This is a genomic window from Variovorax sp. KBW07 (assembly GCF_003852515.1).
In the GTDB taxonomy this organism is placed as follows: Bacteria; Pseudomonadota; Gammaproteobacteria; order Burkholderiales; family Burkholderiaceae_C; genus Variovorax.
Map to the genome: position 1 here is coordinate 1 of NZ_QAJK01000045.1, position 55276 is coordinate 55276.

Genomic DNA, 55276 nt, shown 5'->3' on the forward strand with positions numbered 1-55276 from the left:
CACGCGCCCTGAATGAACCCGTACCCGCTCCAAACAGCAGCACCAAGAACGCACCAAGAATCACTGAGACAGCTCAAGTACCGCCCTGTGCAGTTTTCACGCAGACTTCACACACAGCGCCATCGCTTCACAGACTGCCAGCAAACTGGCAAGCGCCTACAAAAACATCGGGGGAGCTTCCATGCTTCAAGTTGCCAATCGAAAACTCGCGTCCCTCAGCGACGTACTCTTCACCGGCCTGGGCCGCGTGCTCGGTTTTCTGCGTCCGGTAGCCCGCGGGCTCATCGGTTCCTGGCGTCCCCCGGGTTGGCTGCGCATCTTCGGCGCCTTTCTTCTTTTCGGCCTCCAATGGCTCCAGCAGCGCCTTGCATGGGTCGTGCTGCTCGCACTGCTCGTGCTGGCCGGCTGGTTCGTCAGCCCGCAGGTGCTCAAGTGGTGGCACGGCCTCACGCCCGACCGCGTCGAACCCATCGTTGCCACCGCGAAGCTCGAGCCGCCGCAACGCACGCAGATCGAGAACGACAAAGGCCCGAACCCCGTCGTCATCAACTTCTCGGCCTCCGTGGCGCCCATCGCGCGCATCGGCCAGGAAGCGACGGGCGTCAGCATCGAGCCTGCCATTGCCGGGCGCTGGTCGTGGAGCAGCCAGAAGAAGCTGGAGTTCCTGCCCGCGCAGGACTGGCCCGTGGGCCAGCCATACAAGGTGCAGCTCTCCAAGGACGCACTCGCGCCACACATCGAGATCGAGCAGCGCAAGTACGAATTCACCTCGCCCGAGTTCAGCGCGCGCATCGGTGGCGCCGAGTTCTATCAAGACCCCGTTCAGGCCAACGTGCGGCGAGCCCTCTTCCAGGTGCGCTTCTCGCACCCCGTGAACACCGCCGAGTTCGAAAAGCGCCTGGTGCTCACCTACGACCAGGCCTGCAGCACCTCGTTCTTCAGCGTGGGCAAGTGCGCCAGCGAGAAGTTCACGGTCAGCTACGACAAGCTGCGCCTTACCGCCACCGTGCAGTCGGAGCCGCTGCCCATTCCCGAGAAGACGCGCCCCGTGGTGCTCAGCCTCACGGCCGGCGCGGTCGCACAGAAGGGCGGCCCCGCGCAGCGCGGCGACGTGTCGCGTGCCGTCGATATTCCCGGCCTTTTCAGCCTCGACATCTCCAGCGTCGACCCGACCATCGTCACCGGCGAGAACGGTGAGCCCGAGCACGTGATGCACGTCACCGCCTCGATGCCGGTGCACGAGCGCGAAATGGCGCGCGTGGTGCAGGCCTGGCTGCTGCCGGTCACCGAAGACGCCAAGGGCGACCCCGAAGACAAGTTCGACTGGTCCAACGCGTCGTCGAAGATCACCGACGCCGTGCTGCGCCGCGCGAAAAAGATCAACCTGCAGCCCATCGCCAGCGAGCGCGAAGTGACCGAGATGGTGAGCTTCCGCATGCCCCAGGCCGAGGGCGGCCGCTACCTGCTGGTGCGCGTGGCCAAGGGCCTGAAGACACCGGGCGGCTACCAGCTCGGTGCCGCGCGGCAAGACGTGCTGCTGCTCAAGACCTTCGCGCCCGAACTCACCATCATGAGCCAGGGCTCGCTGCTCGCGCTGTCGGGCGAGCGCAAGCTGCCGATCCTGGTGCGCGACCTGCCGGGCATCCGCCTCGAAATCGGCCGCCTGCTGCCGCAGCAACTGCAGCACCTGGTCACGCAGAGCAACGGCGACTTCGCGCATCCGCAGTTCTTCGGCGGCCTGCAGTCGGACAACCTCGTCGACCGCTTCCAGAAAGACATTCCACTCAGCATTCCCGCCGGCAAGGCGCACTACGAAACCGTCGACTTCGCACAGTACCTGCGCAGCGACGTGGCCGACCGCCGCGGCGTGTTCCTGCTCAAGGTGCAGGGCTACGACCCCAAGGCCAAGAAGAAGCCCGAGGGCGATGGCACGCAGGGCCAGCCGGAGGACGAGCAGCAACAGGCAGAGTCGTCGTCAGGGGACGAAGAAGGCAACGCCGAAAGCGGCAACCCCGAAGACCAGCAAGACCAGCGCCTGGTGCTCGTCACCGACCTGGGCATCGTCGCCAAGAAGTCGCTCGACGGCACGCGCGACGTGTTCGTTCAGAGCATTGCCAACGGCCAGCCCGTGGGCGGTGCGCTGGTCGAGGTGTGGGGCCGCAACGGCATGATCATCGCGTCGCAATCCACCGACGCGACCGGTGCCGCCAAGCTGCCCAACCTTGCCGGCTACCAGCGCGAAAAGGCGCCGGTGGTGCTGGTGGTGCGCAAGGACGGCGACCTGAGCTTCCTGCCGTTCAACCGCAGCGACCGCACGCTCGACATTTCGCGCTTCGACGTCGGCGGCCTGCGCGCGGCCGGCGTGCCGAACCAGATGACGGCCTACCTGTTCAGCGACCGCGGCATCTACCGCCCCGGCGACACGATGCACATCGCGATGATGGTCAAGGCCGGCAACTGGGGCACGTCGCTGCGCGACCTGCCGCTCGAAGCCGAGATCATCGACGCGCGCGGCCTCAGCGTGCGCCGCGAGAAACTCAAGCTCGGCCCCGGCGGCGCGGCGGAAATTGCCCACGCCACGCAAGACACCTCGCCCACCGGCAACTACACCGTCAACCTCTACCTGCCGCGCGAATCGTCGCCTGGCACGCCGGAGGTGCAGGGCCTGCTCATCGGCAGCACGACAGTGAAGGTGCAGGAATTCCTGCCCGACCGCACCAAGGTCGTCGCCAAGCTCAGCAGCGAAGTGGCCGAAGGCTGGGTCAAGCCCAAGGACCTGAAGGCGCTGATCGATGTGCAGAACCTGTTCGGCACGCCCGCGCCCGATCGCAAGGTCGAAGGCACGCTCACGCTGAGCCCCGGCTTCCCGGTGTTCCGCGCCCTCACCGACTACGCCTTCTTCGATCCGCAGCGCGCCACCGAGAAACAGGTCGACGACCTGGGCAGCGTGCAGACCAGCGCCGACGGCAAGGCCGAGTTCGACCTGCGCCTGTCGCGCTTCGACGCCGCCACCTACCAGGTGCACGTGCTCGCCAAGGCCTTCGAGCCCGAGGGCGGACGCAGCGTGTCGGCCGAGGCGCAGACGCTGGTCAGCGACATGCCCTATCTCGTGGGCGTGAAGGTCGACGGCGACACCAGCTACGTGACCAAGGGCGCCGCGCGCAATGCCACCGTGATCGCGATCGACCCGCAGGCGAAGAAGGCGGCCGTGGCCGACCTGAAGATCGAGCGTGTGGAGCGCAAGGTGCTGTCGGTGCTCATCAAGCAGGACAGCGGCCTGTACCGCTACGAGTCGCGCAAGAAGGAAGTCGTGCTCGACGAAAAACCCTTCGCCATTGCCGCGGCCGGCAACACCGTGGCGCTGAACACCAGCGCGCCCGGCAACTTTGCGTACGTGGTGCGCAACGCCGCCGGGCTGGAGCTGAACCGCGTGGAGTACAGCGTGGCGGGCAATGCCAACGTGTCGCGCTCGCTCGACCGCAATGCCGAGCTGCAGCTCACGCTCGACCGCAAGGACTACGAGCCGGGGCAGGAGATCGAGGTGAGCATCCGTGCGCCGTATGTTGGCGCCGGCCTCATCACCATCGAGCGCGACAAGGTCTATGCCCACGCCTGGTTCAAGACCGACAAGACCGCCTCGGTGCAGAAGATCGTGCTGCCCAAGGACTTCGAGGGCACGGGCTACATCAACGTGCACTTCGTGCGCGACCCGGCCTCGGACGAGGTCTACATGAGCCCGCTGTCGTACGGCGTCATTCCCTTTGCCACCAGCCTGTCGAAGCGCACCGCCAACCTGCAACTGACCAGCAGCGATCTGGTGAAGCCCGGCCAGACCGTGAAGATGAAGCTCACCAGTGACAAGCCCACGCGTGCCGTGCTGTTCGCGGTGGACGAGGGCATTCTTCAGGTGGCGCGCTACAAGACGCCCGACCCGCTCAAGCACTTCTTCCAGAAGCGCGCGCTCGAAGTCGGCACCTTGCAGACGCTCGACCTGATCCTGCCCGAGTTCAAGAAACTCATGCAGGGCGCCGCGCCCGGCGGCGACGGCGAAGGCGAGCTCGGCAAGCACCTGAACCCGTTCAAGCGCAAGCGCGACAAGCCGGTGGCCTACTGGTCGGGCCTGGTCGACGTGAACGGCAGCCGCGAGTTCAGCTACACCGTGCCCGAAAGCTTCAACGGCAGCCTGCGCGTGATGGCCGTGGCCATCAACGACGAAACCACCGCCGCCAAGAGCACGCGCACCGTGGTGCGTGGCGACATGGTCATCTTGCCCAACGCACCGCTGGCCATGGCGCCCGGCGACACGGTCGAAGTGGGCGTGGGCCTGGCGAACAACATCGCGGGCTCGGGCAAGGAGGCTCCCATCGCGCTCACGCTCACCGCATCGGGCGGGCTCGAAGTGGTGGGCGACGCCACGCAGACGCTCAAGGTCAACGAGCGCGGCGAAGCCAGCACCAAGTTCAACGTGCGCGCCAAGCCGGGCGAGCAGGCGGTGCTGGGTTCTTCCGCGCTGGTGTTCACCTCGACGCACAAGACCTTCAGCGCGCGCCTGTCGACCGAAGTGAGCGTGCGGCCCGCATCGCCCTTCGTCACGCTGGTGCAGGCGGGCAGCTTCCAGCGTGCCGGCGAGCTGAGCAGCAAGGCCGACCTGTACCCGAACTTCCGCCAGAGCGACGTGGCCGTGTCGGCCGCGCCGTGGGCCTTCGCGACCGGCCTCATGCAGTACCTGGAGGCCTACCCGCACGGCTGTACCGAGCAGATCACCAGTCAGACCTTCCCGGCCGTGCTGCTGAGCAGCCGCCCCGAGCTGGTGAAGGAAATGGCGCGGGGCCGCACTGCCGAGCAGGGCCCGATGCCCGAGGCGCGCAAGACCTTCGAGCGCTACCTGGTGCAACTGCGCACGCGGCAGACGGCCGATGGCGGCTTCTCGCTGTGGCCCGGCGCCGGCGCCGATGCCTTCGCCACGCTGTATGCGGTGCACCTGCTGGTCGAGGCCAAGGACCACAAGCTGCCGGTGCCGCAAGACCTGCTGCAGAAGGCCAACACCTACCTGCAGGGCTGGCTCGGCAGCGGTGACACCACGCTCGACGGCTGGCGCCAGCGCACGCAGGCGGCCTACCTCTTGACGCGCCAGGGCATCATCGCGCCGGCCGCGCTGGCCAACCTGCGCGAAGCATGGCGAAACAAGCAGACCCAAGGCTGGAGCGACGACCTGGGCGCCGTGTACCTCGCCGCGAGCTACCAGCTCGTGAAGCAGGAGCAGGTGGCCGGCGAACTGCTCAACCCGGTGTGGTCCGACCTGCTCGCGCGCTCCGAGAAGAAGCAGCGCCGCAACGTGTGGGGCGCCTACTACGACCCGCTGGTGCACGACAGCATGACGCTGCACCTGGTGGGCCGCCACTTCCCGTCGCGCCTGAAGACGCTCAAGCCGGCGGTGTGGGAAGGCATGGGCGCGATGGTGCGCGACGGCTGGTACAACAGCCTGTCGTCGGCCTCGATGCTGCTGGCGGTCGATGCGTACTTCGAAGCGGTGGCGCAGAACGCCGATGGCAAGCTCACGGCGCAAACCGTCAACGCGCAAGGCCAGGCCGCCGCGTTGGCCCTGGGTGCGGTGAACCCGATCACGCGCGCGGCGGTGCCGATGGGCACCGCCAAGCTCAAGCTCTCGAACGACAGCGACTTCAACCTGTACTACAGCTGGGCCGAGCAGGGCTTCGAGCGCAACGTGCCTGCCACGCCGGTGAACCAGGGCCTGGAAATCTTCCATGAAGTGCTCGACGCCAAGGGCAACCCGGTCACCAAAGCAAAGCTTGGCGAAGAGGTCACGGTGCGGGTGCGCGTGCGCAGCCTGGAGCGCGCGCAGCTGAACGACGTGGCGCTGGTCGACGTGCTGCCCGGTGGCCTGGAGCCGGTGCTGCAGGCCGTGGGCGACGACGAAGAAGCCAACGCCGATGCGCCGATCTGGAAGAAGCGCCTGGGCGGCGGTGGTTCGTGGAAGGTGCAGTACGCCGACATCCGCGAAGACCGCGTGGTGTTCTACGGCAGCGTCAACAAGGACCTGCTCGAAGTGACCTACAAGGCGCGTGCCACCAACGTGGGCGACTACGTGGTGCCGGCCGCGTACGGCGAGGCGATGTACGACCGGCGCGTGTATTCGCGCTCGGCCGGTGCGCGCTTCCAGGTGGTGGCGAATTGATTGCGACGAGCCCCGTCTTGTCCCCTCTCCCGCTTGCGGGAGAGGGTTAGGGTGAGGGCTCGGCTTCACCATGACCACGCCGCTTGATTCATCGCCGCCGCCCTCACCCCAACCCTCTCCCGCTAGCGGGAGAGGGAGCAAGAAAGAGGGAGGGAGCAAGAGAAGCAGAGCGAAGAAGACGCTGGTCGCCTTCGCGCTCATCGCGCTGCTGCTCACGCTCCTGCGCTTCTGGCCCCACGCGCCCCTCAACGAAACCATCGGCAGTTCGCGCGCCGTCTACGCGCAGGGCGGCGAACTGCTGCGCCTTACGCTCGCGGGCGACGAGCAATACCGCCTGTGGGTGCCGCTCGATCGCATCTCGCCCACGCTGGTCGACGCGGTTCTGCTGTACGAAGACCGACGCTTCTACGCGCACCCCGGCGTCAACCCCGCCGCGCTGGTGCGCAGCGCGTGGCGCATTGCCAGCGGTGAACGCAGGCAGGGCGGCTCTACGCTCACCATGCAGCTCGCACGGCGCGTCTACGGCATCGACAGCCGCACGGCCATGGGCAAGATCGCGCAGATCGGCGCGGCCCTGTGGCTGGAGGCACGCTTCAGCAAGCGCGAAATTCTCGAGGCGTACCTCAACACCGCACCCTACGGCGGCAACATCGAAGGCGTGCAGGCCGCGAGCCTCATCTATTTCCGCAAGGACGCCGCCAAGCTCAGCCTGCCCGAAGCGCTGACGCTCGCGGTCATTCCGCAGAACCCCATCAAGCGCATTGCCGAGCGCGGCCGCAATGCCGAGCTGCAATCGGCGCGCGAACGCCTGTGGGCGCTGTGGGCCGAGCGCGACCCGACCGCGAAGCAGCACGCGCCCGATGCGCAGCTCGCGCTGTCGGCGCAGTCGCGCGGCAGCCTGCCGTTTCTTGCGCCGCACGCCACCGACATGCTGCTCGCGCAGGAGCGCGGCGTGCAAGAGATAAGAACCACGCTCGACCTGCGCATGCAGGCCACGCTCGAACGCGTCATGGGCCAGTACCTGCGCACGCATGCCGACGTGGGCATGACCAACGCGAGCGCGCTGTTGCTCGACGCCTCGACCATGCAGGTGCGCGCGATGATCGGTTCGGCCGACTGGCACAACGACGCCATCGCGGGCCAGGTCAACGGCACGCAGGCCAAGCGCTCGCCCGGCTCCACGCTCAAGCCCTTCATCTACGCGCTCGCGCTCGACCAGGGACTGCTGCACCCCAAGACCATGCTGAAGGACGCGCCGACTTCCTTCGGCCCCTACACGCCGGAGAATTTCGACCACCGCTTCGCGGGGCCGCTGCCCGCGCAGGAAGCGCTGATCCGCAGCCGCAACATTCCGGCCGTGGCCGTGGCGGCCAAGCTGTCGAAGCCCGGCCTCTACGACTTCATGCGGCTCGCGGGCGTGCAGAAGCTGCAGAGCGAATCGCACTACGGCCTGGCGCTGGTGCTGGGCGGCGGCGAGGTCACGCCCGAAGAACTCGCGGGCCTGTATGCCACGCTGGCCAACGGCGGCATTTCGCAGCCGTTGCGCTACACGCAGCCCGCGCCCGACGAGCGCCCCTCGCAGCCGCTGCGCCTGCTGAGCGAAGAGGCGTCGTTCATCACGCTCGACATGCTGCGCCACACACCGCGCCCCGACACCACCCTGCCCGCGCGCCCCGCCGTCGCATGGAAGACGGGCACCTCTTGGGGCTTTCGCGATGCATGGACGGCGGGCGTGTTCGGCCGCCACGTGCTGGTGGTGTGGGTCGGCAATTTCGATGGCACCAGCAACCCCGCGCTGGTGGGCGTCGACGCGGCCGCGCCGCTGTTCCTGCGCATGGTCGATGCGCTGCGCGCCGAGCGGCTCGACCCCGGCGAAGTCGCGACGCGGCAGCCGCCCGACCTGCGCCAGGTGGAGGTCTGCGCCGCCACCGGCGGCCTGCCCGATGCGCTGTGCCCGGTGCGCACCAGCACGTGGTTCATCGCCGGCAAGTCGCCGATCCAGGTCAGCAACCTGCACCGCGCCGTGTGGGTCGACGAGACCACCGGCAAGGTGGTCTGCGGCCCGCAGCTGAATGCACGCCAGCAGGTGGTCGAGCAGTGGGGCAGCGACATGCGCCGCCTGTTCCGCCAGGCCGGCCTGCCACGCGCGAGCGCGCCGGCCGATGGCTGCGAGAACGGCAATGCCACCGAGGGCGCGCCGCTCATCACTTCGCCGTTGCGCGGCGTGCGCCACACGCTGCGCGTGAAGAAACCCGAGCCGCTGGTGCTGCGCGCCGAAGCTGCGGCGGGCACGCAGACGGTCTACTGGTTCGCCGACGACGCGCTGATCGGCCGCGCCGCGCCCGGCGAAGGCATCACGTGGATGCCCGGCATGGCGGAGTCGGGCCGGCGCTACGTGCTGCGCGCGGTCGATGACCAGGGCCGCGCCGAGTCGCGCGAAGTGACCGTCGACATCGCACCATGACTTGAACGGATGTCACGGCGGCGTCACGCCCTCCGGGCATGGTCACGCGTTTTGTACTTGAAGACTTTCTCGCTCATGACGCGCCTCGCCTCCCTTTCTTTCATCGCCCTGGCCACCGCGCTCGCTTGCGGCAGCGTGGCGGCCCAGACCGCTTTTCCGTCCACGCTCGCCGGCCACGCCGTGCTGCCCGCGCAAAGCTTCGTGGCCGCGCCGAAGGACGCGCCGGCCGACCTGCAGGTCAGCGGCAAGTTCACCTCAGGCAAGCGCGTCGAGGCGCTGGGCACCGTCGAAGGCCTGTCGGCCGGCCGCGGCACGGGCGTGTCGGTGCCCTTCAAGGGCCAGCCGCTGCAGGGCCATTCGGGCATCAAGAAGATGGACGACGGCACGTTCTGGATCCTCACCGACAACGGTGCGGGCGCCAAGGCCAACTCGCCCGACTTCATGCTCTACCTGAATCACTACAAGGTGGACTTCAAGAGCGGCAAGTTCAATCGCCTGAACACCATCTTCCTGCACGACCCCGACAAGAAGGTGCCGTTTCGCATCGTTCACGAAGGCACCAAGCAGCGCTACCTGACGGGCTCCGACTTCGACCCCGAGAGCTTCCAGTTCGCCGGCGGCGCGCTGTGGATCGGCGAAGAGTTCGGCCCCTTCCTGATCAAGGCCGACCTCAAGGGCAAGGTGCTTGCCGTGTTCGACACGCTGGTCGACGGCAAGGCCGTGCGCTCGCCCGACCATCCGGCCGTGACCACGCCGGGCGCACCCGGCGGCGCGGTCGACTTCCAGATCAAGCGTTCGAAGGGCTTCGAAGGCATGGCCTCGTCGAAGGACGGCAGCAAGCTCTATGCCTTGCTCGAAGGCCCGGTGTGGAACGCCGAGGCGAAGGACTATGAAAAGGTCGAAGGCAAGGAAGCGCTGCGCGTCCTGGAATTCGACGTGGCCACCGAGAAGTGGACGGGCCGTCACTGGAAGTACTTGCTGGAAGCCAACGGCAACGCCATCGGCGACTTCAACATGATTGACGGCACCACCGGCCTGATCATCGAACGCGACAACGGTGAAGGCACGTCCGACAAGGCCTGCCCCGAAGGCCAGAAGCGCACGGACTGCTTCCACGACATCGCCAAGTTCAAGCGCGTCTACAAGGTCGAGCTGAACGATGCGAACGTGGGCGGTGCGGTGCGCAAGATCGGCTACATCGACCTGCTGAACATCGCCGATCCGAACAAGCTCGCGCGCAAGCCGCTGAACGACGGCGTGCTCAAGTTCCCGTTCTTCACGATCGAGAACGTCGACGTGGTCGATGCCACGCACATCGTGGTCGGCAACGACAACAACCTGCCTTTCTCGAGCAGCCGCGAGCCGAACAAGGCGGACGACAACGAACTGGTGCTGCTCGAAGCCGGCGCGCTGCTGCAGGCGAAGTAAGAGGCAAAGCGCTCAAGAAAGCCGGGCCCGCATGGGCCCGGTTTTTTTTTGCTCAGAACGCGACGTCCGCGACGATGCGCGCCACCTGCCGTTCGACCAGGTGGTGCTCCGCCGCCAGCGCGCGCACCGACTTGCCGCAGATCTGCTCGCCCTGCAGGTGCAGCGCCGGCACGCATCTGCGCACGCGGCGTTCCGGCACCGGCTCGGATCCTTCTTCATGCCAATCCCAACGTCGCCGGGGTGGTCGCCGAAAAAGATTGACTTCATCAAGATGAGTATCATTCTCATCTTCCCCGATCTTCTTCCCTTCCCATGAATTCCCGAACGACCCTGCGCCGTCCGGCGCGCGTCGTGAGCGCCGGCGTTCGCTACCGCCTTGGCGTCGCTTCCCGCGCAATAGCCGCCATCGCCGGCGGCTACGGCGTCGCGGCGCTGTCCGCCGCCGTGCTCGCGCTGTGCCTGCCCGCCGCCTTCGGCATGGCGCGCAGCGAAGCCGCGATGACCGGCACGCTGACCTCGTTCATCGTCTTCGCTCTCGCCGTGATGTGGGTGTTTGCCGCGCGCACCGCGCTGCGCGCCTGGTCGGGCCTCGTCGTCCTGGCGCTGCCGCTCGGCCTGCTGCTGTGGCTGCTGCTCACCCGAGCCAGCCAGGGAGGTGGCGCGTGAAGGAAGGTTTCCGCCAGTCGATGGCGTGGCTGCACACCTGGTCGGGCCTGCTGGTCGGCTGGGTGCTCTTCCTGGTGTTCGCGGCCGGCACGGCCTCGTACTTCAAGGACGAGATCACGTTCTGGATGAAGCCCGAGCTGCACGCAATCGCGCAGACGCAGACGCAGGCGCAGGCACCCCAGGCGAAGACGGCCGAAGGCGCGGTGGCGTTCCTGCAGCAGCGCGGCGCCGATGCCCCGCGCTGGTTCATCACGCTGCCGACGGAGCGCGAACCATCGACCAGCGTGTTGTGGCTCAAGCCGCCTCCGCCGCCGGGCTCCGCGCCGGTCGAGCGGCGCCGCCGCTTCGACCGCGCCATGCTCGACCCGGCCACGGGCCAGGCCATGAGCGCGGCGCGCGACACGCGCGGCGGCGAATTTTTCTACCGCCTGCATTTCGACCTGCACTACATGCCCGCGATCTGGGCGCGCTGGATCGTGGGCTTCTGCGCGATGTTCATGTTGGTGGCGATCTTCAGTGGCATCGTCACGCACAAGCGCATCTTCAAGGACTTCTTCACCTTTCGTCCGAAGAAGGGCCAGCGCTCGTGGCTTGACGCGCACAACGTCACCGCGGTGCTGGCGCTGCCCTATCACCTGATGATCACGTACACCGGCCTGGTCACGCTGATGTTCATGTACATGCCGTGGGGCCCGCAGGTGGCTTACAAGGACCGTGGCGGCGAGCAGGCGTTCTTCTCCGAAGCCTTCCCCGGCGGCGGGCGCGACCAGTTCAAGGCCTCGGGCAACAAGGTGCCACTCGCGCCCATCGCGCCGATGGTGGCGCAGGCCTCGGCGCACTGGGGCGGCGCGGCCGTCGGCCGCATTACCGTGCACCTGCCGAACGACGCCAATTCCGTGGTGTCGATCGCGCGCGCCGAAGGGCCGCAGCTGTCGCACGAGCAGCCGTCGATGCAGTTCAACGGCGCCACCGGCGCGCTGATCGGCGCGTTCGGCGAGGCGGCCAAGCCGGTCGCGGAAACGCGCGGCGTGCTCTACGGGCTGCACATCGGGCGCTTTGCCGATCCGCTGCTGCGCGCGCTGTTCTTCCTGTCGGGCATCGCGGGCTGCCTGATGGTGGCGACGGGGCTGCTGCTGTGGGCCGTGAAGGAGCGCCAGAAATTCGCCAAGGCACTCAAGCAGGGCGGCCGCATCGGCTTCGGGCTGCGGCTGGTCGACGGGCTGAACGTCGGCGCCGTGGCCGGCCTGCCGGTGGCGATGGCCGCATTCTTCTGGGCCAACCGCCTGCTGCCGCTCGACGTGGCCGAGCGCGGCGCGGCCGAGATCCGCTGGTTCTTCATCGTCTGGGGCGCGGCGGCGGTGCTGGGCCTGCTGCGGCCGACGCTGCGCATGTGGCAGGCGCAACTGGGGCTCGGTGCCTTGCTGTTCGTGCTGCTGCCGGTGCTCAATGCGTTCACCGGCCCCGCGCCGTTGACGGTGAGCCTGCGCTCGGGCCCGAGCGCGGTGGCGGGCTTCGACCTGGTGGTGATGGCGCTGGGGCTCGGACTGGCGGGCGCGGTCTGGCTGGTGGAACGCAAGCGCCGCAAGACGGCCGCCGCACAGGAGGCTGCGAAGAAGAAATTGCAACAGCCGCCGCCATCGGGCCTCGCTGCCTCGGGCCAGGGCTCGTGAGGTCGCGACGATGAGCTCGCTGCTTCTTGCACTGGTGTTCGCCGCGTCGTTCGCCGGCTTCTGCGCGCTGAGTCTTGCGATGGACCGTCACAGCGAAGACGTCTTCGGGCGCGGCAGCTCGCCGGGCGCATGGCGCCGCTGGCTGCAGCTGGGCGGCACCGCGCTGCTGTGCCTGTCGCTGGGCGCCAGCCTGCGGGCCACCGGCACGAGCATCGGCTGGGTGCTCTGGCTGGGCGCGCTCACGGCGGCGGCCGTGGCCACCGTCGGGCTGCTGAGCTATGCGCCGCGCCGCTTTCACTGGATCGGGTCCGCGGCGGCGGCCCTTGCGCTGTTCGGCTTCCTGCTCTACCTGTTGCTTGCCGCGCTGCATTGATCACGCGATGCGATGCATCACGTGACGGCAACGCGCAGCGCCTGCCCGTTCATCGCACCTTCCACTGCGGCCACATGGCGCCGCTTCCGCCGATCACCACGACCTTCAACCGCCTCATGCTGGCCGCCGTACCGTGCTGCCGCCCGACAGCACGCCCTGCGTCGTCGGCAGCGCCATGAAGTCGTGCGGAAAACCCAGCGCAATGGCACTGACCGCATCGAGGCGCCGCAGCGCGTCGCCGTCGAGCACCACGTCGAGTGCGCCCAGGTTGTCTTCGAACTGCGCGAAGGTGCGCGCGCCGATGATCGGCATCACCGTCGGCGCCGTGCGATGCAGCAGCCACGCCAGCGCGATCTGCGCGGGCGAACGGCCTTGCTCCCTGGCGATCTGCGCCACCACCTCCGCGATGTCGAGCGAGCGCGGCTGCAGCGCGCCATTGCCGGCCGCCACGTCCTTGCGCGTGCCCGTCACGCCCGCTTCGGTGCTCTGCGTATGGCCGAGGTCGGCGCGCGTGTACTTGCCCGTCAGCACGCCGCTGCCCAGCGGCGACCACGCCATCACGCCCAGCCCGAGCTCGTGCGCCATCGGCAGCAGCTCGCGCTCCACCGTGCGCTCGATCAGGCTGTGCTCGATCTGCAGCGCCACCAGCGGGGCCCACCCGCGCAGGTCGGCCAGCGTCTGCATGCGCGCCACCTGCCAGGCCGGCGTGTCGGAGATGCCCGCGTACAGCACCTTGCCCGAGCGCACGAGGTCGTCGAAGGCGCGCATCACTTCGTCGATGGGCGTCAGGTTGTCCCAGATGTGCAGGTACAGCAGGTCGATGTAGTCGGTGCCCAGGCGCTCCAGGCTGGCCTCGACCGAGCGGACCATGTTGCGGCGATGGTTGCCACCCGCGTTGGGGTTGCCCGGTTGCATGTTCAGCGAGTACTTGGTGGCCACGACGACCGACTCGCGCTTGCCGGCGATGAACTGGCCCAACAGCTTTTCGGAGCTGCCGTTGGTATAGAAATTGGCGGTGTCGATGAAGTTGCCGCCGCGGTCCAGGTACGCGTCGAACATGCGGCGCGATTCGCCGGCGTCGGCACCCCAGCCCCATTCGGTGCCGAAGGTCATGGTGCCGAGCGACATCGGGCTGACGCGCAGGCCCGAGCGGCCCAGGGTGAGATAGTTGTCGAGCTTCATGGGGAATGTCCTTTCGAGGTGTGAGCGGTGCGGCTGCATCGCCGAGGCCTTGAAGGTAGTTGCGACATTGCTTTGGAAAAAGCCCACCATGACGAATGCTTTATGAAGCCTGTCTTCATAATGAACGCCATGCCACCCGAACTGCTCCCCGCCATTGCCGCCTTTGCACGGGTGGCGCACCACGCCAGCTTCACGCGCGCCGCGCAAGAACTGGGCGTGTCGCCATCGGCCCTGTCGCAGACCGTGCGAGCGCTCGAACAGCGCCTTGGCGTGCGGCTGCTCGACCGCACCACGCGGCGCGTCGGCGTGACAGAGCTGGGGCAGCAGTTCCTCGATGGCGCGCGGCCGGGGCTTGCAGCGCTGGCACAGGCGGTCGAAGGCATCGACGAGGCGCGAGACAAGCCCGCCGGCCTGCTGCGCCTGAATGTCTCGCGGGTCGCGGCCGAGCTGCTGCTCTTTCCGCACATGGGCGATTTCGCCGACACCTACCCGGACATCACGCTCGAGCTGGTCTGCGACAACCGGCTGGTCGAACTGGTGGCGGGCGGCTTCGACGCCGGCATCCGCCTCGGCGAAAGTCTGGCGCAGGACGTGGTGGGTGTTCCGGTGGGCGGCCCGCTGCGCATGGTCACCTTTGCCTCGCCGCGTTATCTGAAGGGCCGCAAGGCACCGCGCACGCCGGAAGACCTGCGCGAGCACCGGTGCCTGAACTACCGCCTGAGCACGGGCGGCCTCTACCGCTGGGAATACGCGCAGGACGGGCGCGTGCTGGACATCGCGCTGTCGGGGCCGCTGATCAGCAACGACAGCGAGGTCTTGCTGGCGGCGGCCCGCGCGGGCGCCGGCATCACCTCGGCCTTCGAGGGCGCGGTGCGCGACGACTTCAAGAGCGGCCGCCTGGTGCCGCTGCTCGAGCCCTGGTGGCCGACCTTCCCGGGCTTCTACCTGTACCACCCGAGCCGTGCGCAGATGCCGCGCAAGCTGCGGGTGTTCATCGACTTCCTGCAGGCGCGGCATGCGCCGCCGCCGGTGTCGCAGCGGGCCGTCAGGCTCGCATCAGCGCCTCGATCTCGTCCGCCTTCACCGGCACGCCGCGTGAAAGCTGAGCAGTGAAGGTGTCTCCTGCTGCGGTGCCGATCCCGCTCAGGCCTGTCACTTGCCAGCAGGCTAAGACCCAGACTTCTTGCCTGTCTTTGTGAACAGTTCGTTCAACAGTTCGTCCGCCATCTCATCCGGAGACTTTCTCGCCATCGAAGTACGACGAACCTCCCCTACCGAGATGAGTTTTCCCGATTTGGCGTCGCGAGCCTTGATGGTGAGCTTGAGCAGATACGGGGTTATGTCCCAACTCCATTGGTCGTCGTAGGTCAGGATCACATCCATCGGTTCGCTTGGCTTGGCCGCAGCCCCCACCACGACGGTATATCCCCTCGACTTCAACTGATCCGCGATGATGCGATCCACGTTGTAGCCATCGCCCTCCACCGTCTGCACATAGATCCTGCGCATTTCCGGAGGGACTTTCTTGCTGGATGTCGTGAGATCCACGGCACACCCGGACAGCACGATCGACACGAGCGAAATCCATAGCCAGAACCAGCGCGACGTGATGCGTTGAAGGGGCGCCACTACTTGCCTCCCTCCAACTGAGCCTGGCATTCGTCGAGCATGTTCTTGCTTTGTGTAATGTGAAACGCAGATGCCACATACACGGTGACCAATGTTCCGTGCGTTGACTCTTCCAAATCAAAAACTCGCAGGGTGATCGCGCCAGACCGAAGGGTGACTGAATCTTCCCTCGTCGTCACCTCATAGGAGGTCTCTTTCAGTTTTCCAGCCAGGCAAGCGGCCACCTTGGATTTGCTGGCGTCGATTTCCTTGATCTCGCGGGCCGGCATCTTGCGAAGCGTCTCCGCGGAGATTGAACAACCAGCCAGCAGCACCAGCGCCGATATCGATGCAATCGCAGACTTTCCAAATACCCTCGTCACGTCTTCTCCTATTTTCTTGTTGTCGGTAGCGCCCAAAGCGGGCCGTCAGGCTCGCATCAGCGCCTCGATCTCGTCCGCCTTCACCGGCACGCCGCGTGAAATGAGCTCGCAGCCCGTGGCGGCGACGATCGCGTCGTCCTCGATGCGGATGCCGATGTTGTGGAACTGCTCGGGCACGCCGTCGGCGGGCCGCACGTAGATGCCGGGCTCCAGCGTGAGCACCATGCCCGGATGCAGGATGCGGCTCGGCCGGTTCTTGATGACTTCGTTCGACAGCGGATCCTTGCGCTCGCTCACCTCGCCGACCTGCGTGGGCTCGACGTAGCTGCCGCAGTCGTGCACGTCCATGCCCAGCCAGTGGCCAGTGCGGTGCATGTAGAACTGGAAGTAGGCGCGCGAGTCGATCACGTCCTGCACGCCGCCGACCTTGTTGGCGTCGAGCAGGCCGAAGTCGAGCATGCCCTGCGCCAGCACCTTCACGGCTGCATCGTGCGGATCGTTGAAACGGTTGCCGGCCTTGGTTGCGGCGGCTGCCGCGTCCTGGCTGGCCAGCACCAGGTCGTACAGCGCGCGCTGCGGGCCGGTGAACTTGCCATCGGCGGGGAAGGTGCGCGTGATGTCGCTGGCGTAGCCGTCGAGCTCGCAGCCCGCGTCGATCAGCACCAGCTCGCCCTTGCGCAGCGGCGCCGCGTCGGCGCGGTAGTGCAGCACGCAGGCGTTGGCGCCGGCCGCGACGATGGAGTAGTAGGCCGGGTACTGCGAACCGCCGAAACGGAACTCGTGCAGCAGCTCGGCGTCAAGGTGGTACTCGCGCACGTCCTTGCCCTCGCGCAGCATGCGGGCCGACAGCTGCATGGCGCGAACGTGGGCGCGGGCGCTGATCTGCGCGGCGCGCCGCATGATGTCCTGTTCGTGCGCGTCCTTGACGAGGCGCATTTCGTCGAGCGGGCCGCACAGGTCGCGCTGCTCCTCGGGGCACAGCGCGCCATAGCGCACGCGCGCGCGCACCGACTGCAGCCAGCCGTCGATGCGGGTCTCCAGGCCCTTGTGGATGGCGAACGGAAACCACACGGTCGAACGGTTTTCCAGCAGCTTGGGCAGCTTCGCGTCGAGGTCGCCGACCGAGAAGGCTTCGCCCACGCCGAGCGCCGCGGGCGCTGCCTCGGGGCCGAGGCGGTAGCCGTCCCAGATCTCGCGTTCCAGGTCTTTGGGCGCGCAGAACAGCGTGGCGCGGCCGTCGCCGGCCAGCACCAGCCAGGCGTTGGGCTCGGTGAAGCCGGTCAGGTAGTAGAAGTAGCTGTCGTGCCGGTACAGGAAATCGGTGTCGCGGTTGCGCGGGCGCTCGGGGGCCGTGGGGATGATGGCGATGCCGTCCTTGCCCAGTTGCGAGGCGAGGCGCGCGCGGCGCTCGGCGTAGATCGTGGTGGTGTCTGCTGAGGTCATCTTGGCGTGGTGTTCAGTTGGGCAAGCCGTTCGGGGGTTCCCACATCGGTCCAGGGGCCGGTGTAGAGCTCGGCGCTCACCATTTCATTGTCCATCGCGGCGCGCAGGATCGGGGCCAGCGGGGCTTTGATGCCGGCCGGGTTGCCGGGCGGAATGGCGCAGTACGGCGGCGCGAACAGTGCGGCGCGGTACAGGCCGATGGTCGAGAAGGTGAACTTCTCGGCGGCGCTGCCGTTGAGCGCAAGGCCCTCGGGCGACAGGCCGAAGTCGCCCTTCGTGTTGTGCGCCGGGTTCGGCACCAGCCACAGGTGCGCGAGCTTGCCGCCGGCGACAAAGCGGTCCACCGAGGCCTGCGTGAACGCGAAACCCGGCGCGAACACGTCGCCGGCCGCGACCCAGAACACATCGCCCAACAGCGGCAGTGCGCGCACGATGCCGCCCGCCGTTTCGAGCGCGCCACCGAAGTCGCCGCCTTCGTCGGAGTATGAAATTGATAGCGCCAGGCGACCGTCCAACAAGGGGCTCGGGCCGAAGCGGTGCGAAATCTGCGCGCCCAGCCAGTCCGTGTTGACCACCAGTTCGCTGAAGCCGCCGGCGGCCAGCGCCTCCATCGGCCATTGCATCAGGGGCTTGCCGCGCACTTCGAGCAGCGGCTTGGGCGTGGCGTCGGTCAGCGGGCGCATGCGCTCGCCGCGGCCCGCGGCCAGGATCATGGCCTTCACCGGATTCGCAACCTTCACGCCGTCACCCGGCCGCGCTGCAATTCGTTGCGTTCGCTGTGCCGGGGCTGGAACAGCGCGATCAGCCCGTCCATCAGCGCATGCGCCTTGGCCGAATGGTCGCCGCTGAAATTGCAGACGTACACGTCGAGCGTCACGCCGCGCTGCTCGGGCCAGGTGTGGATGCACAGGTGCGACTCGGCCAGCAGCAGCGTTGCCGTCACCCCGCCCGGCCCCTGCGGCGTGGCCGGAAATGCATGCACCAGCCGGCCCACGGCCTGCAGTCCGGCGGCCGACACGGCCTTGGTGCAGACAGCCCCCAGGGCCGCGCCGTCGGTGAGCCATTGAAGACCGCATTGGCAGTCGTGGAGGTCGGCGGTGAGGTGCAGCCCATGCATGGGTGGCAACTCTAGCAGTCCGGCTGCCGCACAAGAACATCAGCGGGGTGTTGGGCCTGTATCGGCGCCGGCATGGGCCGGCCCGGTAAAATCGCGGGTTCCCCCCTATCCCCTCCCACCCTTTTCCCCCGAAAGTCCCATGCCCATGGCAAACGAAGCCCTGATGGCCAACGCGATCCGCGCGCTGGCTATGGATGCCGTCCAACAAGCAAATTCCGGACATCCGGGTGCACCGATGGGCATGGCCGACATGGCCGTCGCACTCTGGGGCGACCACCTGCGCTACAACCCGGCCAACCCGCACTGGTTCGACCGCGACCGCTTCGTGCTCTCGAACGGCCATGCCTCGATGCTGCTGTACGCGGTGCTGCACCTCACGGGCTACGACCTCCCCATCGGCGAACTGAAGAACTTCCGCCAGCTGCACAGCAAGACTGCCGGCCACCCCGAGATCGACGTCACCCCCGGCGTTGAAACCACCACCGGCCCGCTGGGCCAGGGCATCACCAATGCCGTGGGCTTCGCGCTGGCCGAAAAGCTGCTGGCCGCCGAGTTCAACCGCAAGAGCCATGACATCGTCGACCACCACACCTACGCCTTCCTGGGCGACGGCTGCATGATGGAAGGCATCAGCCACGAAGCCTGCGCACTGGCCGGCGCCTGGCACCTGAACAAGCTGATCGCGCTGTACGACGACAACGGCATCAGCATCGACGGCCAGGTCAAGCCCTGGTACATCGACAACGTGGCCGAACGCTTCCACGCCTATGGCTGGCACGTCATCGGCCCGATCGACGGCAACGACGCCAAGGCCGTGTCCAAGGCCATCGCCAAGGCCAAGCAGTCGACCGACAAGCCCACGCTCATCAACTGCAAGACCGTCATCGGCAAGGGCAGCCCGAACCGCGCCGGCACCGCCAAGGCACACGGCGAGGCGCTGGGCGCCGAAGAAATCAAGCTGACGCGCGACGCCATCGACTGGCACTACGCGCCCTTCGAAATTCCGGCCGACGTGTACGCCGACTGGGACCACAAGGCCGAAGGCGCCAAGACCGAAGCCGCCTGGAACGACAAGTTCGCCGCCTACGCCGCCGCGTTCCCCGAGCTGGCCGCCGAGTTCACGCGCCGCATGAAGGGCGAGCTGCCCAAGAACTTTCACCAGGTCGCGTTCGACACCGTGGTGGCCGCCCACACCAAGGGCGAAACCGTGGCCAGCCGCAAGGCCAGCCAGCTCGCGCTGGAAGCCTTCACGGCCGCGCTGCCCGAAATGCTCGGCGGCAGCGCCGACCTGACCGGCTCGAACCTCACCAACACCAAGAGCACCCCTGCCCTGCGCTTCGACGCGAAGACCGGCGCCGTGGTCATGAACGTGCCCCCGGTGGAAGCTGGCAAGCAAGGCGCCGAAGACGAAGCCGCACCCGCCGCGCCGGCCGAAGCACCGCACGGCACCATCGGCCGCCACATCAACTACGGCGTGCGCGAGTTCGGCATGGCCGCCATCATGAACGGCGTGGCGCTGCATGGCGGCTACATCCCCTACGGCGGCACCTTCCTCACGTTCAGCGACTACAGCCGCAACGCCATCCGCATGGCCGCGCTCATGAAGCGCCGCGTGATCCACGTGTTCACGCACGACTCCATCGGCCTGGGCGAAGACGGCCCGACCCACCAGTCGATCGAGCACGCCGCGTCGCTGCGCCTGATTCCGAACCTCGACGTCTGGCGTCCGGGCGACACCGCCGAAACCGCCGTGGCCTGGGCCGTGGCGCTGCAGAACCAGTCGCGCCCGACCGCGCTGCTGCTCAGCCGCCAGAACATCGCCTATGCGCCGAAGACCGACCTGGGCGACATCAGCCGCGGCGCCTATGTGCTGTCCGAACCCGAGACCGTCGGCCTGAAGAGCAAGAAGACCGCCGCCGTCATCATCGCCACCGGCTCCGAAGTGCCGCTCGCGCTGGCCGCCCAGAAGCTGTTGGCCGAAAAGAAGATCGCCGTGCGCGTGGTGTCGATGCCCTCGACCACCACCTTCGACCGCCAGGACATCGCCTACAAGAAGGCCGTGCTGCCGAAGAAGATTCCGCGCATTGCCGTCGAAATGGGCTGCACCGGCGGCTGGTGGAAGTACGGCTGCGCTGCCGTCGTCGGCATCGACACGTACGGCGAATCGGCACCGGCACCGGCGCTGTTCAAGCATTTCGGTTTCACGGCGGAGAACGTTGCCGCCACCGTCGAAGCGGCACTGCGGGACTGACCGGTCCCGGCACCCTTCTCGTCCGATCACAAGTTTTTCAACCTTAGGAGCAAGTCAGATGGCTATCAAACTCGGTATCAACGGCTTCGGCCGCATCGGTCGCAACGTGCTGCGCGCAGCGGTGCAGAACTTCAAGAACGACATCGAGATCGTTGCCATCAACGACTTGCTCGAGCCCGACTACCTGGCCTACATGCTCCAGTACGACTCGGTGCATGGCCGCTTCAAGGGCGAAGTCACGGTCGAAGGCAACACGCTGATCGTCAATGGCAAGAAGATCCGCCTGACGCAGGAGCGCGACCCGTCGCAACTGAAGTGGAACGAAGTCGGCGCCGACGTGGTGCTCGAATCGACCGGCCTGTTCCTCACCAAGGAAACGGCGCAGAAGCACATCGACGCAGGCGCCAAGAAGGTCATCCTGTCGGCACCCTCGAAGGACGACACCCCCATGTTCGTCTACGGCGTGAACGACAAGAAGTACGCCGGCGAAGCCATCATCAGCAACGCCAGCTGCACCACCAACTGCCTGGCCCCGCTGGCCAAGGTGCTGAACGACAAGTGGGGCATCAAGCGCGGCCTGATGACCACCGTGCACGCTGCCACCGCCACGCAGAAGACCGTCGATGGCCCGAGTAACAAGGACTGGCGCGGCGGCCGCGGCATCCTGGAAAACATCATCCCGTCGTCGACGGGCGCGGCCAAGGCCGTGGGCGTGGTGATCCCCGAGCTCAACAAGAAGCTCACCGGCATGAGCTTCCGCGTACCGACCTCCGACGTGTCGGTGGTCGACCTCACGGTCGAACTGGTGAAGGAAGCCACGTACAAGGAAATCTGCGCTGAAATGAAGGCACAGAGCGAAGGCGCGCTGAAGGGCGTGCTGGGCTACACCGAAGACAAGGTGGTGGCCACCGACTTCCGCGGCGACCCGCGCACCTCGATCTTCGACGCCGAAGCCGGCATTGCACTGGACAGCACCTTCGTGAAGCTCGTGAGCTGGTACGACAACGAATGGGGCTACTCGAACAAGTGCCTGGAAATGGTGAAGGTCGTGTCGAAGTAATCAGGCTTCGCGACTTCAACAAGAACGCGCCCGAGGGCGCGTTTTTTCATGGCGCGGCAAGCGTGCCTTGCGGGCTCAGCGCAGCTTCTCGTTCCTGCGAATCTCGCTGCTCAACTGCGACGTCAACCGTGTCGCCGCTCTTCGCGCGGCCAGCCCGAAGTCGCCCTTGAACTCGCCGAACTCCGCCGTGCCGTTGCCCGTCGCGCGCACGCGCGTGACCTCCGCGCCCACCGCATCGGTCACCACGCAGGAGACTTCCGCCGTGAACGATGTCGGCGGCCAACTGATCCACGATGACGAACTCGAGTCCGTCCTGATCTGCGGCGTGAACACCAGCGAGATACCCGCGGCCTCGTTGGCCTTCGCGTCGTTGGCGGTGCGCAGCACGACCACGTTTCGGTACACGGCGCGCAGCGCATCGCGGATCGACTTTTCCAGGTCGCGATACGGGTAGTAGCTCACGCGGTCGCCGCTGCCGCCGGGCGTGATCACCTCCACGTCGCGCTCGGCATCGGTCATCACGTAGGCCACCTTCTTCGGAATCAGGTGCGCCTGCGACCGCGGTGGCGCGGTCTCGGTGATCATCGTGATCGGATGCACGCAGCCTGCAAGCAAGGCCACCAGTGCCACCAGCGGAAAAAGAGAAAAAGTCCCCGTCGTCATTCGTGCCTCCGGGTTCGGGTGGGTGGCGTCAGCGGCCGATGGCGGCCACGAACTGCGGGTCGGCATACACCGTGCGCAGCAGGGCGCGCACGAGGCGCGGATATGCGGCCTGCCCGGCGGGCACGGCCACGATGCTGGCGTAGCTCGAATCGAAGGTGGTTTCGGCCCGGTAGGTCTTGCGCAGGCGTTGCGTGGCCTCGCGCATGACGGTCACTTCGACGTCCATGCGCCCAGAGCCGTTGATGACGCCCAGGTCGATGTAGTTCACCAATATGCGCGCCGCGATGCGTGTCGTGGCCTTCGGGTCGTAGGCCGATATTTCGCCGAGGTCGCGCATGAGCGCATCTTCAAGGTACTGCGCGAAGCTGCCGCTGGGCGACACCAGCCTGGCGCGGCGCAGGCTCAATGTGTTGACCTTGTCTTCGGGATCGGTGGGCTGGGCCTTCGCGATGGCCACCATGCCGGGGCGGGTGGCTTCGAGCCGGTCGAGAGCTTCGTAGTCGGCCGCATAGGGCGGCGCCATGAGCGGTGCGCAGCCGGCCGTCAGGAAGACGGCGGCCAGCACGACAGGTGCGAAGGCGAAAGCGCGCGGGCGGAAATCATGATGCGAACGAAAGATCGCCATGCCGGTGGTCCCTCTCCGTGATGCCTGCTCCCCGGCGCGACGGTAGCACGCATCGCGCCGCGCGCGAAGGCATGCGCGGGCGCGTCCAGGGCCTGGGTGGGGCCTGGGCTCAGACCGGTTCGAGCACGTGAATCAGCTTGGCCGCGGTCAGTTCCTTGGTCTTCGCGCTGTGGGCTGCCATGTGCGGCGCGACGCCGTGGGCTTGCAGGTGGGCCAGCGTTTCCCATTTCTCGACCACGACGAAGGTGTCGGGACCGAAGCTGGCCTTCGACGGCGGAACACCTTGCGCATCGACCGTGGCGCCGTACTCGATGCAGCCTGCTTCGGCGAGCACGGCCGGGCGAAGGGCGGCAAAGGCTTCGAGCAGTGCGGCGCGCTGGCCCGGCTTGGCGGTGATGACGGCAACGACGTGGATCATTGAAAAAGTCTCCGATGCAGGTAGATGAATGAATGAATGGGTCGATGGATGACCGCCGTCGAATCTAAAAGATCCGGCGCTTGCGCGCAGGTCCGGTCCGCGACAACCGCACAGTCTCCCCGATTCACGACACGCCCCTATCATCGCGCGCATGCCGTTCTTCACGCTGCCCCGCACGGCCACAGCGCCTTTCTGCCCCTCCGAGGTCAAGGGCAGCGTGGCCGTCCCGCAGGACCTGCCCTTCTTCAAGAAGCTGATGCGCTACGCGGGCCCGGGGCTGCTGGTGTCGGTGGGCTACATGGACCCGGGCAACTGGGCCACCGACATCGAGGCCGGCTCGCGCTTCGGCTACGGCCTGCTGTTCGTGGTGCTGCTCGCGAGCCTGGCCGCCATGCTGCTGCAGACGCTGTGCGTGCGGCTCGGGCTGGTCACGCAGAAAGACCTGGCGCGCGCCTGCCGCGAGCACTACTCGCCGCGCGTCAACCGCCTGCTGTGGCTCGGCGCCGAGTTGGCCATCGTGGCCTGCGACCTCGCCGAGGTGCTGGGCAGCGCGCTCGCGCTCCACTTGTTGTTCGGCGTGTCGATTCCGGTGGGCATTGCCATCACCGCCTTCGACACGCTGCTGGTGCTGGGCCTGCAAGGCGCGGGCTTCCGGCGCGTGGAGGCGATCGTGCTCGGGCTGGTCGGCACCATCGCGGGCTGCTTCATCGTCGAGCTGGCGATGGCGCCGCCCAACTGGTTCGGCGTGGCGATGGGCTTCGGCCCCAGCCTGGAGCGGCTGCAGCAGCCGGGCGCGCTGTACCTGGCCATCGGCATCGTCGGCGCCACCGTGATGCCGCACAACCTGTACCTGCATTCGTCCATCGTGCAGACGCGGCTCATTGCCGACACCGACGCGGCGCGGCGCGAGGCGGTGCGCTTCTGCACGCTCGACGCGGTGGTGTCGCTGTCGCTCGCGCTGCTGGTCAACGCGGCCATCATGGTGCTGGCGGCCAGCGCCTTCCACGCGACGGGCCACCAGAGCGTGACGGAAATCGACGACGCCTACCGGCTCATCGAGCCCATCGTCGGCAGCGCGCTGGCGGCCACGCTGTTCGGCATTGCGCTGCTGGCCTCGGGACAGAGCTCTACCTTCACCGGCACCATCGCGGGCCAGATCATCATGGAAGGTTTTCTCGACCTGAAGATCCCGTGCTGGCAGCGTCGCCTGATCACGCGGGCGCTTGCGCTGGGCCCGGCGTTCCTGGGCGTGTGGTGGTTCGGCGATGGCGGCGTGGGCAAGATGCTGGTGCTCAGCCAGGTGGTGCTGAGCTTCCAGCTGCCGTTCGCGATGTGGCCGCTGATCCGCTTCACCAGCAGCCGCGCCATGATGGGCGGCTTTGCCAGCGGCCCGGTGGTCAAGGGGCTGGCCTGGCTGCTGTTCGGCGTGATCAGCGCGGCCAATGTGTGGCTGGTGGCGTCGGTGCTTGCCGGCGGCGTGTAAGCGAAGCACCCGCCGGGTCAATCGCCGTAGGCACAGTTACCCGGCAGACACACAACCGTCTCTCCGGGGCGTCGCACAGGCCATAGGATCAAGGCTTCGCATCCACCTGTCGCCATCCCGCCCATGTTCATCGTCACCCTCACCTACATCCGCCCGCTCGAAGAACTCGACGCGCTGATGGACGCGCACCTGACCTGGCTGAAAAAGCACTACGCCAGCGGGCTGTTCGTGGCCTCGGGCCGGCAGGTGCCGCGCAAGGGCGGCGTGATCCTTGCGCGTTCGGGCGACCGCGAGGCGCTGGAGTCGGTGCTGGCGCGCGATCCGTTCGTTCAGAACGGCGTGGCGCGCACCGACGTGATCGAGTTCATTCCCAGCATGACCGCGCTGAACGTCGAGGTGCTCAAGACTTTTTGAGCAGCGCCAGGTCGCCCGCCGGTTCTTCCTCGCGCCCGCCCGGATGCCGGGCAAAGCGCGCGGCGTCGTGCGCATGCACCGGTGCCGTGTCGTCCCAGGGCCAGCCGCCGAACTGGGTGCGCCGGTAGTCGGCCATGGTCTGGCTGATCTCGGCCTGCGTGTTCATCACGAACGGGCCGTACTGCACCACCGGCTCGGCGATCGGGCGGCCCTGCAGCAGCAGGAATTCGCTGGCTTCGTCGTTGCCGTTGGCAATCTCGATGTCCGCATTCGCGCGCAGCTCGATGGCGGCCGGGCCTTCCACGCGCTGGCCGGCAATGTGCGCCACCGCGCCCTTGAAAAAGTACAGCATGCGCCGCGTGCCTTCGCCGGTGGCGGCGGGCAAGGTCCATTGCGCGCTGGGCGTCATCTTGAGCGTCCAGATCGCCACGTCGGCATCGGCCTGCGCGGCCCATGACGCGGGCGGCGGCGCCAGCGGCTGGATCGGGTCTTGCCCGTTCACGGCATCGCCCAGTCGGCCCGCGATCACCGCGACGTCGGTGCGGCCGCCCTTCGCATCGTCCGAGGCAAAGCGCGGAATGGCGTCCGACCAGAACATCGTGAAGTGCGGCTCGGCCATCTTGTTCTTCGCTGGCAGGTTCAGCCAGATCTGGAACAGCTCCAGCGGGTTCGGCGCGCCGGCGTCGAGCAGCGGGAACATCTCGGAATGCACGATGCCCTTGCCGGCCGTGAGCCACTGCACGTCGCCGCCGCCGAAGCGCGCGGTGGCGCCCAGCGAATCGGAGTGGTCGACCAGGCCCTTGCGCACGATGGTCACCGTCTCGAAGCCGCGGTGCGGGTGCGAGGGAAAGCCCGGCACCGTGTCGCCGTGGTACATGCTCCAGCCGTCCTTGCGGCTGAAGTCCTGGCCGATCTGGCGGCCGGCCAGCGAGGCCTCGGGCCCCATCCGCCCGTTGCCCTTGGGATAGGCGTCGTCGTGATAGACGCAGAACAGGAACGGGTCGATCGTCTGCCACGGGAAGCCCAGGGGGGCGATGCGGACGATGGGGCTCTTGCTGCTGTCGTTGTTGTTGTTGTCGGACATGTCGATATTCCTTTCCAGGTGGGGCGCAGCCGATGATGCCGTGCCGGTGGAGGGAATATCGGGGCGGCGCCGCCGTCCGGTAGGCGCCTTCCGTGCAACAGTGAAGAGCGCGTATGGAACGATGGGCATCGCGCGTGTCCCTTGGGCTCTTTCTTCTTCAGTGCCGCGGCATCACTGGGCCTGGTGGGTCGCGATGGTGGCCGGGTCCATGTAGGCCAGCTCCCAGAGGTGGCCGTCGAGGTCCTGGAAGCCGTGGCTGTACATGAAGCCGTAGTCCTGCGGCTCGCGCGGCACCGTGCCGCCGGCGGCCACTGCCTTGGCGACCAGCGCGTCGACCTCGGCGCGGCTCTCGCACGACAGGCACAGCAGCACTTCGGTGCTCTTGCTCGTGTCGGTGATGCTCTTGGTGGTGAAGGTCTTGAAGAAGTCTTCGACCAGCAGCATCGCGTGGATGCTGCCCTCGTTGATGACCATGCACGCGGCGTTGGCGTCGGTGAACTGCGCGTTGAAGGTGTAGCCCAGCGCGGCGAAGAAGGCCTTGGACTTCTCGAGGTTCTTGACGGGGAGGTTCACGAAGATCTGCTTGGTAGCCATGACGTTTTTCCTGGTTCGATGAAGGTGGATGTGAAGGTTTTGCCGATGTCTTGTGTACACCGTCCACAAAAGATATCAAGAAAAATGGACGGCGTCCACATATTTTTTCAAAGTGGCAACTGGCCCAGGATTTCCGCCAGCGCGAGCGTGCTGCGGTCTTCGCCATACGGCCCGACGATCTGCACGCCCAGCGGCAGGCCTTCGGCCGTGCGGCCCGCGGGCGCGACCGTGGCGGGCAGGCCGCCCAGGCTCGCCAGCGCAGCCCATGCGCCCTGCGCGCCATAGGACGTGGAGCGGCCGTCGACAGTGAGCATGCGCTTGCCCCAGTCGGGCTCGGTCACGTGCGGGAAGGCGGCGCAGCCGAAGACGGGGCACAGCACTGCGTCGAACTCTCCGAACAGCGCGCGCAGTTGCGCCCGGATGCGGGTGCGCGTGGCCAGCAGGTCGAACCACGCGCGCAGCGACAGCGGCGACTGGCCGCCCGGCTCGGCATGCGCGAGCACGGTCTGCACGATCTGGCCGTAGGTGTCGCCGACCTCCGCCAGGTCGGGCAGCAGGCCGGACGCGTGCGCCACCGTGGCGCCGGCCGTCGCGAGCCGCCGGCCCGCGGCTTCGATGGCGGCGCGCACGTCGGCGCCCACGACGGCTTGCGGGTGCGACGTCACGACCAGCACGCGCCAGCCTTTCGCGGTGGCATGGCGCGCAGCGGGCAGTGCGACATGGCCTTCAGCAACACGTGCCGTGTCGGGCCCGGCCAGCACGTCGAGCGCCAGCGAAAGGTCTTCCGCGCAATGTCCGATCGGCCCGATCACCGAAGGCAGCCCGGCCGGCGATTCCTCCGTGCCCGGGAATGCGAAGCCGCGCGTCGGCAGCAGGCCATGGCTGGGCTTGTGCGCGTACACGCCGCAGAAGGCCGCGGGAATGCGCAGCGAGCCCATCAGGTCGGTGCCCAGTTCCAGCGCGACCATGCCCGTGGCGACCGCCACCGCGCCGCCGCCCGACGACCCGCCCGGCGTGCGCGTGGCATCGAGCGGATGCACCGTGCGGCCGTACACCGGGTTCGCGCATTGCCAGTCGGCCAGCGCCGGCGGCACGTTGGTCTTGCCGAGGATCACCGCGCCCGCCGCCTTCAGCCGCCGCACCGCCACGGCGTCTTCAGCGGGGACGAAATCGCGGAACGGCGGCAGGCCCCAGCTGGTCGGCAGGCCGGCGACGTTGAATGCCTCCTTCACCGTCATCGGCACGCCGAGCAGCGGACGGCGTTCGCCGCGCTCCAGCGCCGCGTCGGCTTCGGCGGCCTGTCGGCGCGCGCGCTCGAAGTCGCGCACCACCATCGCATTCAGCGCACCGTCGAGCGCTTCGATGCGGCCGATGGCGGCCTCGCAGAGTTCCGCCGCGCTCACCTGCCGCGCGGCCAGTGCCCTGGCCGATTGCGCGGCGCCCGCGCGGAGCAGATCGATCGGGTCCGTTGAAGTCGTGGTCGCCATGGTGAAGGCCTTTCTTGCGGCTACTGCAGCGGCAGATAGAGGTGCGTGCGCAACTGCGCCTCGGGCGTGCCGCGTGGATCGTCCAGGTACAGGTCGAAACCCGGCACGTCGCGCGTCGCGTAGCCGGTGGCCGGCAGCCAGTGCCGGTAGATGGCCTTCCACATCGAGTGCAGGCCGGTGTAGGCGCCGACGTGCGTGAACACCGCGTAGCGCCCCGCGGGCAGGTGCCACCACGCGAGGCTGCCGCCCAGCGCGGCTTGCGGCCGTGCCGGCTCGCCGCGTCCTTCGGGCAGCGAGTGGCCGAACAGCGCGCCCACCAGGATGCGGCAGTCCGCGTCTTCCGGCCCTTGCGGTTCTTCCGGCATCGTCGCGATGGTGTGCGTAACGCGCGGCGCGAGGCCTTCGGCCAGCAGCGCAGGCCACAGCTCGCCGAAGGCCTGCTGCGCGGCGCGCGTCATCGTGCCCTGCGTCATGCCGCGGCCCGTGGCGGTGAGCGCATCGAGCGCGGGCGCCTCGACCCAGCGCGGTTGCAGCGGACGCATGGCGGGCTCCCCCGGCGCCCCGCTCTCGTCCGGGATGTGGCGCTGCGCGAAGAACCGCGCCCATGCGGGCTCGTTGCCGTCGCGCACCGCCGTGGGCGTGGTGCCCAGTTCGCGCCGCATCGCTTTTGCCAGTGCCTGCGCCGACTCGAAGCCCACGGCCTGTGCCGTTTCGAGCACCGGCGCCGAGCGTTGTGCGGCCAGCAGTTCGCAGGCGCGCCGCAGCCGCCGCCATGTCACGTAGCCGCCCACCGTCAGCCCGAAATACGCATGGAACACGCGATGGAAGTGATGCCGCGACATCGCCGCCTGCCGCGCCAGCAGATCGGCGTCGAGCGCCGCATCGAGGTTCGCTTCCACGTGCGCCGCCGCGCGCGACAGCAGGTCGAGGTAGCGCACCGAAGCAGGCGTGGGCGTCGTCGTCATGCGGTCATTCTGGCGGCGGCGCGCGCGAATGGCGTGTCCCGGTGTGCTCGATGCATTCGATGTGCCCGCGTTGCATGAGGGAAAAAAGACGGGGCATCATGGTCGCCATGGAAATCGAGTTCAAGTTCTGTATTCCCGCCGACCGCCTGAAGGCCGTCGAGGCCGCCCTGCGGCGAGGCACCGTCGTTCGCACCCGCCTGCAGGCCCGTTATTTCGACACCGCCGACCAGCAGCTTGCCGCGCACGGCATGGTGCTGCGGCTGCGCAAGGAGGGGCGGCGCTGGGTGCAGACCGTCAAGGCCACCGGCGACAACGCGCTGCATCGGCTGGAGCACAACGTCGACCTGGGCACGGCCGGCGCGGCGCCTGGCATCGACCCGCTGCGCCACCAGGGCACGCCCGTGGGCGACAGGCTGGCCCAGCTGCTGGCCGACGGCGGCGCGCCGCTGGTCGAGCGGCAGTCGACCGACATCGTGCGGCTCACGCGCGACGTGCGCGTCACCGGGCCCGGCGGTGCGGTCGTCGAGATGGCGCTCGATGTCGGCAAGGTCGTCGCCCACGCCGGCACGCCCGAGCAACGCGAATCGCCGGTGTGCGAGCTGGAGCTGGAACTCAAGCGCGGCGACGTGCAGGGGCTGCTGTCGCTCGCGCGGCGCTGGTCGCAGCAGCACGGGTTGTGGTTCGGCACCGTGTCCAAGGCCGAGCGCGGCGCGCGCCTGCTCGCCAACCTGGAGGTCGTGCCCGCCGTGAAGGCCGAGGCGCCCCGTTTTCCAGCCGAGAAAGACAAGCGCGATGGCCGCGCCATCCAGCAGGCCGTGGTCGCGTCATGCCTGGCGCAGATGCTGCCCAATGCCAGCGAGATCGCGGCCGGCAGCACCGACGAAGAGCAGGTCCATCAGCTGCGCATCGGCATCCGCAGGCTGCGCACCGCGCTGCGCGAGCTGGCGGGGCTCGATGCAGCCTCGGGCCTGTTCGATGCGGCCGGATGGGAGCCGCCGCTGGTCGAAGCCTTCCGCGCGCTCGGCGCGCTGCGCGACAGGGAGCAGGTCGTGAAGCTGGCGCAGCCGCAATTGCGTGACGCGGGCGCACCGGACTTCGATCCGCTGGCAGGCGACGACGCGGCGGCCAGCGTGCCGTCGCCCGGCGATGTCGTGCGTGCGCCGGCGTTCCAGTCGGTGCTGGTTTCGCTGATCGGATTCACCGCCGCCACGGGACCTGTGCACGAAGTGCCGGCAAGCAATGCCGAAGAAGAGGCCGCCACCGCTGAAGAAACCCCGCCAGCGCCCACGCCGATGAGCGCCGATGACGCCCGCCGCTTCTTGCGCAAACGCCTGCAGCACCTGCACGAGCTGGCCGTGCGCGACGGCCAGCGCTTCGAGTCGCTCGATACCGAAAGCCAGCACCGCGTGCGCAAGCGGCTCAAGCGTTTGCGCTACCTTGCAGAATTCGTTGCGCCGTTGTGGAGCGAGGCGCAAGGCGACAAGGGCCGCGACAAGAACGCCGCCGAGGGCTACCTGAAAGCGCTGCGCCCCGCGCAGGACGCGCTGGGCGAATTCAACGACGAGGCCGTGGCGCTCGCGCTGTACCGTGAAGCCACGCAGCGCGATGCACGCGCATGGTTTGCGGTGGGCTGGTTCACCGCGCGCCATGCGGCCGGTGCAAGGGCCTGCCGCAAGGCACTGGAAAAAATCGAAGGCGCGCCGCGGTTCTGGAAAAAGAAGAACTGAGCCGGCGCCGGGTCGGAGACTAAAGAAGCCTTCGGCGGCTTCTTCTCGTTTCTCCCTCGCTCAGTGATGGTGGCCGTGGGCCCCATGCACATGCTTGTGCTCGATTTCCACCGGCAGCGCCGCGCGCACGTCCGTCACCTGCAGGCTGAACTTCAGCGCCTTGCCGGCCCACGGATGGTTGCCGTCGAGCAGCACGACCGGTCCCTTGATCTTCATCACGGTGAACACGTGCTCGGTGCCGTCGTCGAGCCGGCCCTGCAGCTGACCGCCCACTTTCACGCCCGGCGGAAATTCGCTCTTGGGAATGCTGCGCACCAGCGCTTCGTCGTGCTGGCCGAAGGCGTCTTCGGGCGCGAGGTTCAGCACGGTCTGGAAGCCCTTTTCCTTGCCATCGAGTGCTTCCTCGATCTTGGGCAGCGTGTTCTGGTAGCCGCCATGCAGGTAGGCCATCGGCTCGGGGCTGGCTTCGATGAGCTTGCCCTGGGCGTCGGAGACTTTGTACTTGATGGTGACGACGGTGTCTTTTTCGATTTTCATGGGCGCATTTTCTGTGGAAACCGATTCACCGGCGGAGCCAGGTTTTCCCACGAGCGAAACGCGTCCGGCAGCGTCTCTTCCACGCTCAGCTTCTCCATCACCATCCCGATGAACGCCGACACCGCCAGCGGCAGGTGCTTGCGGCTCGGATACAGCACGCTCAGCCCGTGTCCCGTGCGCTGGTATTGCGGCAGCACGGGCACGAGGCGCCCTGCTTCCACGTCCAGCCGCCCCATCGACGGCGGCAGCAGCGCGATGCCGAGCCCCGCCAGCGCCGCCTTGCGCAACGCCTGTGCCGTGTTTCCGCTGAAGCGCCCGCTGACCTGCACTTCCACATCGACCCCGTCGGGCCCGGTCACGCGCCAGGTCGCCCGACCGCTGGGGTGCGCCGCGGTCACGCAGTCGTGGCCGGCCAGTTGCTCCAGTGTCGTGGGCGCCCCGTGCGCGGCAATGTAAGCGGGGCTCGCCACCATGCCGTCCGTGCGCGGCCCCAGCAGCTTGCGGCCGACAAAACCAGAATCGGGCAGCGCCCCGCCGCGAAACGCTACGTCGATCTGCTCCGCGATCAGGTCGGCCTTCGCGTCGCTGAGCACGAAATCGACGCGCACCAGTGGATGCGCGGCCAGAAAGTCCGCCACCCATTCCATCGGGAAGAAGTCGAAGAAATCCGCCGTCGCGGCCACGCGCACGAGGCCGCTGGGTTCCCGCGCGCCGGTGATCAGCTCCTGCCCGGCCTCGACCAGCCCGTCGACCGCCCCCGCGCAGCGCTCGTGAAAAGCCTGCCCGGCGTTGGTGAGCGTCAGCTTGCGAGTCGAGCGTTGCATCAGCCGCGTGCCCAGTTGCGCCTCGAGCTGCTGGATGCGCCGGCTCACGGTGTTGGGCGGCAGCCCGAGCCGGCGCGCGGCTTCGGCGAAGCTGCCGTGGCGCACCACCTGCACGAACATGGCGATGTCGTTGAGGTCGAGCATGGACTGATTCCTTCGATCTGTGGATGAGTGCAACTCAACTCTACCGTCTAGTCGATCAATGGGTGCAACCCTAACCTTGTACCCATGACTTCTTCATCCCTTGCTTCCCCCGCGCTTTCTCCGCTGCAGCGCCGCATCGTCTGGGGTGCTCGCATCCTGCTGGCGATGGCTTTCGGCGCGGCCGGCGTCTCCAAGCTGGCCGGCGTGCCGCAGATGGTCCAGGTGTTCGATGCCATCGGCTTCGGCCAGTGGTTCCGCTACGTGACGGGCGTGGTCGAGGTCGGCGGCGCGTTGCTGCTGCTCGTGCCCGCGGCCGTGGCCGGCTTCCTCGGCGGCCTGTTGCTGGCCGCGACGATGGCCTGCGCCGTGGCCACGCACCTTGTGCTGATCGGCGGCAACCCCGCACCGGCCGTGGTGCTGGCGCTGCTGTCGGCCTTCGTCGCCTGGCGCCTGCGGCCCGTGCGGCCGCTGGCCGGCGCGGAGGCCTGAGCCCTCTTCTTTTTCTTTCTCCTCTTCTTCCCAACCCCTTCAAACCAGGAGCATCCCCATGACCCAACAACAACCCCGCATCGGCATCGTCATCGGCTCGACGCGCGAAGGCCGCTTCGGCGAAAAGCCCGCGCACTGGATCCACGAGATCGCGAAGCAGCGCACCGACCTCGCCTTCGAGCTGATCGACCTGCGCGACCACCCGCTGCCTTTCTTCAACGAAGCCGGCGCGCCGGCCTGGGGCCCGGTGAAGAACGAGGCCGCGCAGCGCTGGCAGGCGAAGCTGGACACGCTCGACGGCCTCATCGTCGTCACGCCCGAATACAACCACGGCCCGAGCGCGGTGCTGAAGAACGCGATCGACTGGGCCTACAAGGAATTCATCCGCAAGCCGATCGGCTTCGTGGGCTACGGCGGCGTGGGCGCGGCGCGGGCCGTGGAGCAGCTGCGGCTGGTCGCGGTCGAGATGCAGATGGCGCCGGTGCGCAACGCGGTGCACATCGGCATGGTCGAGTTCCTGGGCATCTGGCAGCAGGGCAAGACCTTCGAAGACTTCCCGCACCTGGCGCAGGCCGCCAAGGGCATGCTGGACGACATGGCGTGGTGGACCAAGGCGCTGAAGACCGCGAGGGACAGCGCATGACCACCGCTGCTCTTGCCACCGCCACCGAAAGCGCGGTTGCCGCCGCCGCCGAAACGCGCGCCATCGTCTACCGCACGCGCGGTTCGCAGCACGGGGCCATCACGCGGCTCATGAGCCCTGGCGACCTGGGTGAATACCTCAAGCCCTTCGTGTTCCTCGACCTGTTCGGCTTCAACACCGAAGGCGGCCACAAGGGCTTCGGCCTGCATCCGCATTCGGGCATTGCCACGCTGACCTGGCTGATCGAGGGCGACACGCTGTACGAAGACACGACCGGCGAACAGGGCGTGCTGCGCGGCGGCGGCGTCGAGTGGATGCGCGCCGGCAACGGCGTGTGGCACACCGGCGCGCCCGCGCCGGGCGTGAAGCGCGTGCAGGGCTTCCAGCTCTGGGTGGCGCTGCCCGCCGCTGAAGAAAACGCGCCGGCGCAAAGCATCTATCTCGCACCCTCGCAGGTGCCGCAGGAAGGCCCGGCGCGCGTGCTGCTCGGGCGCCATGGCGCGGCGCAAAGCGCCATTCCGGCACCGTCACCGATGAACTACCTGGCCGTGCAGCTGAAAGACGGCGAGCACTGGCGCTACACGCCGCCGGCCGGCCACACGGTGGGCTGGGTGGCGGTCAATGCGGGCCGGCTCGGCGCGGGCGGCGTGGACGGTGCCGACGGTGCACCCGTCGCGGCGGGCGAACTGGCGGTGTTCGCGGAAAGCGACGCGGCACTCGACTTCGTGGCACACGGCGACACATCTTTCGTGCTGGGCTCGGCCGTGCCGCACCCGCACGAGTTGGTGATGGGCCACTACTCGGTGCACACCAGCCCCGCGACGCTCGACCAGGGCGAGGCCGAGATCCGGCGCATCGGCACCAAGCTGCGGCAAGAAGGCCGGCTGGCCTGAACGCAGAGGGTTTGCCCGCGGCGCAACCCGCGAGCAAACCAGCGTGCGCCCGGCGGGCGGCTGCGCCAGAATCGTTCGCTTCTTTCCTCTTCGAACGACTCTCCCGCAGCCCCACCCGCCATGAATATCGTCGATTCCTTCGCCGCCCACGCCACCCGCTTCGTCGACATCCGGCGCGACATCCACGCGCATCCCGAACTCGGTTTCGAGGAGCACCGCACCTCTGAAAAAGTCGCGGGCCTGCTTGCCGAATGGGGCATCGAGGTGCACCGCGGCATTGCCGGCACGGGGCTCGTGGGCGTGCTGCGCAAGGGCACGAGCAAACGCACCATCGGCCTGCGCGCCGACATGGACGCGCTGCCGCTGCACGAGGCCAACGAGTTTCCCCACAAGTCCACCCACGCCGGCCGCATGCACGCCTGCGGGCACGACGGCCACACGACCATGCTGCTGGCCGCCGCTTGGCACCTGTCGCAGCAGGGGCCGGACGATTTCGACGGCACGGTGCATTTCATCTTTCAGCCGGCCGAGGAGATGGGCAAGGCCGGTGCGAAGAAGATGATCCAGGACGGCCTGTTCGACCGCTTCCCCTGCGACGCGGTGTTCGCGCTGCACAACTTTCCGGTCGGCGACGTCGGCCGCTTCGCGCTCAACGAAGGCGCGCTGATGGCGTCGAGCAACACCTACAGGATCACCGTGCACGGGCGCGGCACGCATGCCTCGATGCCGCACACCGGCATCGACCCGGTGGCGGCGGTGGTCACGCTGGCGCAGCAGCTGCAGACCATCGTGCCGCGCACCATTCCGAGCACCGAGCGCGCACTGCTCGCGGTCACGCAGCTGCAGGGCTCCGACGCGCCCAACGTGATTCCCGACGTGGCCACGGTGGGCGGCACCATCCGCACTTTTTCCATCGAGGCCATCGACAAGATCGAGGCACGGCTGCGCGAAGTGGCGGCGGGCGTGGCGGCGGCGCATGGCTGCACGGCCGAGGTGTTCTTCAACCGCTCGTCGCCGCCGGTGGTCAACCACGTGGCCGAGGCGCGCTTTGCCGCCGACGTGATGCGCGAGGTGGTGGGCGACGACATGGTCACCGACGACTTTCCCGCGGTGATGGGCGCCGAAGATTTCGCGCACATGCTGCTCGCGCGGCCCGGCTGCTACGCCTTCCTGGGCAATGGCGATGGCGACCACCGGCTCGGCGGCCACGGGCCCGGCCCTTGCATCATCCACAACACCTCGTTCGACTTCAACGACGAGATCATCCCGATCGGTGCCAGCTACTTCGTGAAGCTGGCGCAGCGCTGGCTGCCGACGGGCACCTGACTCCATTTTTTCCATGTCGACGATGACGATGAAAGCGGCCTCCACGATGTCTTCCACCCTGTTCACCCGGCGTTCCCTCACCGCGCTCGCAACGGCGGCGGCGCTCTGCGCCCTTGCACCGGCGCATGCGCAACAGCAGCGCGTGCTGCACATCGTCGTGCCCTTCGGCACGGGCGCGGTGCAGGACACGGTGGCGCGCGCCTTCAACAACGAACTGGGCGCGGCGCTCAATGCCAGCGCCATCGTCGAGAACCGCGCGGGCGCGGGCGGCACCGTGGGCGCGGCCATCGTGGCGCGCGCGCCGGCCGACGGCAACACGCTGGTCCTTGCGGCGGCCAGCCACAACATTGCGGGCTTCCTGTACAACAAGCTCAGCTACGACCCGCTGAAGGACTTCGTGGGCGTGGCCAACGTCGGCAACGCGGGCTACGTGCTGGCGGTGGCGAGCGGGCTCAACGTGTCGAACACGGCCGACTTCATCAAGGAGGTCAAGGCCAACCCCGGCAAGTACAACTACGCCTCGGCCGGCAACGGCAGCGCCACGCACCTGGCCATGGCTTCGTTCCTGGCCAAGGCCGGGCTGCAGATGACGCACATTCCCACCAAGTCGACCGGCGAGGCCGTCAACGAAGTGCTGGCGGGCCGCGTGCAGGCCGTCATTTCGTCGAGCATCGGTGTCATCGGCTTCCAGGAAGACGCGCGCGTGAAGCTGCTGGCGTCCACCGGCCAGTCGCGCAGCCCCTTCCTGCCGAAGCTGCCGACCGTGGCCGAAAGCGGCCTGCCGGGCTACGCCTTCGATTCGTGGATCGGCCTGCTCGCGCCCGCCGGCACGCCCAAGGCCGAGGTCGAACGCATCAACGCCGCGGCCAACAAGGTGCTGGCCGACCCGGCCATCCAGGAGCGCTTCAAGCGCCTGGGCGTGGAGCCGCGCAGCCAGAGCCCGGAAGAGTTCCAGAAGCTGCTGCGCGCCGACTGGGACGCGATGGGCGTGGTGGTGAAGGCATCGGGCGCGAAGATCGACTGACAAGGTGTCACGGCTGGCGGGCCGTGTAGGACGCCGGTCAATTGACAACGCGCCGGCCTCGGCCATGCTCCCTGGTGGATTCCGATGCATCCGGCATTGGACGGAAAGGGACTTCTTCATGGACTCGACGACACCGCTCGACCCCACGCCGGGGCAGCAAGTGAGCAAGTCGCCCAAGGCGTTGTGGGGCGTGATCGGCGTGCTGGCGGCAGCCGTGGTGGCGCTTGCCGGCGTGTTGATTCACAAGCAGGGCAGCGACGTCGGCGCCAGCGCGCCGCCGCCCGCGGTGCTTGCGGCGGCAACGTCCCGGGCGCCGGACGACTTCAAGCCGGAAGCCATGCCCGCGGCGCCTGTTGCACCGCTCACGGGCGCAGGCGCGGCACCGCCGGCAATGGCTGCCGCGCCGATGCCGGCGCCCGCCAGGGCGCCAGAGCCAGCCCCTACGCAAGCCATTCAGGCCATTCAGCCCGGCCCCGCGCCGGGTGCGGCAAATGCGCCCATGGCCGCGGCCCAGCCGGCGCCACCGCCTTGCGCCGTCTGCGGCCATGTCGAATCGGTCCGGCCCGTGCAGCGCGCCCAGCGCACCACCGGCGTGGGCGCAGTGGCCGGCGGCGTGGTGGGCGGGCTGGTCGGCAACCAGTTCGGCCACGGCAACGGACGCACCGCGACCACCGTGCTCGGCGCGGTCGGCGGCGGCTTCGCGGGCAATGCCATCGAGAAGCACGTGCGCACGGTCACGGTCTACCAGGTGGGCGTGCGCATGCAGAACGGCACGCTGCGCACCGTCGAGACGAAGACGGCGCCTCCCATCGGCAAGCCGGTCACGCTCAGGGGCGGTGTGCTGCGGCCCGCCGACGGCCGCAAGTGAACAACATGAAGGAGGCGCAACCGATGGCGGAACTGTCCGACGAGATTCATGAAGAGATCAAGCGGTTGTGCGCGCAAGGCGACGCGCTGGCGGAGGCCGGGCAGTTTGCCGCGGCCTTGCCGCTGTACTGGGTGGCGTTCGACCTGCTGCCCGAACCGAAGACCGACTGGGAGGCCGGCACCTGGACACTGGCCTCCATCGGCGACGCGAATTTCCTGTCCGGCGACTTCGAGGCCGGACGCGACAACCTCTCGAACGCCATGCATTTCCCCGATGCGATCGGCAACCCCTTCCTGCATCTCCGGCTGGGCCAGTGCCAGTTCGAGCTGGGCAACCTGGACCGCGCGGCCGACGAGCTGATGCGTGCCTACATGGGGGGCGGCCCCGAGGTGCTGGCCGACGAAGACCCGAAGTACCTGCAGTTTCTTTCGACCCGCGCCGAGGGCATCGCGCTGCCGGGCAAGCCCGCGAAGCGCTGGCAGTTCTGGAAGAAGTGAACCGGCAAGGGCGCGGCGGGTAATCGCCCGCCCTCGCCCTGGGTCCCGATATCACACAAAGCACGCGCCCGGAAGCGCGCTTGCCCTGTTGGAGTTGTTTGAATATATTATTAATATATTTAAATCGCGGCGCGTTCCCACCGCACCCCGCCGCACATTCCACAGGAGCGACACCGTGAGCAATCCCCGCTGGCAAGGCATCTTCCCCGCCATCACCACCAAGTTCCACGCCGACGAAAGCATCGACGCGGAGGGCACCGCCCGCCACATCGACTTCCAGATCCGCAACGGCATCCATGGCCTGGTCACCTGCGGCTCGCTGGGCGAAGCCAGCACGCTGACGCTGGAAGAGAAACTGACCGTTGCCAAGATCGCACTGGAAGCCGCCGACGGCCGCATCCCCGTTCTGGCCAACGTGTCGGAAACGAGCACCCGCGAAGCACTGCGTTATGTAGACGGCGCCAACAAGCTGGGCGTGGCCGGCTTCATGGTGATGCCCTCGGTGATCTACGTGGCCGACGCGCGCGAAGCCATGCTCAACGTGCGCACCATCGCCAACGCGGCCCAGCAACCCATCATGGTCTACAACAACCCGGTGGCCTACCGCGTGGATCTGAAGCCCGAGCACATGGTCGAGCTGGCCGATTGCGAGTGGATCGCGGCCATCAAGGAGAGCACGGACAACATCCGCCGCATCACCGACCTGCGCAACACCGTGGGCGAGCGCTACCAGCTGTTCCTGGGCGTGGACGACCTGGCCTACGAAGGCCTGGCGCTGGGTTGCGATGGCCTGCTGGCCGGCGTCGGCTGCGCGTTCCCGCGCGAGACGGTGGCGCTGTACGACCTCATGAAGGCGGGCAAGTTTGCGGAAGCGCTGAAGCTGTACCAGTGGATGACGCCGATGCTGCACCTGGACGTATCGACCAAGCTGGTGCAGAACCTCAAGCTCATCGACGCACTGGTGGGCGTGGGCTCTGAGCACATGCGCCGCCCGCGCCTGCCGCTGGTCGGCGAGGAGCGCGCCTTTGTCGAAGCCGTCGTCAAGAAGGCGCTGGCTACGCGTCCCGCCCAGTACCAGTCGGTCCCGTAATGGCATAAAACGAACGTCCTTTTCATCGTCCCCAACCTAGGAAGAAGCATGAAGACAAAAGCACACATGGTTCAGTTTTCCAGCGTCGTCGGCCTCGTCGCCCTGGCCGTTGCAGGCCAGGCGCATGCGCAGGAGCAGGTGGTAAAGATCGGCCACAGCGGACCGCTGTCGGGCCCCAACGCCTTCGCGGGCAAGGACAATGAAAACGGCGTGCGGCTGGCCATCGAGGAACTGAACGCGAAGAAGATCAGCGTCGGCGGCAAGACGCTGAAGTTCGTGCTGGCGTCCGAAGACGACCAGTGCGATGCCAAGACCGGCGTGAGCGTGGCGCAGAAGTTCGTGGACGACGGCGTCAAGTACGTCATGGGCCCGTACTGCTCGGGCGTGGCCATTCCGGCCTCGCGCATCTACAGCGACGGCGGCGTGCTGCTGTCGACCGTGGGCACCAACCCGAAGGTCACGCAGGGCGGCTACAAGAACCTGTACCGCATCATCGCCAGCGACAACCAGATCGGCGGCGCCATGGCGGTCTATGCGGCCAAGGTGCTGAAGGTCAAGAAAGTCGGCGTGATCGACGACCGCACCGCCTTCGGCCAGGGCCTTGCCGAAGAGTTCACCAAGGAAGCGAAGACGCAGGGGCTGACGATCGTCGGCCAGGAGTTCACCACCGACAAGGCGGTCGACTTCACCGCCATCCTGACCAACATGAAGGCCAAGGCGCCCGAGGCCATCTTCTTCGGCGGCTATGCGCCGCAGGCGGCACCGATGGCGCGCCAGATGAAGCAGCTGGCCGTGCCCGGCAAGCTGCTGGGCGGCGACACCGTGTGCAGCCCGGCCACCGGCAAGCTCGGCGGCGATGCGGTCAACGACCTGGTGTTCTGCGCGCAGGGCGGCTCGATTCTCGAGAAGGCCGAAAGCGGCCCGGCCTTCAAGGCCAAGTTCAAGCAGCGCTTCAACGTCGATGCCGACGCCTACGCCGCTTCGTACTACGACCAGGTGCTGTTCATCGGCCAGTCGATGCAGAAGGCCAATTCCATCGACCCCGACAAGGTGGGCGCCGAGCTCTACAAGACCACCTACAAGGGCGTGGCCGCGACCTATGCCTACGACGACAAGGGCAACATGAAGCAGGCCCCCATCACGGTGTTCACCTTCAAGAACGCCGCCCCCGTTCCCCTCGCCAGCTACTAGCCGGAAGACAAGCAATATGCATCGCATCCAGGTCATCGACTCGCACACGGGCGGCGAGCCCACGCGCCTTGTCATCGGCGGGTTTCCCGACCTGGGTGGCGGCAGCATGGCCGAGCGCCGCGCGCTGCTGGCCGATAGGCACGACAAGTGGCGCGCCGCCGCCGTGCTGGAGCCGCGCGGCAGCGACGTGGTGGTGGGCGCGCTGCTGTGCGAGCCCGTGTCGAAGGACGCGGCCGCGGGCGTGATCTTCTTCAACAATGCCGGCTACCTGGGCATGTGCGGCCACGGCACCATCGGGCTGGTCGCGAGCCTGGCGCACATGGGGCGCATCGGCGTGGGCGAGCACCGCATCGAGACGCCCGTGGGCACCGTCACGACCACGCTGCATGCCGATGGCTCGGTGAGCGTTCGCAACGTGCCGGCGTACCGGCACCTGCACCAGGTGGCGGTCGAGTTGCCCGGCCATGGCACCGTGCGCGGCGACGTGGCCTGGGGCGGCAACTGGTTCTTCCTGGTGAGCGAACACGGCCAGCGCGTGGCGAGCGACAACCTCGCGGCGCTGACCGACTACACCGCGGCACTGCGCAAGGCACTGGCCGCACAGGGCATCACCGGTGCCGAGGGCGCCGAGATCGATCACATCGAGCTCTTCGCCAGCGACGACGAAGGCGCGGACAGCCGCAACTTCGTGCTGTGCCCCGGCAACGCCTACGACCGCTCGCCTTGCGGCACCGGCACCAGCGCCAAGATCGCCTGCCTCGCGGCCGACGGCAAGCTCGCGCCGGGTGCGGTGTGGACGCAGGCCAGCGTGATCGGCAGCCGCTTCGAGGCCAGCTACGCGATGGACAACGGGCAGGTCATTCCCACGCTGCGCGGCCGTGCGCACATCAGCGCCGAAGCGACGCTGCTGGTCGACGACGAAGATCCCTTCGGCTGGGGCATACGGCTCTAGTGCCGGCCGGCATGGACGCGGATGTCATCGTCATCGGCGCCGGCATCGTCGGTGCCGCGTGTGCCCACGCGCTGGCACAGGCCGGCCGCCGCGTGCTGGTGCTCGATGCCCGCATCGGCGGGGCCACGGGCGCCGGCATGGGCCACCTCGTGGTGATGGACGACAACCCCGCGGAGCTGGCGCTGAGCCGCGATTCGATCGCGCGATGGCGCGCCCTTGCGCCGCGCATGCGCGAAGACTGCGCCTACAGCCCCTGCGGCACGCTCTGGATTGCCGCGAACGACGAGGAAATGGCCGAGGCCGAACGCAAGCAGCAGCGGCTGCGCGACCACGGCATCGACAGCCGCCTGCTCGACGCAACCGCGCTGGCGCAGGCCGAGCCCGCGTTGCGCCGTGGCCTGAAAGGCGCGCTCGAAGTGCCGGGCGACGGCATCCTCTATGCGCCCAATGCGGCGCGCTGGTTGCTCGACGAGGGCGGCGACGCCGTCCGCATCGAACAGGCGAAGGTCGAGGCCATCGAAGACGACGGCGCGCTGCGCCTGGCCGATGGCAGCCGCCGCACCGCGCCGCAGGTCGTGCTGGCCAACGGCATCCAGGCGACGACGCTGTGCCCCGAACTCCCGATCCGCCCGAAGAAGGGCCACCTGCTGATCACCGACCGCTATCCGGGCACCGTGAATCACCAACTGGTCGAGCTGGGCTACGTGACCAGCGCGCACCACAGCGACGGCGACTCGGTGGCGTTCAACGTGCAGCCGCGCCCCACGGGGCAACTGCTGGTGGGCTCGTCGCGCCAGTTCGACACCACCGACCCGGCGGTGGAGGCGCCGATGCTCGCGCGCATGCTCCAGCGCACGCTGGAGTACCTGCCGGGGCTCGCCCACCTGAATGCCGTGCGCTCGTGGACGGGCATGCGCGCGGCAACGCCCGATGGGCTGCCGCTGCTGGGCAGGCATCCGTGGCGCGACAGGCTCTGGCTGGCGGTCGGGCACGAAGGCCTGGGCGTGACCACCGCGCCGGGCAGCGCGCATCTGCTGGCCGCGCTGATGACCGGCGCCGTGCCGGATTTCGATGCGGCGCCCTATGCGCCGCGTGGCTGGAGGGAGATGGCATGAGCAGCAGCCACACCTTGCTGCACGTCGATGGCCATCTCGTTCGCGTGAAGGCGGGCAGTTCGGTCGCGGCCGCGCTGCGTATCGCAGGCGGCATGGGCGTGGCGCGCACTTCGGTCAGTGGCCAGCCGCGCGCGCCGTTCTGCGGCATGGGCGTGTGCCAGGAGTGCCGCGTGCTGGTCGACGGCCGGCGCAGGCTGGCCTGCCAGACCGTCTGCGGCGAAGGCATGCACGTGGAGACGGCGGAATGAACGGCACCGCAGCGGAACACTGCGACCTGCTGATCGTCGGCGCGGGCCCGGCCGGCATGGCCGCGGCGGTGGCTGCGGCGCCCAGTGGCGCATCGATCATGGTCATCGACGACAACCCCGCGCCCGGCGGCCAGATCTGGCGCGACGGGCCGAACGCGGCACTGCCGCCGGCGGCACGCAAGTGGCGCGAGTCGATGGCGCGCCACGCCAACATCCGCGTGCGCAGCGGCACCCGCATCGTCGCCGCACCCTCTGGCCAAGAACTGCTGCTCGAAGATGCCGAACGCGGTTGGCGCGTGCGTTGGAAAAAACTGATTCTCTGCACCGGCGCGCGCGAGCTGCTGCTGCCCTTCCCCGGCTGGACGCTGCCCGGCGTGACGGGCGCGGGCGGCCTGCAGGCGCTCGTCAAGGCGGGCCTGCCGGTCGAGGGTGAGCGCATCGTCATCGCAGGCAGCGGGCCGCTGCTGCTGGCCGCCGCGGCCACGGCACGCGCGGCGGGCGCGAAGGTGCTGCGCATCGCCGAGCAGGCCTCGCTGGCATCGGTAGTGGGTTTCGGCGCGAGCCTGCTGCGCTGGCCGGGCAAGGCCGCGCAGGCGGTGACGCTGGCCGATGCGCGGTATCGCACGTCGTCGCGCATCGTGTCGGTCCAGGGTGCCGCGCAGGTCGAATCGGTCCGCCTCCGGCAAGGCGGCAGCGAAGTCGACATGGCCTGCGATCGCGTGGCCTGCGGCTTCGGCCTGACGCCGAACACGCAGCTGGGCCAGATGCTGGGCTGCGCGCTCACGCCGGCGGGCTCCGGCGCCCAGGCCCTGGCGGTCGATGCGCGGCAGGCCACCAGCATTCCCGGCGTCTACGCGGCCGGCGAATGCACCGGCTTCGGCGGCAGCGAACGCGCGCTGGCGCAGGGCACCATCGCCGGCCACACCGCCGTGGGCAACGAGCGCGCCGCCAAAGCCCACGAGGGCGAACGCGCCCGCTGGAACGCTTTTGCCGCGCGCTTGCACCACAGCTTTGCGCTGGCCCCCGACATCCGCCAGATGGCGCGGCCCGACACGCTCGTGTGCCGCTGCGAAGACGTGCCGCTGTCGGCGCTCGCGAACTGCAGCGGCTGGACCGATGCCAAGCTGCACCGCCGTTGCGGCATGGGCGCCTGCCAGGGCCGCGTGTGCGGCGACGCCGCGCAGTTCCTGTTCGGCTGGACACCACCGGTGCCGCGCCCGCCGCTGTCGCCGGTCCGCATCGCCACGCTGGCCGGCCTGGCCGGCCCGGCAGGCCTGGCAAACCATGAGGAGGCCCGACAATGACGCCGCAGCAGCGGCATCCGCCGCGGAAGAAACCCATGGCCGTTCCGAAGAAGACCGAATCCCGCCCACCGCCCAAGCGCCGCGCCGCCGACCTCGCCTACGACGCCATCGAAACGCTGTTGTCGACCATGCAGCTCGAGCCCGGCAGCCAGATCGCCGAGGCCGACCTTGCCGAGCGCACGGGCCTGGGCCGCACGCCGGTGCGCGAGGCGCTGATGCGCATGGTGTCGATCGGCCTGATCGTGCAGCAGCCACGCCGTGGCCTGCTGGTGTCGACCATCGACCTGGCCGACCACCTGGACGTGATCCAGACCCGCCGCGTGCTCGAACTGCTGATCGCGGCCTGCTCGGCACGCCGTGCCACCGCATTGCAGCGCACGGGCATCGTGCGCTGCGCCGAGGCCATGGTCGAGGCGGCGGGCCGCGGCGACCTGAACGACTACATGAAGGCCGACCGCGCGCTCGACCTCGTCAACCACCAGGCCAGCCACAACGACTCGGCGGTGAAGGCGGTGATACCGCTCATCGTGCAGTGCCGCCGCTTCTGGTACGCCTACCAGCACGAAGGCGAGATCGTGGAAGGCGCCAACGCGCACCTCGAACTGGCGCAAGGCATCGCGACCGGCGACGAGGCGGCCGCCGTTGCCGGTGCCAACCGCCTCATGGACTACCTCGAAGTCTTCGCGCGCAAGATCATCGACAAGTAAGTCCAAGGGCCTCGCCCGCGCCTCGGGGATTTCCGCGTGTCCCCGCGCGCCTGCGCGGCGCATACTGGCCCGCATGGCCGCCGCACCCCGTGCCCAACCGGAAGACTTCTTCTCCACCGAAGAGTGGCAGGCACTTGCCACGCGCTCGTCGTGGAAGGGGCTGTGGCTGGTGGCGCATTGCTGGGCCGTGATCGGCGCGGCAATGGCCGTGGGCATCGCCTGGCCGTGGACCATTCCGTTGATGGTGCCGATCGTCGGTACGCGCCAGCTGGGCCTGTTCATCCTCATGCACGACGCCGCGCACGCGGGGCTGCACCGCAACCGCAAGGTGAACGACTGGGTCGGCTACTGGCTGTGCTCGTCGACGCTGCGCGACTACCGGCCCTACCACCTGCAGCACCACCGCTTCGTGCAGCAGACCGAAGACCCGGATCTGGTGCTGTCGGCGCCCTTCCCGATCACGCGCGATTCGATGTGGCGCAAGGTGGTGCGCGACCTGAGCGGCCAGACCTTCTACAAGCAGCGCTTCGGCCACATTGCCGAGGGCATCCGCGGGCGCGCGCCGGGCGAGTCGGCGCTGAAGGCGTTCGGGCGCGAAGTCGCGAAAGACAGGCGCTTTTTCATCGCCAACGGCCTGGGCTTCGTGGCCTTTGCGTTGGCCGGGCATGGGTGGGCCTGGCTGCTGATGTGGCTGCTGCCGATGGCGACCTGGCTGCCGCTGGTGAGCCGCGTGCGCAACATTGCCGAGCACGCGCTGGTGGCGCAGAACGAGGCCGATCCGCTGCGGCAGGCGCGCACCACGCATGCCGGCTGGCTCGAACGCATCTTCGTGGCGCCCTACTGGGTCAACTACCACTGCGAGCACCACATGTTCACCAACCTGCCGTGCTGGAGCCTGCCGAAGGCGCATCGCCTGCTGCAGCGCCAGGGCGCAACGGCGCGGATGGAAGTGCAGCCCGGCTACCTGAGCCTGCTGAAGCGCGCCACCTCGCCTCGAGCTGTCGCCTGACGGTTGTTCATCAGCGAGCCACGGGCGCCGCGGCCCGCACCAGCGGTTGCGCGCCGCGCTGCGCATGCTGGCTGAGCCAGATGCTGGCGATGACCACGCCGATGCCCACGATCTGCAGCGCCGACAGGCTCTGCCCCAGCAGCGCCCAGCCGAGGATCACCGCCGTCACCGGGCTCAGGAAGGCCAGCGGCGCGATGGCCGAGGGCTCCAGCCGCGCCACGCCGCGGAACCACACGATGTAGGTCAGCGCGGCGCCGATCAGGCCCAGCCAGGCAAAGCCGAGCCAGTTGGTGACGGTGAGCGTGGGCAGCGGCGGCTCCAGCAGCAGCGCCACCGGCAACAGCAGCAGGCCGCCCGCGGTGAGCTGCCATGCGGTGAAGGCCAGTGCCGACACCGGCGGCTGCCAGCGCCGGCTGAGCACGGTGCCGAAGGCCATCGACACGGCGGCGGCAATGGCGGCGGCGATGCCGATTGCGTCGAGCGCGGCATTCGGCGTGAGCACCAGCAGCGCGACGCCGCCGATGCCGACCACCGCCGCGGCCACCGACAGCGCACGCACCGGCGAGCCCAGGAAGACGCTGGCCAGGAACACCACGAGCAGCGGCTGCACCGAGGTGATGGTCGCGGCCACGCCGCCCGGCAGCCGGTAGGCCGCGAGGAACAGCATGGCCCACAGGATCGAGAAGTTCAACGCACCCAGGATGAAGATGCGCCCCCACCACGCCCGCTCGGGCAACTGCCGAACGATCAGCAGGAGCAGCAGCCCGGCCGGCAGTGCGCGCAGCAGCGCGACCGTCAGCGGGTAGTTCGCCGGCAGCATCTCGGTGGTGACGATGTAGGTGCTGCCCCAGATGGCCGGCGCGGCTGCGGTAAGAAGGACGTCGGTGGCGCGGCTGGTCATGGGCTGGCTCTCTTCTTTGGATCGGTATATGACTCCAAATTTAGTCAATTGACCATCGGTTGTGAATGGCGAAATAATTAATTGATTCTTTACCTTCAGTCGTGAATCAAGCGTGGACCATCTCACTGCCCTCAAGGTCTTCCGAACCACCGCGAGCACCGGCAGTTTTGCCGGCGCGGCGCGGCAGATGGGGCTGTCGGCCGCGGCCGTCAGCAAGAACATCGCCGAGCTGGAAGCGCACCTGAAGGTGCGGCTCATCAACCGCACCACGCGCAGCATGAGCCTGACCGAAGCGGGGGCCGCGTACCACGAGCGGCTGTCGCGCATCCTCGACGAACTGGCCGAGGCCGACGCCGCGCTCGCGCCCATGGGAAGCAGCCCCGGCGGCGTGCTGCGCGTGAGCGCGCCGCTGACTTTTGCGCTGACCTGCATCTCGCCGCACATCCCGGCGTTCATGGACAGGTATCCGAAGCTGCGGCTGGAGTTGAACCTGCAGGACAGCCGCACGGACATCATCGGCGAGGGCTACGACCTGGCGATTCGCGGCAGCGACCGGCTGGAAGACTCCAGCCTCGTCGCGCGCGAGCTGACGACCATGACGCACGTGCTGTGCGGCGCGCCCGCGTACTTTGCCGCCGCCGGACGGCCCGTGCAGCCGGAAGACCTGAAGCGCCACAACTGCGTGCAGTTCACGCTGTCGGGCCATGCGAACAAATGGACCTTCAGCCGCGCCGGACGCAGCGTGGCGGTGGCCATCGACGGGCGCTACAAGGTCAGCTCCAGCATCGCCGTGCGCGACGCGTTGCTGGCCGGTTTCGGGCTCAGCCTGGTGCCGCGCATCTACGTCGAGCAGCAACTGGCCGAGGGCCGGCTGGAAGCGGTGCTGGGCGACTGGGAGGCCGACAGGACATCGGTCTACGCGGTCTACCCGTCGCGTCACTTGGCGGCCAAGACGCGCGCGTTCGTCGACTTACTGGTCGAGCGCTTTTCTTCTTCACCGCCGCGCTGACCGTTCAGCAGCCGCCCGATGGGCGTGTGCCGCACCAGCAGCTGGTAGCTGGCCAGCGCCACCAGCGAGGTGGCCGCGATGTTCAGGCCCATCTTCGCCACCGCGCCGAAGGGCGCGTTGAACAGCAGGATGCCGAAGCCGATGGTGCCCAGCATGTGCACCAGGTACACCCAGTACGAGCTTTGCGACAGGTAGGCCAGCACCGCGTTCTGGCGCGGCAGGTAGCGCACGAAGCCACCGATCAGCGCCAGGCTCCAGAGCCAGGCGCAGGCGTTGTAGGCCAGGGCGATCCAGAACGCCGCGTGCGGCAAAGGCGGCAGGGAATGCGCGCCGCTGGCCTTCGATGCGCCGAGCAGCACCAGGGTCGCCACGAAGCAGGCCAGCCCGGCCAGCGCATGGCCCTTGCAGCGCGCCGCGAACAGCGCCAACAGGCGTTCCTGCTGCGCATGCACGTACCAGCCGAACACGAAGAACAGGCCGCTCTGCACCCATTCGGCGAACGGTGGCAGGAACGAACTGCTGCCCGCCACGATGCCCGATGGATAGAACGAGCCGGTAACGGCCAGCGGCAGCGCAAGCACCGCGAAACCCCAGCGGCGCGATGCCAGCCCGATGAAGACGCGCGCGGCCATTGCGCGCAGCCGTACCGGCACGAAGCGCTGCAGCCGCACGCCGGCCCAGGCCGCCACGCTGAGCCAGAACAGCTGGTAGAGAAACCACAGGTGCATCGTGTTGAAGGGCGTGCCGCCCGGCTGGCGCGCGGGCGTCAGCGCGGTGTCGATGCCCGGCACGCCGCGCACCGTGAGGTGGATGAAGACCATCGCGAGCACTGTGGTCAGCGCGAACAGCGGCGGCCAGAACAGCACGAAGGGCAGCGCGAGCCGCAGGCCGCGGTTCTTCTGCATGCCGTTCGCGCCGCGCCGCTCGACCAGCAGCGCCACGAAGAAGCCGGCCAGCACGAAGAACACCGGCATGCGGAAGCTGTGGATGAAGATCAGCAGCAGGTCGGCCACCGGCGAGGTCTTCGGGTCGCGCCAGGGCAGCGGGGAGTCGGCAAGGGTGAGGTGGTTGATGGCCACGTGCAGCACGATGCCGAGCCACATCATCAGGGCGCGGAGGTTGTCGAGCGCGTGGAGCCGCGGGGTGGCGAAGGGGGTGTGTGCGTTGTTCATGGGGGCCGACTGTTCGGCCTCACGCAACGTCAGGGTCAAGGGGTGGAAGCGGGGGGCGGCGGATTTTTTTGCTGCAGCAGGGCCATGGCGTGCAACAGGTAGTCGCGTGCCGGCGGCTTGACGACGGCCACGGCCTGCAGCACCGGCTCGGCGCCCATCGCCTTCATCAAGCGGGCGGCAAGGGCCGGGTCGTGGCCGGTGAAGGCGTCGAACAGCCGTGCCCACTCGCGCGCGATGGCCTGCACGGCTTCGTCGCCGGGCGGCACGCCCCGGGCCTGCAGGGCGGCCAGCTCGCCCGCCAGCCGGCGCCATTCGTCCTCGGGCGGCTTGCCCAGGCGCGCGAGGTCGGCGGTGCTCAGGTGACGCAGCAGCGCGGCCATGCGCACGCCCATGGCTGCGCTGATGTAGTCGACCAGTTCGGCCGGCGGCCCGTCGTCGCCCCGCGCCACCGGTTCGCGCCGGTACATCTCGCCCCACCGCGCAATGAGGTCGAAGTTGCCGTCCATCCATTGCCCCATGAGGTTCATCCAGCGCATGGCGAGCGGCTGCACCTCGAGCGCGTCGGCGGGCACGCCGCGCGCCATCAGCGCCGCCACGTCGGCGATGAGCGGCGGCCACTGGTCGGCCACGGTGCGCCAGTTGCTCATCACCGACTTCAGCTCGGCGGGGCTGAAATGGCGGCCGTAGATGCTCATCTGCTCCAGCGTGGCCAGCCAGTCCTTCATGTCGGGCTGGGCGCCTTCGGCCAGCCGTTGCTCCAGCAGGCCGAGGCGCTCGCGCAGCGCGGTGGCCTGGGCGATCTGCTGGTCGAGCGAGGCCATCTGGCGCCGGATGATGGTGGGCAGCGAGCCGCCTTCGGCGCCGAGCAGCCCGCCGATCTCGGCCAGCGGCAGGCCCAGCAGCCGCAGCGCCTGGATGGCGTGCAGGCGGGCGATGTCGGCGGCGTTGTAGAGCCGGTAGCCGGCCTCCGAGCGCGCGGAAGGCGCGAGCAGGCCGATGGCGTCGTAGTGGTGCAGCGCGCGCACCGTGAGGCCGGTGTGCCTGGCGAGTTCTCCGACCTTGAGCAGCATGGTGTTCTTCAGTGCTTGAGGGGCATCACGGGCTTGAGTGGCTTGACTGGCGCGAGCTGGATGCGGATGCGTTCGTAGCCGCGCGTGTCCGGCGGCTTGCCGAGCGTTTCTTCGGCGCCGCCGGGCTCCGGGCCGTTGACGAAACGATAGACCAGGTAGCGGTCTCGTGTCTCGGCCCGGCCGCCGGGCGGGAACACCAGCAGCGTGTCTTTCGGGCCGAGGTAGAGCCAGCGGGGCGCGTTGCGCTCGGCGAAATCCAAGCGCCCGAAGCGGCCGCCTTGCGGCCCAAGGGTGATCACGAAGCCGCGCGGGTAGCCGGCGGACATGAACTCGCCCATGACGACCAGGGCACGCGTGCCGTTGCCATTGCCCTTGCCCGTTCTCACGCATTGCGCGCGCACGGCCATGCCGCGCGAATCCTCGGGATCCTCGGCACCGAACAGCGGGCGGCGTGCGCCGCTGCTGCCCAGCTGGAGCTCGTAGATGGCGCTGTCGGCGATGGGGCTCCGGCGCGACAGCGTCACCATCTGGCTGTGCCCGTTGTTGCTGCCCAGCGCGCATGAAAACGGCATGCCGAAGGCCGGCAAGAAAGCGCCGCAAGCGAACAGGCCGAACGATGCGAACAGCGCGCGGGCCAGGCGTTTCATGCGTGGCGCCTGCGAGGCTGCGTCAGTCGTCTTGCGCCGGTGCGGGCTCGGGGCCGTCCCAGCCCAGCAGCTCCGACAGCCGCTGCACGATCCAGGTCGCCTCCGCGGCCGACACGCCGGCTTCGGGCGTGGCCAGGCCGGCATGGATGCGCCGCAGGATCTCGCTTTCGACCGGCACCTCGGTGTGGTGCTGGATCTGGGCGTGGCCCACGAGGTGGTTGGCGAGGTCTTCGCAGATCTCGTAGCGCTCGCGCACCACACCGATCGGTTCCTTCAGTCGCTGGCGCGCATCGCTGTACACCGCGAAGAACGAGGGCGGGATGAAGATCTGGTTGTCGTCGGACATCGCGGGTCTGTTTATAGCTGCCCCAACGACAAAACGCGCCCGAGGGCGCGTTCGTCGTGGCTCCGGGGAGCCAGCGGAGGCTGGATCAGCCGCCCTTCTTGGCGCGCTTGCCGGGGTTCTTCTTGCTGCGCGTCGCGGTGCCGCGTTCCAGGCTGACCTTCTGGCCGCCACCGGTCTTCGGCAGCGTGTAGCCGGGCAGCGGCGTCGGCTTCGGGGTGGCAACGCGTTCGGCTTCGGTACGGAATGTCTTGGGCATGAAAAGCTCGGGTAAAAGTAATGTTCGAACCCGCAATTAGGCCACATCGAGGATTTCATATGCCAATAACCGAAACAGCGGGTGCGGTAGAGCGTCCGCGCTTCGTTTCGGGGTCGTTGCTGCGCCACGTTTGCGTGATGGCCGGCACCGGTGCCATCGGGTTGATCGCGGTGTTCGCGGTCGACCTGATCAACCTGTTCTACATCTCTCTGCTCGGAGAAAAAGCGACGGCGGCGGCGGTCGGTTTCGCGGGCGTGGTGGGCTTTTTTCATGCCTCGCTGTGCATCGGGCTGACCATCGGCATCGCGGCCGTGGTGTCGCGCACGGTGGGCGCCGGCCGCACCATCGACGCGCGCCGCATCGCGACGTCGAGCCTGGTGCTGATGGCCGCGCTGTCGGTGCTGGCGGGCAGCGGCACGGCTTTTTTCCTGCATCCCGCGCTGCATGCGCTCGGTGCCGAGGGCGAGACGGCGCGGCTGGCGCAGCGCTACCTGGCGGTGACGGTGCATACGCTGCCGCTGCTGGGCATCGGCATGGCGTGCTCGGCGCTGCTGCGTTCGGTGGGCGACGCGCGCCGCTCGATGGTGGTCACGCTCGCGGCGGCGTTCGTGACGGCGGTGCTTGACCCGATATTGATCTTCGGTTTCGGCCTGGGGCTCGACGGCGCGGCCATCAGCGCGGTGGTCTCGCGCATGGTGCTGGCGGCCATCGGGCTGCATGGCGTGCTGGTAAAGCACCGCATGCTCGGGCGCTTCGATGTGTCGTGGCTCGGTGCCGATGCACGCGCGCTGGCGGGGGTGGCCGGGCCGGCCGTGCTGACCAACCTTGCCACGCCGGTGGGCGCGGCCTTCGTCACGCATGCGGTGGCGCAGTTCGGCCCGTCGGCGGTGGCGGGCGCGGCCACCATCGACCGGCTGACGCCGGTGGCCTTCGGGCTGGTCTATGCGCTCAGCGGCGCGGTCGGGCCGATCCTGGCGCAGAACCTGGGCGCGGGCCAGTACCGCCGCGTGCAGGAAGGGCTGCGCGACAGCCTGCTGTTCATGGTGGCGTCGGTGGCCGTGGCGTGGCTGGTGCTGGCGTTGGGCCAGGGCGTGCTGATCCGGGCGTTCTCGGCCGACGGCCTGGCGGCGGAACTGATCTCGCTGTTCTGCAGCTGGCTGGCGCCGAGCTTCTTCTTCGCGGGCGGGCTGTTCGTGGCGAACGCCTCGTTCAACAACCTCGGGCACCCGCTGCTGTCGACCGCGTTCAACTGGGGACGCGCGACGCTGGGCACCATTCCGTTCGCGTGGTGGGGCTCGCAACACGGCGCGGCCGGCGTGCTGGTCGGGCAGGCCGTGGGCTCGTCGATCTTCGGCTTGCTGGCGGTGGTGGTGGCGTTCCGGCTGGCCGCGAAGCTGGCGCGGCAGCAGGCGCCGGAAACGGAGCCGGAAATGGCACCAGAAATGGCGCCCGCACCGGTGCTCGATGCCCCGGTGGCGCCGACCTCGGCGCATGGCGAGGCCGCGGCGCTTGCAACGCCGCAGCCCGCGGCCGTTGCCGTTGCCGTTGCCGTTGCCGTTGCCGTTACTCGGCCAGGTCCTGCAGCGTCAGCAGCCGCACCCTGACCGACTTGCCCTTGACGCGCCCGCTCGAGAGCTTGCGCACGGCTTCCTCGGCAATGGCGCGGTCGACCGCCACATAGGTCGAGAACTCGTTGACGTTGATCTTGCCGACCTGCTCCTTGGCATAGCCGCAGTCGCCGGTGAGCGCGCCCAGCACATCGCCGGCGCGGATCTTTTCCTTGCGACCGCCGACGATCTGCAGCGTGGCCATCGGCGGCTTCAGCGGCCCGCCCTTGCCCGGCGTGAGCTCGGCCAGTTCGTGCCATTCGGACTCGCGGCCCTGCAGCTGCTCGATCTTTCCGACGCTGCCCATCTCGTTCATGCTGGCCAGGTTCAGCGCCAGGCCTTCGGCCGTGCCCTGCTGGCCCACGCGGCCGGTGCGGCCGATGCGGTGGATGTGGATTTCGGAGTCGGGCGTCACGTCGACGTTGATCACGGCTTCGAGTTGCGCGATGTCGAGCCCGCGCGCGGCCACGTCGGTGGCCACCAGCACGGAGCAGCTGCGGTTGGAAAACTGCACCAGCACCTGGTCGCGCTCGCGCTGCTCCAGTTCGCCGAACAGCGCCAGCGCGCTGAAGCCCTGGGCCTGCAGCACTTCGACCAGGTCGCGGCACTGCTGCTTGGTGTTGCAGAAGGCCAGCGTGCTGACGGGGCGGAAATGGTCGAGCAGCAGGCTCACGGTGTGCAGCCGCTCGCTGTCTTTCACCTGGTACCAGCGCTGGCGGATCTTGTTGCCTTCATGCTGCGCCTGCACCGTGATCTGCTGCGGGCTCTTCATGAACTGCTGCGCGAGCTTGGCGATGCCTTCGGGGTAGGTGGCCGAGAACAGCAGCGTCTGGCGTTCCTTGGGGCACTGGCGCGCCACCTTCACGATGTCTTCGAAGAAGCCCATGTCGAGCATGCGGTCGGCTTCGTCGAGCACCAGCGTGTTCAGCGCCGACAGGTCGAGGTTGCCGCGCTCCAGGTGGTCCATGATGCGGCCGGGCGTGCCCACCACGATGTGCGCGCCGTGCTCCAGGCTGGCGTTCTGCCCGCGCAGCGCAACGCCGCCGCAGAGCGTGACCACCTTGATGTTTTCTTCGGCGCGCGCCAGCCGGCGGATTTCGGTCGTGACCTGGTCGGCCAGCTCGCGCGTCGGGCACAGCACCATCGCCTGGATGGCGAAGCGGCGTGCATTGAGGTTGGCGAGCAGCGCCAGGGCAAAGGCCGCGGTCTTGCCGCTGCCGGTCTTGGCTTGGGCGATCAGGTCCTTGCCGAGCAGCGCCGGCGGCAGGGCTGCCGCCTGGATCGGCGTCATCTGCGTGTAGCCGAGCTGCGTGAGGTTGGCCAGCATCTGGGGCGAAAGCGCCAGCGTGGCAAAGCCGTTTTGGTCGGCCGGGGCCTGGGCCTGGGCTTGCGGGCCGCCGGCTGTGGGATTGGGTGTGGTCATCGTTCAGCAGCCGGAAGGCCGACAGGCCGCGACGCGCAAAAAGACAAAAGCCTTGCCGGCGCCCGTTGCGAGGCGCCGCAAGGCTTTTCGTCAGTCGCGGATCAGCGGCGGGGTGAGTTGTTGCCGCCGGAGGTCGGCGGCGGTCCGCGGCGCTCCAGGTGACGGAAGGTGATACGGCCCTTGGTCAGGTCGTAAGGCGAGAGCTCGAGCGACACCTTGTCACCCGCCAGGATGCGGATGTGGTGCTTGCGCATCTTGCCGCCGCTGTAGGCGATCAGCTGATGGCCGTTGTCGAGCGTGACGCGGTAGCGCGAGTCGGGCAGGACTTCGGTCACTGCGCCGTTCATTTCGATCAGTTCTTCCTTGGGCATGGGTGATTACCTCTGAATCGTTCGATGTGTGTTGGAGATGAAATCGGGCGTGATTGTTTCAGCCCACGCACGAAAGTGCGAGCGGGGCGTTGTGGCTGCGCGGCGTGCGTTCGCGCACCCAGCACAGGCCCTCGTCGAGCGCGTAGCGCACCGCGGTGGCGTGGCTGGCAAAACGCGGCGTGAAACGCATCACGCGGTCGTGCATGCCGCTGCCGTGGCCGGAGCGGATGGACACGGAGGCGGCGAAATGGCCGTCGTCCTGGTGTCGGATAAGCGGGGAAACAAGGTACTTGCCCACCGCGATACTGTGTT

Annotated in this window: 54 protein-coding genes (1 of these 54 cut by a window edge); 29 read left to right on the top strand and 25 right to left on the bottom strand. The window is 68.2% G+C overall.

All coding sequences use genetic code 11. The annotated features are described in order from the left end of the window. Positions 1-181 precede the first annotated feature (181 nt). From DBV14_RS09970 to DBV14_RS09980, 3 genes are all read left to right on the top strand, one after another. The gene (locus tag DBV14_RS09970) at positions 182-6196 is read left to right on the top strand and encodes an alpha-2-macroglobulin (protein WP_124459030.1); all 6015 of its coding nucleotides are present in this window, start codon (positions 182-184) and stop codon (positions 6194-6196) included. A 70-nt stretch (positions 6197-6266) separates the two neighbouring features. Continuing rightward, complete coding sequence (gene pbpC, locus DBV14_RS09975; RefSeq protein ID WP_260396894.1) at positions 6267-8660, top strand: penicillin-binding protein 1C; 2394 nt, start codon at positions 6267-6269, stop codon at positions 8658-8660. Between the two features lie 75 nt (positions 8661-8735). After that, the gene (locus tag DBV14_RS09980; RefSeq protein WP_124459031.1) at positions 8736-10088 is read left to right on the top strand and encodes an esterase-like activity of phytase family protein; all 1353 of its coding nucleotides are present in this window, start codon (positions 8736-8738) and stop codon (positions 10086-10088) included. A 52-nt stretch (positions 10089-10140) separates the two neighbouring features. On the opposite strand, the gene DBV14_RS33370 is transcribed toward DBV14_RS09980, so the two are convergent. Beyond that, complete coding sequence (locus DBV14_RS33370; protein WP_185545984.1) at positions 10141-10287, bottom strand: hypothetical protein; 147 nt, start codon at positions 10285-10287, stop codon at positions 10141-10143. Positions 10288-10400: 113 nt separating this feature from the next. Between DBV14_RS33370 and DBV14_RS09985 the strand changes: the two genes are divergently transcribed. Genes DBV14_RS09985 through DBV14_RS09995 form a run of 3 tightly spaced genes read left to right on the top strand, consistent with a single transcriptional unit; the run spans position 10401 to position 12797 of the window. Then, the gene (locus DBV14_RS09985; protein WP_124459032.1) at positions 10401-10754 is read left to right on the top strand and encodes a DUF3649 domain-containing protein; all 354 of its coding nucleotides are present in this window, start codon (positions 10401-10403) and stop codon (positions 10752-10754) included. Next, entirely contained in the window at positions 10751-12424 is a 1674-nt protein-coding gene (locus DBV14_RS09990) for a PepSY domain-containing protein (RefSeq protein WP_124459033.1), read from the top strand. The genes DBV14_RS09985 and DBV14_RS09990 overlap by 4 nt, the downstream gene beginning before the upstream one ends. A gap of 10 nt (positions 12425-12434) precedes the next feature. After that, complete coding sequence (locus DBV14_RS09995) at positions 12435-12797, top strand: DUF3325 domain-containing protein (protein ID WP_124459034.1); 363 nt, start codon at positions 12435-12437, stop codon at positions 12795-12797. Positions 12798-12911: 114 nt separating this feature from the next. On the opposite strand, the gene DBV14_RS10000 is transcribed toward DBV14_RS09995, so the two are convergent. Beyond that, a complete protein-coding gene (locus tag DBV14_RS10000; RefSeq protein WP_124459035.1) occupies positions 12912-13979 on the bottom strand; it encodes an aldo/keto reductase in 1068 nt (355 codons plus the stop codon). A 129-nt stretch (positions 13980-14108) separates the two neighbouring features. Here DBV14_RS10000 and DBV14_RS10005 point away from each other — a divergent pair, with 129 nt between their 5' ends. Continuing rightward, positions 14109-15092 carry a LysR family transcriptional regulator gene (locus DBV14_RS10005; protein WP_124459036.1) on the top strand — a complete coding sequence of 328 codons (984 nt, stop codon included), beginning with the start codon at positions 14109-14111 and terminating at the stop codon, positions 15090-15092. Between the two features lie 54 nt (positions 15093-15146). Here the strand turns inward: DBV14_RS10005 and DBV14_RS10010 are convergent, their stop codons facing one another. From DBV14_RS10010 to DBV14_RS10030, 5 genes are read right to left on the bottom strand one after another with little or no spacing between them, the layout of a single operon-like run. Beyond that, on the bottom strand, positions 15147-15608 hold the full coding sequence (locus DBV14_RS10010; RefSeq protein WP_124459037.1) for a hypothetical protein: 462 nt from the start codon (positions 15606-15608) through the stop codon (positions 15147-15149). After that, positions 15608-15970: a hypothetical protein gene (locus tag DBV14_RS10015; protein WP_124459038.1), complete on the bottom strand. Its 363-nt coding sequence runs from the start codon at positions 15968-15970 to the stop codon at positions 15608-15610. Before DBV14_RS10015 ends, DBV14_RS10010 begins: the two co-directional genes overlap by 1 nt. Positions 15971-16015: 45 nt before the next feature. Next, the gene (locus DBV14_RS10020) at positions 16016-17413 is read right to left on the bottom strand and encodes an aminopeptidase P N-terminal domain-containing protein (protein ID WP_124459039.1); all 1398 of its coding nucleotides are present in this window, start codon (positions 17411-17413) and stop codon (positions 16016-16018) included. Next, the gene (locus DBV14_RS10025) at positions 17410-18126 is read right to left on the bottom strand and encodes a nucleotidyltransferase family protein (protein ID WP_124459096.1); all 717 of its coding nucleotides are present in this window, start codon (positions 18124-18126) and stop codon (positions 17410-17412) included. The genes DBV14_RS10020 and DBV14_RS10025 overlap by 4 nt, the downstream gene beginning before the upstream one ends. A gap of 23 nt (positions 18127-18149) precedes the next feature. Next, the gene (locus DBV14_RS10030; RefSeq protein WP_124459040.1) at positions 18150-18530 is read right to left on the bottom strand and encodes an S-adenosylmethionine decarboxylase family protein; all 381 of its coding nucleotides are present in this window, start codon (positions 18528-18530) and stop codon (positions 18150-18152) included. Positions 18531-18675: 145 nt separating this feature from the next. Here DBV14_RS10030 and DBV14_RS10035 point away from each other — a divergent pair, with 145 nt between their 5' ends. Together DBV14_RS10035 and gap are read left to right on the top strand one after the other, a co-directional pair. Next, a complete protein-coding gene (locus DBV14_RS10035; RefSeq protein WP_124459041.1) occupies positions 18676-20781 on the top strand; it encodes a transketolase in 2106 nt (701 codons plus the stop codon). A 58-nt stretch (positions 20782-20839) separates the two neighbouring features. Next, a complete protein-coding gene (gap, locus tag DBV14_RS10040; protein WP_124459042.1) occupies positions 20840-21841 on the top strand; it encodes a type I glyceraldehyde-3-phosphate dehydrogenase in 1002 nt (333 codons plus the stop codon). A gap of 75 nt (positions 21842-21916) precedes the next feature. Here gap and DBV14_RS10045 read toward each other — a convergent pair whose 3' ends face one another. From DBV14_RS10045 to DBV14_RS10055, 3 genes are all read right to left on the bottom strand, one after another. Next, positions 21917-22504, bottom strand: coding sequence for a hypothetical protein (locus tag DBV14_RS10045; protein WP_124459043.1), 588 nt, complete (start codon positions 22502-22504; stop codon positions 21917-21919). Between the two features lie 28 nt (positions 22505-22532). Further along, positions 22533-23129 (bottom strand): hypothetical protein, encoded by a 597-nt coding sequence (locus tag DBV14_RS10050; protein ID WP_124459044.1) that lies wholly within the window; start codon positions 23127-23129, stop codon positions 22533-22535. A 109-nt stretch (positions 23130-23238) separates the two neighbouring features. Then, positions 23239-23547 carry a putative quinol monooxygenase gene (locus DBV14_RS10055; protein WP_124459045.1) on the bottom strand — a complete coding sequence of 103 codons (309 nt, stop codon included), beginning with the start codon at positions 23545-23547 and terminating at the stop codon, positions 23239-23241. 151 nt (positions 23548-23698) lie between these two features. On the opposite strand from DBV14_RS10055, the gene DBV14_RS10060 reads away from it, so the two are divergent. Together DBV14_RS10060 and DBV14_RS10065 are read left to right on the top strand one after the other, a co-directional pair. Continuing rightward, the gene (locus DBV14_RS10060) at positions 23699-25030 is read left to right on the top strand and encodes an Nramp family divalent metal transporter (RefSeq protein ID WP_124459046.1); all 1332 of its coding nucleotides are present in this window, start codon (positions 23699-23701) and stop codon (positions 25028-25030) included. A 123-nt stretch (positions 25031-25153) separates the two neighbouring features. Beyond that, positions 25154-25444, top strand: coding sequence for a YciI family protein (locus DBV14_RS10065; RefSeq protein WP_124459047.1), 291 nt, complete (start codon positions 25154-25156; stop codon positions 25442-25444). On the opposite strand, the gene DBV14_RS10070 is transcribed toward DBV14_RS10065, so the two are convergent. The 4 genes from DBV14_RS10070 to DBV14_RS10085 all read right to left on the bottom strand — a co-directional run bounded on the left by DBV14_RS10070 (position 25431) and on the right by DBV14_RS10085 (position 29574). Next, a complete protein-coding gene (locus tag DBV14_RS10070) occupies positions 25431-26528 on the bottom strand; it encodes a pirin family protein (protein ID WP_124459048.1) in 1098 nt (365 codons plus the stop codon). The two genes, DBV14_RS10065 and DBV14_RS10070, sit on opposite strands and share 14 nt — an antisense overlap. A gap of 171 nt (positions 26529-26699) precedes the next feature. Next, on the bottom strand, positions 26700-27122 hold the full coding sequence (locus tag DBV14_RS10075; RefSeq protein ID WP_124459049.1) for a VOC family protein: 423 nt from the start codon (positions 27120-27122) through the stop codon (positions 26700-26702). Between the two features lie 107 nt (positions 27123-27229). Continuing rightward, entirely contained in the window at positions 27230-28609 is a 1380-nt protein-coding gene (locus tag DBV14_RS10080) for an amidase family protein (RefSeq protein WP_124459050.1), read from the bottom strand. Between the two features lie 20 nt (positions 28610-28629). Beyond that, positions 28630-29574: a GyrI-like domain-containing protein gene (locus DBV14_RS10085; RefSeq protein WP_124459051.1), complete on the bottom strand. Its 945-nt coding sequence runs from the start codon at positions 29572-29574 to the stop codon at positions 28630-28632. 98 nt (positions 29575-29672) lie between these two features. On the opposite strand from DBV14_RS10085, the gene DBV14_RS10090 reads away from it, so the two are divergent. Further along, the gene (locus tag DBV14_RS10090; protein WP_124459052.1) at positions 29673-31301 is read left to right on the top strand and encodes a CYTH and CHAD domain-containing protein; all 1629 of its coding nucleotides are present in this window, start codon (positions 29673-29675) and stop codon (positions 31299-31301) included. A gap of 60 nt (positions 31302-31361) precedes the next feature. Here the strand turns inward: DBV14_RS10090 and DBV14_RS10095 are convergent, their stop codons facing one another. Together DBV14_RS10095 and DBV14_RS10100 are read right to left on the bottom strand one after the other, a co-directional pair. After that, on the bottom strand, positions 31362-31838 hold the full coding sequence (locus DBV14_RS10095) for a peptidylprolyl isomerase (protein WP_124459053.1): 477 nt from the start codon (positions 31836-31838) through the stop codon (positions 31362-31364). Continuing rightward, positions 31835-32806 (bottom strand): LysR family transcriptional regulator, encoded by a 972-nt coding sequence (locus DBV14_RS10100; RefSeq protein WP_124459054.1) that lies wholly within the window; start codon positions 32804-32806, stop codon positions 31835-31837. Before DBV14_RS10100 ends, DBV14_RS10095 begins: the two co-directional genes overlap by 4 nt. Positions 32807-32890: 84 nt before the next feature. Between DBV14_RS10100 and DBV14_RS10105 the strand changes: the two genes are divergently transcribed. The 15 genes from DBV14_RS10105 to DBV14_RS10175 all read left to right on the top strand — a co-directional run bounded on the left by DBV14_RS10105 (position 32891) and on the right by DBV14_RS10175 (position 46162). Continuing rightward, entirely contained in the window at positions 32891-33295 is a 405-nt protein-coding gene (locus DBV14_RS10105) for a DoxX family protein (RefSeq protein ID WP_124459055.1), read from the top strand. 58 nt (positions 33296-33353) lie between these two features. Then, positions 33354-33938, top strand: a complete 585-nt coding sequence (locus DBV14_RS10110; protein WP_124459056.1) for an NADPH-dependent FMN reductase — start codon at positions 33354-33356, stop codon at positions 33936-33938. Continuing rightward, positions 33935-34831: a pirin family protein gene (locus tag DBV14_RS10115; protein ID WP_124459057.1), complete on the top strand. Its 897-nt coding sequence runs from the start codon at positions 33935-33937 to the stop codon at positions 34829-34831. The genes DBV14_RS10110 and DBV14_RS10115 overlap by 4 nt, the downstream gene beginning before the upstream one ends. 120 nt (positions 34832-34951) lie before the next feature. Next, on the top strand, positions 34952-36157 hold the full coding sequence (locus DBV14_RS10120; RefSeq protein WP_124459058.1) for a M20 aminoacylase family protein: 1206 nt from the start codon (positions 34952-34954) through the stop codon (positions 36155-36157). A gap of 13 nt (positions 36158-36170) precedes the next feature. After that, complete coding sequence (locus DBV14_RS10125) at positions 36171-37181, top strand: tripartite tricarboxylate transporter substrate-binding protein (RefSeq protein ID WP_124459059.1); 1011 nt, start codon at positions 36171-36173, stop codon at positions 37179-37181. Between the two features lie 118 nt (positions 37182-37299). Next, positions 37300-38049, top strand: coding sequence for a glycine zipper 2TM domain-containing protein (locus DBV14_RS10130; RefSeq protein WP_124459060.1), 750 nt, complete (start codon positions 37300-37302; stop codon positions 38047-38049). 23 nt (positions 38050-38072) lie between these two features. After that, positions 38073-38546, top strand: coding sequence for a tol-pal system YbgF family protein (locus tag DBV14_RS10135; protein ID WP_124459061.1), 474 nt, complete (start codon positions 38073-38075; stop codon positions 38544-38546). Between the two features lie 175 nt (positions 38547-38721). Next, positions 38722-39636 (top strand): dihydrodipicolinate synthase family protein, encoded by a 915-nt coding sequence (locus DBV14_RS10140; protein WP_124459062.1) that lies wholly within the window; start codon positions 38722-38724, stop codon positions 39634-39636. 48 nt (positions 39637-39684) lie between these two features. After that, the gene (locus DBV14_RS10145) at positions 39685-40827 is read left to right on the top strand and encodes a branched-chain amino acid ABC transporter substrate-binding protein (RefSeq protein ID WP_124459063.1); all 1143 of its coding nucleotides are present in this window, start codon (positions 39685-39687) and stop codon (positions 40825-40827) included. Positions 40828-40843: 16 nt separating this feature from the next. Beyond that, the gene (locus DBV14_RS10150; RefSeq protein WP_124459064.1) at positions 40844-41779 is read left to right on the top strand and encodes a 4-hydroxyproline epimerase; all 936 of its coding nucleotides are present in this window, start codon (positions 40844-40846) and stop codon (positions 41777-41779) included. A gap of 11 nt (positions 41780-41790) precedes the next feature. Beyond that, positions 41791-42894, top strand: coding sequence for an FAD-binding oxidoreductase (locus tag DBV14_RS10155; RefSeq protein ID WP_124459065.1), 1104 nt, complete (start codon positions 41791-41793; stop codon positions 42892-42894). Then, the gene (locus tag DBV14_RS10160) at positions 42891-43142 is read left to right on the top strand and encodes a (2Fe-2S)-binding protein (protein ID WP_124459066.1); all 252 of its coding nucleotides are present in this window, start codon (positions 42891-42893) and stop codon (positions 43140-43142) included. Before DBV14_RS10155 ends, DBV14_RS10160 begins: the two co-directional genes overlap by 4 nt. After that, positions 43139-44446 (top strand): FAD/NAD(P)-binding oxidoreductase, encoded by a 1308-nt coding sequence (locus DBV14_RS10165; RefSeq protein WP_124459067.1) that lies wholly within the window; start codon positions 43139-43141, stop codon positions 44444-44446. The genes DBV14_RS10160 and DBV14_RS10165 overlap by 4 nt, the downstream gene beginning before the upstream one ends. A gap of 35 nt (positions 44447-44481) precedes the next feature. Next, the gene (locus tag DBV14_RS10170; protein ID WP_124459068.1) at positions 44482-45153 is read left to right on the top strand and encodes a GntR family transcriptional regulator; all 672 of its coding nucleotides are present in this window, start codon (positions 44482-44484) and stop codon (positions 45151-45153) included. Between the two features lie 73 nt (positions 45154-45226). Then, positions 45227-46162 carry a fatty acid desaturase family protein gene (locus DBV14_RS10175; protein WP_124459069.1) on the top strand — a complete coding sequence of 312 codons (936 nt, stop codon included), beginning with the start codon at positions 45227-45229 and terminating at the stop codon, positions 46160-46162. A 10-nt stretch (positions 46163-46172) separates the two neighbouring features. On the opposite strand, the gene DBV14_RS10180 is transcribed toward DBV14_RS10175, so the two are convergent. Continuing rightward, complete coding sequence (locus tag DBV14_RS10180) at positions 46173-47063, bottom strand: EamA family transporter (protein ID WP_124459070.1); 891 nt, start codon at positions 47061-47063, stop codon at positions 46173-46175. Positions 47064-47175: 112 nt separating this feature from the next. Between DBV14_RS10180 and DBV14_RS10185 the strand changes: the two genes are divergently transcribed. Beyond that, positions 47176-48072, top strand: coding sequence for a LysR family transcriptional regulator (locus DBV14_RS10185; protein ID WP_124459071.1), 897 nt, complete (start codon positions 47176-47178; stop codon positions 48070-48072). Here the strand turns inward: DBV14_RS10185 and DBV14_RS10190 are convergent. The 5 genes from DBV14_RS10190 to DBV14_RS33375 form a co-directional block, all read right to left on the bottom strand. Beyond that, complete coding sequence (locus DBV14_RS10190; RefSeq protein ID WP_124459072.1) at positions 48000-49244, bottom strand: acyltransferase family protein; 1245 nt, start codon at positions 49242-49244, stop codon at positions 48000-48002. The two genes, DBV14_RS10185 and DBV14_RS10190, sit on opposite strands and share 73 nt — an antisense overlap. Before the next feature lie 35 nt (positions 49245-49279). Then, complete coding sequence (locus DBV14_RS10195; RefSeq protein ID WP_124459073.1) at positions 49280-50314, bottom strand: MerR family transcriptional regulator; 1035 nt, start codon at positions 50312-50314, stop codon at positions 49280-49282. 8 nt (positions 50315-50322) lie between these two features. Beyond that, entirely contained in the window at positions 50323-50961 is a 639-nt protein-coding gene (locus DBV14_RS10200; protein WP_124459074.1) for a hypothetical protein, read from the bottom strand. A 22-nt stretch (positions 50962-50983) separates the two neighbouring features. After that, positions 50984-51307 carry a hypothetical protein gene (locus DBV14_RS10205; protein ID WP_124459075.1) on the bottom strand — a complete coding sequence of 108 codons (324 nt, stop codon included), beginning with the start codon at positions 51305-51307 and terminating at the stop codon, positions 50984-50986. 85 nt (positions 51308-51392) lie between these two features. Then, entirely contained in the window at positions 51393-51563 is a 171-nt protein-coding gene (locus tag DBV14_RS33375; protein WP_013544285.1) for a hypothetical protein, read from the bottom strand. Positions 51564-51622: 59 nt separating this feature from the next. On the opposite strand from DBV14_RS33375, the gene DBV14_RS10210 reads away from it, so the two are divergent. Beyond that, positions 51623-53167 carry an MATE family efflux transporter gene (locus DBV14_RS10210; protein WP_260396895.1) on the top strand — a complete coding sequence of 515 codons (1545 nt, stop codon included), beginning with the start codon at positions 51623-51625 and terminating at the stop codon, positions 53165-53167. Here the strand turns inward: DBV14_RS10210 and dbpA are convergent. The 3 genes from dbpA to DBV14_RS10225 all read right to left on the bottom strand — a co-directional run. After that, complete coding sequence (gene dbpA, locus DBV14_RS10215) at positions 53127-54593, bottom strand: ATP-dependent RNA helicase DbpA (protein WP_124459076.1); 1467 nt, start codon at positions 54591-54593, stop codon at positions 53127-53129. The genes DBV14_RS10210 and dbpA overlap by 41 nt on opposite strands. A gap of 101 nt (positions 54594-54694) precedes the next feature. Next, a complete protein-coding gene (gene infA, locus DBV14_RS10220; RefSeq protein ID WP_013544282.1) occupies positions 54695-54964 on the bottom strand; it encodes a translation initiation factor IF-1 in 270 nt (89 codons plus the stop codon). 58 nt (positions 54965-55022) lie between these two features. Continuing rightward, positions 55023-55276, bottom strand: the 3' portion of a protein-coding gene (locus tag DBV14_RS10225) for a hypothetical protein (RefSeq protein ID WP_124459097.1). 13 nt of this gene lie beyond the right edge of the window; the window shows 254 of its 267 coding nt (coding positions 14-267); its start codon lies off the right edge, out of view; its stop codon occupies positions 55023-55025.

What these genes read in the sequence shown, in the direction of transcription:
- dbpA (WP_124459076.1), bottom strand. Translation starts at nt 54,593, where the DNA reads ATGACCACACCCAATCCCACAGCCGGCGGCCCGCAAGCCCAGGCCCAG.
- DBV14_RS10030 (WP_124459040.1), bottom strand. Translation starts at nt 18,530, where the DNA reads ATGCATGGGCTGCACCTCACCGCCGACCTCCACGACTGCCAATGCGGT.
- DBV14_RS10125 (WP_124459059.1), top strand. Translation starts at nt 36,171, where the DNA reads ATGTCGACGATGACGATGAAAGCGGCCTCCACGATGTCTTCCACCCTG.
- DBV14_RS10095 (WP_124459053.1), bottom strand. Translation starts at nt 31,838, where the DNA reads ATGAAAATCGAAAAAGACACCGTCGTCACCATCAAGTACAAAGTCTCC.
- infA (WP_013544282.1), bottom strand. Translation starts at nt 54,964, where the DNA reads ATGCCCAAGGAAGAACTGATCGAAATGAACGGCGCAGTGACCGAAGTC.
- DBV14_RS09995 (WP_124459034.1), top strand. Translation starts at nt 12,435, where the DNA reads ATGAGCTCGCTGCTTCTTGCACTGGTGTTCGCCGCGTCGTTCGCCGGC.
- DBV14_RS10210 (WP_260396895.1), top strand. Translation starts at nt 51,623, where the DNA reads ATGCCAATAACCGAAACAGCGGGTGCGGTAGAGCGTCCGCGCTTCGTT.
- DBV14_RS10120 (WP_124459058.1), top strand. Translation starts at nt 34,952, where the DNA reads ATGAATATCGTCGATTCCTTCGCCGCCCACGCCACCCGCTTCGTCGAC.
- DBV14_RS10195 (WP_124459073.1), bottom strand. Translation starts at nt 50,314, where the DNA reads ATGCTGCTCAAGGTCGGAGAACTCGCCAGGCACACCGGCCTCACGGTG.
- pbpC (WP_260396894.1), top strand. Translation starts at nt 6,267, where the DNA reads ATGACCACGCCGCTTGATTCATCGCCGCCGCCCTCACCCCAACCCTCT.
- DBV14_RS33375 (WP_013544285.1), bottom strand. Translation starts at nt 51,563, where the DNA reads ATGCCCAAGACATTCCGTACCGAAGCCGAACGCGTTGCCACCCCGAAG.
- DBV14_RS09970 (WP_124459030.1), top strand. Translation starts at nt 182, where the DNA reads ATGCTTCAAGTTGCCAATCGAAAACTCGCGTCCCTCAGCGACGTACTC.
- DBV14_RS10075 (WP_124459049.1), bottom strand. Translation starts at nt 27,122, where the DNA reads ATGGCTACCAAGCAGATCTTCGTGAACCTCCCCGTCAAGAACCTCGAG.
- DBV14_RS10175 (WP_124459069.1), top strand. Translation starts at nt 45,227, where the DNA reads ATGGCCGCCGCACCCCGTGCCCAACCGGAAGACTTCTTCTCCACCGAA.
- DBV14_RS10200 (WP_124459074.1), bottom strand. Translation starts at nt 50,961, where the DNA reads ATGAAACGCCTGGCCCGCGCGCTGTTCGCATCGTTCGGCCTGTTCGCT.
- DBV14_RS10135 (WP_124459061.1), top strand. Translation starts at nt 38,073, where the DNA reads ATGGCGGAACTGTCCGACGAGATTCATGAAGAGATCAAGCGGTTGTGC.
- DBV14_RS10100 (WP_124459054.1), bottom strand. Translation starts at nt 32,806, where the DNA reads ATGCTCGACCTCAACGACATCGCCATGTTCGTGCAGGTGGTGCGCCAC.
- DBV14_RS10205 (WP_124459075.1), bottom strand. Translation starts at nt 51,307, where the DNA reads ATGTCCGACGACAACCAGATCTTCATCCCGCCCTCGTTCTTCGCGGTG.
- DBV14_RS10025 (WP_124459096.1), bottom strand. Translation starts at nt 18,126, where the DNA reads ATGATCCTGGCCGCGGGCCGCGGCGAGCGCATGCGCCCGCTGACCGAC.
- DBV14_RS10000 (WP_124459035.1), bottom strand. Translation starts at nt 13,979, where the DNA reads ATGAAGCTCGACAACTATCTCACCCTGGGCCGCTCGGGCCTGCGCGTC.
- DBV14_RS10065 (WP_124459047.1), top strand. Translation starts at nt 25,154, where the DNA reads ATGTTCATCGTCACCCTCACCTACATCCGCCCGCTCGAAGAACTCGAC.
- DBV14_RS10165 (WP_124459067.1), top strand. Translation starts at nt 43,139, where the DNA reads ATGAACGGCACCGCAGCGGAACACTGCGACCTGCTGATCGTCGGCGCG.
- DBV14_RS10060 (WP_124459046.1), top strand. Translation starts at nt 23,699, where the DNA reads ATGCCGTTCTTCACGCTGCCCCGCACGGCCACAGCGCCTTTCTGCCCC.
- DBV14_RS10180 (WP_124459070.1), bottom strand. Translation starts at nt 47,063, where the DNA reads ATGACCAGCCGCGCCACCGACGTCCTTCTTACCGCAGCCGCGCCGGCC.
- DBV14_RS10170 (WP_124459068.1), top strand. Translation starts at nt 44,482, where the DNA reads ATGGCCGTTCCGAAGAAGACCGAATCCCGCCCACCGCCCAAGCGCCGC.
- DBV14_RS10080 (WP_124459050.1), bottom strand. Translation starts at nt 28,609, where the DNA reads ATGGCGACCACGACTTCAACGGACCCGATCGATCTGCTCCGCGCGGGC.
- DBV14_RS10160 (WP_124459066.1), top strand. Translation starts at nt 42,891, where the DNA reads ATGAGCAGCAGCCACACCTTGCTGCACGTCGATGGCCATCTCGTTCGC.
- DBV14_RS10155 (WP_124459065.1), top strand. Translation starts at nt 41,791, where the DNA reads ATGGACGCGGATGTCATCGTCATCGGCGCCGGCATCGTCGGTGCCGCG.
- gap (WP_124459042.1), top strand. Translation starts at nt 20,840, where the DNA reads ATGGCTATCAAACTCGGTATCAACGGCTTCGGCCGCATCGGTCGCAAC.
- DBV14_RS10130 (WP_124459060.1), top strand. Translation starts at nt 37,300, where the DNA reads ATGGACTCGACGACACCGCTCGACCCCACGCCGGGGCAGCAAGTGAGC.
- DBV14_RS10050 (WP_124459044.1), bottom strand. Translation starts at nt 23,129, where the DNA reads ATGGCGATCTTTCGTTCGCATCATGATTTCCGCCCGCGCGCTTTCGCC.
- DBV14_RS10055 (WP_124459045.1), bottom strand. Translation starts at nt 23,547, where the DNA reads ATGATCCACGTCGTTGCCGTCATCACCGCCAAGCCGGGCCAGCGCGCC.
- DBV14_RS10190 (WP_124459072.1), bottom strand. Translation starts at nt 49,244, where the DNA reads ATGAACAACGCACACACCCCCTTCGCCACCCCGCGGCTCCACGCGCTC.
- DBV14_RS10035 (WP_124459041.1), top strand. Translation starts at nt 18,676, where the DNA reads ATGGCAAACGAAGCCCTGATGGCCAACGCGATCCGCGCGCTGGCTATG.
- DBV14_RS10145 (WP_124459063.1), top strand. Translation starts at nt 39,685, where the DNA reads ATGAAGACAAAAGCACACATGGTTCAGTTTTCCAGCGTCGTCGGCCTC.
- DBV14_RS10045 (WP_124459043.1), bottom strand. Translation starts at nt 22,504, where the DNA reads ATGACGACGGGGACTTTTTCTCTTTTTCCGCTGGTGGCACTGGTGGCC.
- DBV14_RS10085 (WP_124459051.1), bottom strand. Translation starts at nt 29,574, where the DNA reads ATGACGACGACGCCCACGCCTGCTTCGGTGCGCTACCTCGACCTGCTG.
- DBV14_RS09985 (WP_124459032.1), top strand. Translation starts at nt 10,401, where the DNA reads ATGAATTCCCGAACGACCCTGCGCCGTCCGGCGCGCGTCGTGAGCGCC.
- DBV14_RS10020 (WP_124459039.1), bottom strand. Translation starts at nt 17,413, where the DNA reads ATGACCTCAGCAGACACCACCACGATCTACGCCGAGCGCCGCGCGCGC.
- DBV14_RS10110 (WP_124459056.1), top strand. Translation starts at nt 33,354, where the DNA reads ATGACCCAACAACAACCCCGCATCGGCATCGTCATCGGCTCGACGCGC.
- DBV14_RS09980 (WP_124459031.1), top strand. Translation starts at nt 8,736, where the DNA reads ATGACGCGCCTCGCCTCCCTTTCTTTCATCGCCCTGGCCACCGCGCTC.
- DBV14_RS10070 (WP_124459048.1), bottom strand. Translation starts at nt 26,528, where the DNA reads ATGTCCGACAACAACAACAACGACAGCAGCAAGAGCCCCATCGTCCGC.
- DBV14_RS10150 (WP_124459064.1), top strand. Translation starts at nt 40,844, where the DNA reads ATGCATCGCATCCAGGTCATCGACTCGCACACGGGCGGCGAGCCCACG.
- DBV14_RS10105 (WP_124459055.1), top strand. Translation starts at nt 32,891, where the DNA reads ATGACTTCTTCATCCCTTGCTTCCCCCGCGCTTTCTCCGCTGCAGCGC.
- DBV14_RS10090 (WP_124459052.1), top strand. Translation starts at nt 29,673, where the DNA reads ATGGTCGCCATGGAAATCGAGTTCAAGTTCTGTATTCCCGCCGACCGC.
- DBV14_RS10005 (WP_124459036.1), top strand. Translation starts at nt 14,109, where the DNA reads ATGCCACCCGAACTGCTCCCCGCCATTGCCGCCTTTGCACGGGTGGCG.
- DBV14_RS10115 (WP_124459057.1), top strand. Translation starts at nt 33,935, where the DNA reads ATGACCACCGCTGCTCTTGCCACCGCCACCGAAAGCGCGGTTGCCGCC.